The sequence below is a fragment of the Paraburkholderia sp. C35 genome, assembly GCF_003121405.1.
Taxonomy (GTDB): domain Bacteria; phylum Pseudomonadota; class Gammaproteobacteria; order Burkholderiales; family Burkholderiaceae; genus Paraburkholderia.
This window is the reverse complement of the sequence record NZ_QBUY01000021.1, coordinates 1-57,671: the sequence shown is the minus strand read 5'-3', so window position 1 is coordinate 57,671 and position 57,671 is coordinate 1. Positions and strand designations below refer to the sequence as shown.

The 57,671-nt window shown below is 62.4% G+C and carries 48 protein-coding genes and 1 pseudogene (1 of these 49 running past the window's edge); 37 read left to right on the top strand and 12 right to left on the bottom strand.

Annotated features, from left to right (window positions below):
* Positions 1 to 414 carry the 3' portion of a hypothetical protein gene (locus DK391_RS15630; protein WP_109478874.1) on the top strand. 18 nt of this gene lie to the left of the window's left edge, so 414 of the gene's 432 nt are visible here — the last part of the coding sequence; the start codon falls outside the window, past its left edge; the stop codon is at positions 412 to 414.
* A 21-nt stretch (positions 415 to 435) separates the two neighbouring features.
* Here the strand turns inward: DK391_RS15630 and DK391_RS15625 are convergent, their stop codons facing one another.
* Positions 436 to 1,155: an anti-sigma factor gene (locus DK391_RS15625; protein ID WP_109478873.1), complete on the bottom strand. Its 720-nt coding sequence runs from the start codon at positions 1,153 to 1,155 to the stop codon at positions 436 to 438.
* Positions 1,152 to 1,754: a sigma-70 family RNA polymerase sigma factor gene (locus DK391_RS15620; RefSeq protein WP_239482837.1), complete on the bottom strand. Its 603-nt coding sequence runs from the start codon at positions 1,752 to 1,754 to the stop codon at positions 1,152 to 1,154. The genes DK391_RS15625 and DK391_RS15620 overlap by 4 nt, the downstream gene beginning before the upstream one ends.
* 467 nt (positions 1,755 to 2,221) lie before the next feature.
* Between DK391_RS15620 and DK391_RS15615 the strand changes: the two genes are divergently transcribed.
* The 5 genes from DK391_RS15615 to DK391_RS15595 all read left to right on the top strand — a co-directional run bounded on the left by DK391_RS15615 (position 2,222) and on the right by DK391_RS15595 (position 7,318).
* Positions 2,222 to 3,187 carry a ferritin-like domain-containing protein gene (locus DK391_RS15615; RefSeq protein WP_109478871.1) on the top strand — a complete coding sequence of 322 codons (966 nt, stop codon included), beginning with the start codon at positions 2,222 to 2,224 and terminating at the stop codon, positions 3,185 to 3,187.
* Positions 3,188 to 3,294: 107 nt separating this feature from the next.
* Positions 3,295 to 4,599, top strand: coding sequence for an Nramp family divalent metal transporter (locus DK391_RS15610; protein ID WP_109478870.1), 1,305 nt, complete (start codon positions 3,295 to 3,297; stop codon positions 4,597 to 4,599).
* Between the two features lie 187 nt (positions 4,600 to 4,786).
* Positions 4,787 to 5,566 (top strand): DUF1295 domain-containing protein, encoded by a 780-nt coding sequence (locus DK391_RS15605; RefSeq protein WP_109478869.1) that lies wholly within the window; start codon positions 4,787 to 4,789, stop codon positions 5,564 to 5,566.
* A 37-nt stretch (positions 5,567 to 5,603) separates the two neighbouring features.
* Positions 5,604 to 6,701 carry a cyclopropane-fatty-acyl-phospholipid synthase family protein gene (locus tag DK391_RS15600; protein ID WP_109478868.1) on the top strand — a complete coding sequence of 366 codons (1,098 nt, stop codon included), beginning with the start codon at positions 5,604 to 5,606 and terminating at the stop codon, positions 6,699 to 6,701.
* Positions 6,698 to 7,318 carry a lipocalin family protein gene (locus tag DK391_RS15595; RefSeq protein WP_109478867.1) on the top strand — a complete coding sequence of 207 codons (621 nt, stop codon included), beginning with the start codon at positions 6,698 to 6,700 and terminating at the stop codon, positions 7,316 to 7,318. Before DK391_RS15600 ends, DK391_RS15595 begins: the two co-directional genes overlap by 4 nt.
* A 25-nt stretch (positions 7,319 to 7,343) precedes the next feature.
* Here DK391_RS15595 and DK391_RS15590 read toward each other — a convergent pair whose 3' ends face one another.
* From DK391_RS15590 to DK391_RS15580, 3 genes are read right to left on the bottom strand one after another with little or no spacing between them, the layout of a single operon-like run.
* Positions 7,344 to 8,555: a cyclopropane-fatty-acyl-phospholipid synthase family protein gene (locus DK391_RS15590; RefSeq protein WP_109478866.1), complete on the bottom strand. Its 1,212-nt coding sequence runs from the start codon at positions 8,553 to 8,555 to the stop codon at positions 7,344 to 7,346.
* Between the two features lie 2 nt (positions 8,556 to 8,557).
* On the bottom strand, positions 8,558 to 9,355 hold the full coding sequence (locus DK391_RS15585; protein ID WP_109478903.1) for a DUF1365 domain-containing protein: 798 nt from the start codon (positions 9,353 to 9,355) through the stop codon (positions 8,558 to 8,560).
* On the bottom strand, positions 9,352 to 10,662 hold the full coding sequence (locus tag DK391_RS15580; protein WP_109478865.1) for an FAD-dependent oxidoreductase: 1,311 nt from the start codon (positions 10,660 to 10,662) through the stop codon (positions 9,352 to 9,354). Before DK391_RS15580 ends, DK391_RS15585 begins: the two co-directional genes overlap by 4 nt.
* A 364-nt stretch (positions 10,663 to 11,026) precedes the next feature.
* On the opposite strand from DK391_RS15580, the gene DK391_RS15575 reads away from it, so the two are divergent.
* The 5 genes from DK391_RS15575 (at position 11,027) to DK391_RS15555 (ending at position 16,201) form a co-directional block, all read left to right on the top strand.
* Positions 11,027 to 12,004 carry a CAP domain-containing protein gene (locus tag DK391_RS15575; RefSeq protein WP_239482836.1) on the top strand — a complete coding sequence of 326 codons (978 nt, stop codon included), beginning with the start codon at positions 11,027 to 11,029 and terminating at the stop codon, positions 12,002 to 12,004.
* Between the two features lie 163 nt (positions 12,005 to 12,167).
* Positions 12,168 to 13,556 (top strand): anthranilate 1,2-dioxygenase large subunit, encoded by a 1,389-nt coding sequence (gene antA / locus DK391_RS15570; RefSeq protein ID WP_109478901.1) that lies wholly within the window; start codon positions 12,168 to 12,170, stop codon positions 13,554 to 13,556.
* Between the two features lie 3 nt (positions 13,557 to 13,559).
* Entirely contained in the window at positions 13,560 to 14,057 is a 498-nt protein-coding gene (antB, locus tag DK391_RS15565; protein ID WP_109478864.1) for an anthranilate 1,2-dioxygenase small subunit, read from the top strand.
* A 16-nt stretch (positions 14,058 to 14,073) separates the two neighbouring features.
* On the top strand, positions 14,074 to 15,114 hold the full coding sequence (gene antC / locus DK391_RS15560) for an anthranilate 1,2-dioxygenase electron transfer component AntC (protein ID WP_109478863.1): 1,041 nt from the start codon (positions 14,074 to 14,076) through the stop codon (positions 15,112 to 15,114).
* Between the two features lie 88 nt (positions 15,115 to 15,202).
* Positions 15,203 to 16,201: an AraC family transcriptional regulator gene (locus tag DK391_RS15555; RefSeq protein WP_109478862.1), complete on the top strand. Its 999-nt coding sequence runs from the start codon at positions 15,203 to 15,205 to the stop codon at positions 16,199 to 16,201.
* 24 nt (positions 16,202 to 16,225) lie between these two features.
* On the opposite strand, the gene DK391_RS15550 is transcribed toward DK391_RS15555, so the two are convergent.
* The 4 genes and pseudogenes from DK391_RS15550 to DK391_RS15535 form a co-directional block, all read right to left on the bottom strand.
* Complete coding sequence (locus tag DK391_RS15550; protein ID WP_239482844.1) at positions 16,226 to 17,656, bottom strand: efflux transporter outer membrane subunit; 1,431 nt, start codon at positions 17,654 to 17,656, stop codon at positions 16,226 to 16,228.
* A 35-nt stretch (positions 17,657 to 17,691) separates the two neighbouring features.
* Positions 17,692 to 21,042 (bottom strand): efflux RND transporter permease subunit, encoded by a 3,351-nt coding sequence (locus tag DK391_RS15545; RefSeq protein WP_109478860.1) that lies wholly within the window; start codon positions 21,040 to 21,042, stop codon positions 17,692 to 17,694.
* Positions 21,039 to 24,170 (bottom strand): annotated as a pseudogene (locus DK391_RS15540) (efflux RND transporter permease subunit). The gene DK391_RS15545 and the pseudogene DK391_RS15540 overlap by 4 nt, the downstream one beginning before the upstream one ends.
* A 15-nt stretch (positions 24,171 to 24,185) precedes the next feature.
* Positions 24,186 to 25,448: an efflux RND transporter periplasmic adaptor subunit gene (locus DK391_RS15535; RefSeq protein WP_109478859.1), complete on the bottom strand. Its 1,263-nt coding sequence runs from the start codon at positions 25,446 to 25,448 to the stop codon at positions 24,186 to 24,188.
* A 713-nt stretch (positions 25,449 to 26,161) separates the two neighbouring features.
* Between DK391_RS15535 and gnd the strand changes: the two genes are divergently transcribed.
* From gnd to DK391_RS15480, 11 genes are all read left to right on the top strand, one after another.
* The gene (gene gnd / locus DK391_RS15530; protein ID WP_109478858.1) at positions 26,162 to 27,184 is read left to right on the top strand and encodes a phosphogluconate dehydrogenase (NAD(+)-dependent, decarboxylating); all 1,023 of its coding nucleotides are present in this window, start codon (positions 26,162 to 26,164) and stop codon (positions 27,182 to 27,184) included.
* Positions 27,185 to 27,398: 214 nt separating this feature from the next.
* A complete protein-coding gene (locus DK391_RS15525; RefSeq protein WP_109478857.1) occupies positions 27,399 to 27,902 on the top strand; it encodes a MaoC family dehydratase in 504 nt (167 codons plus the stop codon).
* A gap of 107 nt (positions 27,903 to 28,009) precedes the next feature.
* On the top strand, positions 28,010 to 29,401 hold the full coding sequence (locus tag DK391_RS15520) for an MFS transporter (RefSeq protein WP_109478856.1): 1,392 nt from the start codon (positions 28,010 to 28,012) through the stop codon (positions 29,399 to 29,401).
* On the top strand, positions 29,398 to 30,804 hold the full coding sequence (locus DK391_RS15515; RefSeq protein WP_109478855.1) for an MmgE/PrpD family protein: 1,407 nt from the start codon (positions 29,398 to 29,400) through the stop codon (positions 30,802 to 30,804). Before DK391_RS15520 ends, DK391_RS15515 begins: the two co-directional genes overlap by 4 nt.
* A 34-nt stretch (positions 30,805 to 30,838) precedes the next feature.
* Positions 30,839 to 32,023, top strand: a complete 1,185-nt coding sequence (locus tag DK391_RS15510; RefSeq protein WP_109478854.1) for an acyl-CoA dehydrogenase family protein — start codon at positions 30,839 to 30,841, stop codon at positions 32,021 to 32,023.
* Entirely contained in the window at positions 32,020 to 33,210 is a 1,191-nt protein-coding gene (locus DK391_RS15505) for a CoA transferase (RefSeq protein WP_109478853.1), read from the top strand. Before DK391_RS15510 ends, DK391_RS15505 begins: the two co-directional genes overlap by 4 nt.
* A 71-nt stretch (positions 33,211 to 33,281) precedes the next feature.
* Positions 33,282 to 34,031, top strand: coding sequence for a GntR family transcriptional regulator (locus tag DK391_RS15500; RefSeq protein ID WP_239482843.1), 750 nt, complete (start codon positions 33,282 to 33,284; stop codon positions 34,029 to 34,031).
* 19 nt (positions 34,032 to 34,050) lie between these two features.
* Positions 34,051 to 34,860, top strand: coding sequence for a CoA ester lyase (locus DK391_RS15495; RefSeq protein WP_109478851.1), 810 nt, complete (start codon positions 34,051 to 34,053; stop codon positions 34,858 to 34,860).
* Positions 34,861 to 34,906: 46 nt separating this feature from the next.
* Positions 34,907 to 35,656 (top strand): electron transfer flavoprotein subunit beta/FixA family protein, encoded by a 750-nt coding sequence (locus DK391_RS15490; RefSeq protein ID WP_109478850.1) that lies wholly within the window; start codon positions 34,907 to 34,909, stop codon positions 35,654 to 35,656.
* A gap of 14 nt (positions 35,657 to 35,670) precedes the next feature.
* The gene (locus DK391_RS15485; RefSeq protein WP_109478849.1) at positions 35,671 to 36,603 is read left to right on the top strand and encodes an FAD-binding protein; all 933 of its coding nucleotides are present in this window, start codon (positions 35,671 to 35,673) and stop codon (positions 36,601 to 36,603) included.
* Positions 36,600 to 37,163, top strand: coding sequence for a DUF2889 domain-containing protein (locus DK391_RS15480; RefSeq protein ID WP_239482834.1), 564 nt, complete (start codon positions 36,600 to 36,602; stop codon positions 37,161 to 37,163). Before DK391_RS15485 ends, DK391_RS15480 begins: the two co-directional genes overlap by 4 nt.
* Positions 37,164 to 37,197: 34 nt before the next feature.
* On the opposite strand, the gene DK391_RS15475 is transcribed toward DK391_RS15480, so the two are convergent.
* Positions 37,198 to 38,172, bottom strand: coding sequence for a helix-turn-helix domain-containing protein (locus tag DK391_RS15475; RefSeq protein ID WP_109478848.1), 975 nt, complete (start codon positions 38,170 to 38,172; stop codon positions 37,198 to 37,200).
* Between the two features lie 107 nt (positions 38,173 to 38,279).
* On the opposite strand from DK391_RS15475, the gene DK391_RS15470 reads away from it, so the two are divergent.
* From DK391_RS15470 to DK391_RS15460, 3 genes are all read left to right on the top strand, one after another.
* The gene (locus DK391_RS15470; protein ID WP_109478899.1) at positions 38,280 to 39,524 is read left to right on the top strand and encodes a DUF1479 domain-containing protein; all 1,245 of its coding nucleotides are present in this window, start codon (positions 38,280 to 38,282) and stop codon (positions 39,522 to 39,524) included.
* A 142-nt stretch (positions 39,525 to 39,666) separates the two neighbouring features.
* A complete protein-coding gene (locus DK391_RS15465) occupies positions 39,667 to 40,860 on the top strand; it encodes an ABC transporter substrate-binding protein (RefSeq protein WP_239482842.1) in 1,194 nt (397 codons plus the stop codon).
* A 55-nt stretch (positions 40,861 to 40,915) separates the two neighbouring features.
* Positions 40,916 to 41,932: an aldo/keto reductase gene (locus tag DK391_RS15460; RefSeq protein WP_109478846.1), complete on the top strand. Its 1,017-nt coding sequence runs from the start codon at positions 40,916 to 40,918 to the stop codon at positions 41,930 to 41,932.
* 48 nt (positions 41,933 to 41,980) lie between these two features.
* Here the strand turns inward: DK391_RS15460 and DK391_RS15455 are convergent, their stop codons facing one another.
* Positions 41,981 to 42,814, bottom strand: coding sequence for an AraC family transcriptional regulator (locus DK391_RS15455; protein ID WP_109478845.1), 834 nt, complete (start codon positions 42,812 to 42,814; stop codon positions 41,981 to 41,983).
* A gap of 245 nt (positions 42,815 to 43,059) precedes the next feature.
* On the opposite strand from DK391_RS15455, the gene DK391_RS15450 reads away from it, so the two are divergent.
* The 9 genes from DK391_RS15450 to DK391_RS15410 all read left to right on the top strand — a co-directional run bounded on the left by DK391_RS15450 (position 43,060) and on the right by DK391_RS15410 (position 52,480).
* A complete protein-coding gene (locus DK391_RS15450; RefSeq protein ID WP_204117370.1) occupies positions 43,060 to 44,118 on the top strand; it encodes an aromatic ring-hydroxylating dioxygenase subunit alpha in 1,059 nt (352 codons plus the stop codon).
* Entirely contained in the window at positions 44,105 to 45,064 is a 960-nt protein-coding gene (locus DK391_RS15445) for a PDR/VanB family oxidoreductase (protein ID WP_109478844.1), read from the top strand. The genes DK391_RS15450 and DK391_RS15445 overlap by 14 nt, the downstream gene beginning before the upstream one ends.
* An 80-nt stretch (positions 45,065 to 45,144) precedes the next feature.
* Positions 45,145 to 46,350, top strand: a complete 1,206-nt coding sequence (locus DK391_RS15440) for an FAD-dependent monooxygenase (RefSeq protein WP_109478843.1) — start codon at positions 45,145 to 45,147, stop codon at positions 46,348 to 46,350.
* A 67-nt stretch (positions 46,351 to 46,417) separates the two neighbouring features.
* Positions 46,418 to 47,170, top strand: a complete 753-nt coding sequence (locus DK391_RS15435) for an Asp/Glu racemase (RefSeq protein ID WP_109478897.1) — start codon at positions 46,418 to 46,420, stop codon at positions 47,168 to 47,170.
* A gap of 15 nt (positions 47,171 to 47,185) precedes the next feature.
* Entirely contained in the window at positions 47,186 to 48,049 is an 864-nt protein-coding gene (locus tag DK391_RS15430) for an alpha/beta hydrolase (RefSeq protein ID WP_109478842.1), read from the top strand.
* Positions 48,039 to 49,073, top strand: coding sequence for a 2,5-dihydroxypyridine 5,6-dioxygenase (locus DK391_RS15425; RefSeq protein WP_109478841.1), 1,035 nt, complete (start codon positions 48,039 to 48,041; stop codon positions 49,071 to 49,073). Before DK391_RS15430 ends, DK391_RS15425 begins: the two co-directional genes overlap by 11 nt.
* 31 nt (positions 49,074 to 49,104) lie before the next feature.
* Positions 49,105 to 49,740 carry an N-carbamoylsarcosine amidohydrolase gene (locus tag DK391_RS15420; protein ID WP_109478840.1) on the top strand — a complete coding sequence of 212 codons (636 nt, stop codon included), beginning with the start codon at positions 49,105 to 49,107 and terminating at the stop codon, positions 49,738 to 49,740.
* A 242-nt stretch (positions 49,741 to 49,982) separates the two neighbouring features.
* A complete protein-coding gene (locus DK391_RS15415) occupies positions 49,983 to 51,137 on the top strand; it encodes a branched-chain amino acid ABC transporter substrate-binding protein (RefSeq protein WP_109478839.1) in 1,155 nt (384 codons plus the stop codon).
* A gap of 161 nt (positions 51,138 to 51,298) precedes the next feature.
* A complete protein-coding gene (locus DK391_RS15410; RefSeq protein WP_109478838.1) occupies positions 51,299 to 52,480 on the top strand; it encodes a benzoate/H(+) symporter BenE family transporter in 1,182 nt (393 codons plus the stop codon).
* Between the two features lie 272 nt (positions 52,481 to 52,752).
* Here DK391_RS15410 and DK391_RS15405 read toward each other — a convergent pair whose 3' ends face one another.
* Positions 52,753 to 54,429 (bottom strand): alkaline phosphatase family protein, encoded by a 1,677-nt coding sequence (locus DK391_RS15405; protein ID WP_109478837.1) that lies wholly within the window; start codon positions 54,427 to 54,429, stop codon positions 52,753 to 52,755.
* 462 nt (positions 54,430 to 54,891) lie between these two features.
* On the opposite strand from DK391_RS15405, the gene DK391_RS15400 reads away from it, so the two are divergent.
* From DK391_RS15400 to DK391_RS15390, 3 genes are all read left to right on the top strand, one after another.
* Positions 54,892 to 55,194, top strand: coding sequence for a DUF4148 domain-containing protein (locus DK391_RS15400; protein WP_109478896.1), 303 nt, complete (start codon positions 54,892 to 54,894; stop codon positions 55,192 to 55,194).
* Between the two features lie 270 nt (positions 55,195 to 55,464).
* On the top strand, positions 55,465 to 56,859 hold the full coding sequence (locus tag DK391_RS15395) for a DUF2252 domain-containing protein (protein WP_109478836.1): 1,395 nt from the start codon (positions 55,465 to 55,467) through the stop codon (positions 56,857 to 56,859).
* Positions 56,860 to 57,054: 195 nt separating this feature from the next.
* On the top strand, positions 57,055 to 57,671 hold a 617-nt coding region (locus DK391_RS15390; RefSeq protein ID WP_162600812.1), incomplete at its 3' end, for an ABC transporter ATP-binding protein.

Genomic DNA, 57,671 nt, shown 5'->3' with positions numbered 1-57,671 from the left:
GCCGCGCTCGCGGCGATCGCCTTTGCCGCTTGCGCGCACGCGCAAAGCAGCGCACCGGGGCCATTCACGACACCCGCGGGCACCTTGGCATTTACGCGTGCGAACGGCGAATTCGTCGCGACGCTCGACACGCAGGGCTTCGATCGCTTCGGCGCGAAGGCGCTGACGCATTTCGACGACGCAGGCGGCGCAGACGACTCGATTACGCGCATGCTGGTACAGACCGACCCCGGTCCTGTGCTGTACGACTTCCGGCGCCGTCCGCCGCTGGTGCAGCGCGCGGGCAGGCCAATGACGATCAGGCGCGTGTTCTGGCAAGGCGATGAAGTCGTCATGCAGGGCACGCAAGGCTGGTTCCGGTTCGAACGCGGCGTGCTGACGAAGCTTCAGTCGTCGAAGTCGATATACCACTGACGGCGCGTGCGCCGCACCGCTTCAGATTTTCTCCGGATGGCCCGCCGCGAGCACGGGCCCGGTGGGTTGTCCCGTCGGCGATCCACCGTGCGGTTCGAGCGATACCGCGAGCGTCGCCTGTGGGCCGAGTGCCTGAAGCTGCGCCTGCGCGACATGGACGACGGTGGCATGCTGCGCGTCGATCACACCGAGCGAGACAGGCTTCTCGCCTGCGGGAATCAGCCACATTTCGGTCGACTGATTCGCGGCCACGGTGAAGCCGGCAGGCGGCACGATCACGATCTGCGCGAGTTGTGCGTCCATGGTCGCTGTCCAGCCAGCGCCGCCGCCCTGGCGGGCGAGCGTCGCGACGAGATATTGCGTGCCGGCTGGCGGCGTTCCCGTGTTCTGCACCGACGCCGTACGCGTCAGCACGACGGCAAGCACGGCCACGGCCACCACCGATGTCAGCCCCGTCCAGCGCCAGAACGCAAGGCTGTTCCACAGCCCCGTGCGGCGCGCCGCCTGCGGCCAGCCTAGTTGGGATTGCAGACGTTCCCAGAGCCAGGACGGCGGAACCACCTCGCGGACGTCTTCGATCAGCGGCATCAGGCGCGCGTTCCAGCGCGCGAGCGAGGCGACCATATCCGGCTCCTGCTGCAGCGCAAGTTCGATCTCGCGGCGTTCGTCCTCACTGAGCACGCCCAGGATGTACTCCGCGCAGCGAAGGTCGTTGTCGTCGGGGGAGGCGGGCGTGTTCATCGTTCCAGACAGGTTTTCAACTGCATCAGGCTGCGCCGGATCCAGCTTTTCATGGTGCCTAGCGGAACGCTCATGCGCGCGGCGAGTTCGGCATACGACAAGCCTGTAAAGAACGCTTCACGCACAACGTTTCTCTGCGTGTCCGGTAACGCCTGAAGACACAATTCGAGCCGCTGCCGCTCTTCGCTGAGTTGCGCGAGAGCGGCGGGCGTGGGCGATTCGTCGACGATTTCTTCGGCGGAGGCTTCGTCCAGAGGCTGCGTGCGGCGGCGCCTGATGCGATCGATCGCGCGATTGCGGGCGATCGTGCCGAGCCACGTGAGCGCGCTGGCGAGTTGGGGATTGAAGCTGGCTGCCTGGTTCCAGGCCGTGACGTACACATCCTGAAGCGTGTCTTCGGCTTCGGAGCGGTCGCGCAGCACCTTGATGCAAATAGCAAAGATCTTCGGCGACGTGCGGCGATAGAGCGTTTCAAATGCAGCGCGGTCGCGCAACGCAACGGCCGACAGCAGACGGTCGAGCTCGTCGCGCCCGGCGGTATCCGAAGGCGTGAACGGACTCGATGCTTCGTGCAGATCCTTTGCTTGCCGTGACGACATGTTCCACCCGGGCTGGCCGTACGAGGTATGCCTTCGTGCGCATAGTGTAGCAGCGCAATGCGTTTCCAGTACCGTATTGCCAGCGGATAGTGGCGAGGCCATCGGGATCTCCTGGATCGCAGTCAAAGTCGAATCGCTTTCCTTTTTACGTTGTGACCGGTCTTGTGGATGCATTCAGCTTCACCATTACCGGATCTCACGCGTTGAACTGAACTGAAGATAGTCAGATTTGCAGGAGCGGCTTTGCGAGCAAGTGATTCTTTCTGCAGGTCGAATTAATAAAGTTGCAGCGCGCTGCATCCACGCAATCGTTTGCGTCGTAATGCAGATGAAGACGCGACCGTTGCCTGTCATGACCCGTCCGTGTCTCCCGTCCATGCAACGCTCGCACGCTGGCTTGCGGCCCGCAAGGCATGCTCACGCCCGTCGCTGCATGAGTTCATTCGAACCTCGCAAGGAGCAGGATCATGTCAGATGCGAAAGCACTCATCGAGACGTTCGACCGCCGCGCCGAGCGCCGCCGGAACCGGCGACAGTTCTTCAGAAACGCGGGTGGTCTGGGTCTCGGCCTGGTTGGCGGCACGTTGATCAGCGCATGCGGAGGAGGATCGGGCAACAACGCGGGCGCGGCATCCGCACCGACCGACGCGGAGATTCTCAACTTCGCGCTCAACCTCGAATACCTCGAATCGCAGTTCTATAGCTATGCGACGACGGGCGCGGGATTGCCTGCCTCGATGACCACGGGCGTCGGAACGATGGGCAGCGTGATTGCCGGACAGCAGGTGTCGTTTCAAGATCCGCTCGTCAAGGCTTACGCCAATGAGATCGCGAACGACGAGCGCGAGCACGTGACCTTTCTGCGCAGCGCGCTGGGTTCGGCGGCTGTCGCGCAGCCCGCGATCGATATCGGCGGCACGGATCCGAACGGGGCGTTCTCCAATGCGGCCCGCGCGGCGGGGCTGGTCGGTGCGGGCACCGCGTTCAATCCGTACGCAAGCGACAACAACTTTCTGCTGGGCGCATTCATCTTCGAAGACGTGGGCGTCACCGCCTACAAGGGCGCATCGCCGCTCATCACGAACAAGACGTTCCTGGAGGCGGCGGCGGGCATACTCGCGGCCGAGGCGTATCACGCCGGGCTGGTGCGCACGACGCTGTACGCGAAAGGCATCGACATGACGAGTCTGGTATCGGCGGCCAACGCCATTTCGGCCGCGCGCGACAGCATCGACAACAATGGCCACGACGATCAGGGCATATCAGGCACGACGGCAGGCACATCCAACATCGTTCCGCTCGATGGCAACGGGCTGGCGTTCAGCCGCAACTACGCCAACGTGCTGAACATCGTGTATCTGACCAGTTCCGCCGCGATGAAAGGCGGCTTCTTTCCAAACGGGGTGAACGGCACGCTCAACATGAGCGCCTGAATACAACGCGTGTGTGTGTGGCTTGTCCGCAGCGGGCGGCATGCAGTTTGCGCCCGCTGTCCTTTTGCGCGCTGTCTCGTGCCCGCGACGGCACACAGGAGCCGTGAATGAACAGAACCGCCGTTCAGACTGTCGTTTCACCTTCACCCTCACTCACCGAACGCTCGCGCACGACGATGCACGCGGCTCTCGCCGGCACGCAACGCGGACCGCGCGCGATGCTCGCTTTCGCCGGGCCGGCCATCGTCGCGTCGATTGCCTATATCGATCCCGGCAACTTCGCCACCAACATTCAGGCGGGCGCGCGCTACGGCTACGCGCTGCTTTGGGTGGTCGTGTTGTCGAATCTCATCGCGATGCTGTTTCAGTCGCTATCGGCGAAACTGGGGCTCGTCACCGGGCGCAACCTGGCGGAGTTGTGTCGCGACAGCCTGCCGCGGCGCTGGGTGATCGCGATGTGGATCATCAGCGAAATCGCGGCGATGGCGACGGATCTGGCCGAATTCACGGGCGGCTCGATTGGCGTCTCGCTGCTGTGCCATCTGCCGATGTTGCCTGCCATGTGCATCACCGCCGCCGTGACATACAGCCTGCTGCAGTTCGAGAAGCGCGGCTTTCGTCCGCTCGAACTGATGATTGCGGCGCTGGTCGGCGTGATCGGGCTGTCGTACGTCGCGGAACTGACGATGACACAGGTGAACTGGCCGGCGCTGGCTCACCATGCCGTCACGCCGGGCATTCCCGACAGCACCGCGTTGACGCTCGCCGTGGGCATCGTCGGCGCGACCGTGATGCCGCATGTGCTGTTTCTGCATTCGGGGCTGATGCAAAACCGCATCGCGGCGCGCAATGACCGCGAACGGACGGCCTTGCTGAAGTTCTCGAATATCGAAGTGGTCGTGGCGCTCGGCGCAGCAGGTCTCATCAACATGGCGATGGTCGTGATGGCGTCGGGCGCGTTTCATCAGGGTAGCCCGGACATCGCGAGCATCGAAACCGCGTGGCGCACGCTCACGCCGCTGCTCGGCACTGCCGCGGCCGGGTTCTTCCTCGCCGCGTTGATTGCGTCGGGTATCTCGAGTTCCGTGGTGGGCACGATGGCGGGGCAGATGATCATGCAGGGTTTTGTCGGGTTTCATATTCCGCTCTGGGTTCGACGGCTCGTGACGATGGTGCCTGCGTTTGCCGTGGTCGCGTCGGGTGTCGACGCGACGCGCGCGCTGGTGTTGAGCCAGGTCGCGTTGAGTGTCGCGTTGCCCGTGCCGATGATCGCACTGGTCTGGTTCACTTCGCGGACCACGCTGATGGGGCGTTACTGCAATAGCAGGATCACCAACGCGGGTGCGCTCATCTGCACGGCTATCGTGCTGAGCCTGAACATCGTGCTGATTGTCCAGGCGTCGGGTGGTTGATCGCGTGCGTCGTGCGCTTTCAAACGAGGCTCGAAACCAGTCGAACTGATTCAAATCCGCGACATATGCGTCGCAGGGCACGCCGTTTGCCCACTTGGAAGGCGCGATGCATCCGTTTGCGGTCGTCGCCCGTATAACCTGTGAACGGTGTGTCTGCCGAATTTGATTCATGTGACAAGGAGTTGTGATGTCGCCTGCAACCGCCGCGGCGATTGCGTTCTGCGCGCTGGTCGTCTTGTTCGCGGCCTTCTGGGCGTGGCAACTGAGAAGCGCGAACGCGGGCATGATCGACCCGATTTGGGCATTCTCGCTAGGCGCTATTGCCGTGTTCTACGGCGTGGTGAGCGAAGGCGATCCGCTTGCGCGCGTGCTGGTTGCAGCAGGCGGCGGGATCTGGGGCGCGCGGCTCGGCTGGCATCTGTGGCGCCGCAATGCGGGCAAGCCGGAAGATCCGCGTTATCACCGCTTTCGCGAGCAATGGGGCGCGCAGGCGGGGCGAAAGATGTTCTGGTTCCTGGAGTTTCAGACGTTCATATCGATGGTGCTGTCGCTCGCGTTCGCCGTGCCTGCATGGCGTGCAGAACGGCCGTCTGCCGCGTGGGCCTTGATGGCCGTGCTGATCTGGCTTGCGTCGATTGTCGGCGAGGCGGCAGCGGACAGCCAGTTGAGGCGCTTTATCGCCGATCCTGCGAACAAGGGTACTGTGTGCCGCGTTGGTTTGTGGCGCTATTCACGTCATCCGAATTATTTCTTCGAATGCCTGCACTGGGTCGCGTATATCGCACTCGCGATGGGTTCGCCGTGGGTCTGGCTCACGCTGCTTCCGCCAGTGCTGATGGCATGGCTGCTGTTGAAGCTCTCGGGCGTACCGATGCTCGAAGCGCATTTGATCCATTCGCGCCCCGGCTACGCCGACTATATGCGCGATACAAGTGCGTTGATACCGTGGCCGCCTCGGCGCGGCTAACCTCAATTATGTGCAGCACATCCGGACGATACCCGCCATGACCTACACGGCCACCCGATCTTCGATGCACAACACACTGGATGCCGACGATGGCTGGCTGATCCATGCATGCGAGCGCGGCTGGATACCCGACAGCGTGATCCGTCTCGGCATGCGTCGCCTGATGCGGCAGCGCCTGATCGAAGAAGGGGTATCCGACGAAGCACTTCGTTCGCAGCGTTTGCATACGCTGCTCGACGAGTTGCACGCCAGTCCCATTGCAATCGAGACGGACGCCGCCAACACGCAACACTATGAGTTGCCGCCTTCATTCTTCGAAGCGCATCTTGGTCCGCAACTGAAGTATTCGTGCTGCCTGTATCCACGCGGCGACGAGACGCTCGCGCAAGCGGAAGAGGCCATGCTCGCGCTCTGCGCGGAGCGGGCACAGATCGAAGACGGTCAACGCATACTCGATCTCGGTTGCGGATGGGGCGCGCTTGCGCTGTGGCTGGCAACGCACTATCCAAACGCGGAGATCGTGGCGCTGTCGAACTCGCGCAGCCAGCGCGAGTTCATCGAGGCGCGGGCGGCTTCTGCAGGCATCCGCAATCTGAAGGTCGAAACGGGCAATGTCGTTCAGTTCGAATTTGGCAATACGCTGCGCGGCGGTCAGTTCGATCGCGTGCTCTCGGTCGAGATGTTCGAGCATATGAAGAACTACGGCCTGCTGCTGGAACGCATCGCGCGCTGGATGCATGCCGACGGCAAGCTGTTCGTTCACGTCTTTGCGCATCGAACCCTCGCGTATCACTTTCAGGCGCGTGACGCGACGGACTGGATGTCGAAGTACTTCTTCACCGGCGGCACCATGCCGTCGGAAGCATTGTTGCAGCACTTTCAGAACGATCTGCGCATCGACGAGCAATGGTGGATAGGTGGCGAGCATTACGCACGCACGGCAAGGCAGTGGCTGACGAATCTCGATCAGGCGCGTGCGCGCGTGCTGCCGGAACTCGCGCTTGCATACGGCGTCGCAGACGCACAACTCTGGTTCCAGCGCTGGCGGATGTTCTATATGGCGGTGGCTGAACTCTTCGGCTACGCGCGTGGCAGCGAATGGGGCGTTGCACATTATCGGTTCGACAAACGATGAATGCCTCGACTTTACGTGCGCGATTTGCATGGGTGCTGGCCTTGACTGCTGCAGCGGTATTCATCGTGTCGGCGTGCTCGCAGTCGCCTGCCAGTTCGGCCAGTTCCAGTACACGCGCCGATGTGCCGCTTAAACCCGCAAGCATCGATCTGCCGCGCTACATGGGGCGCTGGTACGTGATCGCGATCATTCCGTATTTCCTCGAAAACAAGTACGTTGGCAGTTATACGGACTGGTCGCTGCGCGAAGACGGCAAGATCGACGACCGCTATACCGCGCATTCGAAGTCATTCGACGCATCGCCGTCGAAGTTTCATTTCGTCGATACTGTCGTGCCGGACAGCGGCAACGGCGAATGGAAAGTGCGCCTCTTCTGGCCGGTTCATGTGACGCAACTGACGCTGTATGTCGACGATCAATACCGTTACACGCTGCTCGGCGTGCCGGATAAAAGCCTCGGCTGGGTCTTCTCGCGCGAGCCGGATATGAGCGATGACGTGTACCGTTCGCTACTCGCGCGCTTCGATGCAATGGGCTTCGACGCATCACGTTTTCGCCGTGTACCGCAGCATCCGGAGCAGATCGGCAAGCCAGGTTTTCTGCAGCAACGCGATTGATCCCGATGCATTGCCCGCCTGTACGTCACGCCTTGGCGGTGAGAACGAACTGCCTCACATCCGTGCGCGCTTCGAGAAAGCCCGCTTCGCAAAACGCAAAATAGAGCCGCCACGTACGGATGAACAGATCATCGAAGCCGAGTGCGCGCACGGCATCGAGATTCGATTCGAAGCGCGCGTGCCAGCACTGCAACGTGCGCGCATAGTCCGGACCGAACGACAGCGATTCGGCGCACTCCATTCCCGCGCGTTTCGCTGCAGCCTGAAAGCGCTGCGGACTGGGCAGCATGCCGCCCGGAAAAATGTACTCGCGGATGAAATCGCTGGAAGACCTGTAAGCAGCAAAGCGTGTGTCGTCGATGGTGATCGACTGGATGAGCGCACGCGCGCCCGGCGTCAGCAAGCGGTTCAGTGTAGCGAAATAGGTGTGCCAGTAACGCGCGCCCACGGCTTCGAACATTTCAATCGATACGGCTGCATCGTAAATGCCGTGCAAATCGCGGTAGTCGCGCAGTTCGATCGTGACGAGATCGCCGAGTCCGGCGCTCGCGACGCGTTCGCGCGCCCATTCGTACTGGGCGGGAGAAACCGTCACGCCATGCACGCGGATACCGAGGCGCGCCGCATGCATCGCGAAGCCGCCCCAGCCGCAACCGATTTCCAGCACGCGCATGCCCGCGCGCAAGCGCAACTCATCGACGATACGCTGGTACTTCGCCGTCTGTGCTTCTTCAAGCGTAAGGGCAGCGTCGTTTTCGAACAGCGCGCTCGAATAGGTCATGCTCGCATCGAGCCAGAGTGAGTAAAACGGATTGCCGAGATCGTAATGCGCATGCACGTTACGCTGGCTGCCGCGTCGTGTATTGGGGCGCAGCCAGTGGCGCAGACCATAAAAGAGACGCGCCGGCGCACTCCCAACCACCGTGCGTCGTACAGCGGCTTCATTGCGCATGGCGAGCCGCAACAGCGCGGCGATGTCGGGCGTATAGAGCCACTCTGCGCGATACGCTTCCGCAAAGCCGATGTCGCCCGCCTGCAGGATCGCGCGGCACGCGCGCCAGTCGTACAGGATCAGTTGCGCGCCAGGCTGTGCATGCGGATCGCCGAACACCCGTTGCTGGCCATCCGGCGTCGTCAGCACGAGATGGCCCGTGCGCAGACGTCCCAGCATGGCGAGAAACAGGCGGGCGAAGGCGGGCGCACCGCCCGCAGCGTAAAAGGCGCGCAGAAACGTCATGGTTACGATTCCTCGTTGATTGTTGTTGGACGCGAGTGAGGCGAGGGTGGTTGGCTACCGTAGAAAGGCACTTTTCTGAGCCACAGGCGCAGCGCTTGCCAATGAATACGCACGATCACGCCGATAGTGAGCAGCGGTTGCCGCGCGAGTGCGCGCAACGCGCGCGTGCGAGTCAGCGGGCGCCTGTCGAGCGAAATGGCGGTGCGAATCAGAAGGCCCTGATGATCGTGATAATCGATCGATATCGCGGACCCGCTCGCGCTCTCACGGATGCAGAACGCGTAATGCCCTTCGACGCTGCAGAACGGCGATACATGCAGGCGCTTCGTGCAATCGAGTTCGGTGTTGGCATCGATGGGTCCGTTGTCGCGTGCTTTGAGCAGGTACGAATGGCGCTGCCCGAAGGTGTTGCGTACCTCGGCAAGCAACGCGCGCAGATTGCCGTCGCGGTCGTGACACAGCCAGAAACTGACGGGATTGAACGCGTAGCCGAACACGCGCGGAAAGGTCTGCAACCAGATGGTGCCGCCGTCGAGATCGATGCCCGCGTCGGCGAGCTGGGCGCGCATCCATGCGTGCAGCGGCGTGCCGTCGCATGCACCGTAATCGCGCGTCATCAGGCTCAACGGACGCAAGCGATCGATCCCGAACCACCAGCCACGCAACGCATCGAGCCGCGCGAGATCGACACGCACGCAGAACACGGGATACACAAAGCGGTGACGCACGGGACGCAGCCGCTCGTGCATCACATGCCCACACATCAGCCAGGCGGCGGGAGCGGACGAGGCGCGGTTCATCGCACGGACCATGCGGGTTCGACGCCGAAGTCGCGGGCCACGCGCAGCGCCGACTTCAGGCCGTCTTCGTGAAAGCCGTAACCTGTCCACGCGCCTGCAAACCAGCTGCGTTGCGCGCCCTGCAACGATGCGAGGCGACTTTGCGCTGCCACTGCGGGACCGTCGAGCAGAGGATGATCGTAGTCGAAGCGCTGCAATGCCGTGCCGGGCGCAGGCGGACGTGGCGGATTGAGCGTCACGATCACGGGCCGCCGGAAGGGCAACGGCTGCAGACGGTTGATCAGATAGCTCACGCACACCGGGCGCATGCTGTCTACACCCAGTGGCGACACGTAGTTCCACGCCGACCAGATGCGCTCGCGACGCGGCAGCAAGCCGATGTCGGTATGCAGCCACGCGACGTTGGGCTGGTAGCGAACCGCGCCGAGTACATCGCGTTCGTGCGGCGAAGCATCGTCGAGCAGGCGCAGCGTGTCGGGCGCGTGGGTAGCGAAGATCACCGCGTCGTAGCGTTCGCATCCCGATCCGCTCACGATCTGCACGCCGTCACTCTCCCGCCGCACCGCGAGCACGCGTGCGTTCGTGCGCACGTCGTCGAGCGTGGCGACGATCCGGCGCACATACTCGCGCGCGCCGCCTGCGACGGTTCGCCAGCAAGGCCGGCGATTCACCTGTAGCAGCGCATGATTCAGGCAGAAGCGCAAAAACGTCGCGGCGGGGAAGCGCAGCACATCGGAGGTCCCGCACGACCAGATCGCCGCGGCCATCGGCAGCAGGTAATGTTGTCGAAAGGGATCGCCGTACTGGCCCGCCGTGAGCAGTTCGCCGACCGAACAGCCGCTCGCGGACGCGGCTTCGAGATGCATTTCAGCCGCCGAATTGAAACGCAGGATGTCGCGCAACATCGAAAGGAAGCTGGGCGACATCACGTTGCGCCTTTGCGCGAATACGGTGTTCAGGCTCGTGCCTGCCCACTCCAGCCGCCCCTGGTCGAGCGAGACGGAAAAGGTCATCGCGCTTTCGTACGACGCGACGCCGAGCTCGTCGAACAGTGCGATCAGGTTGGGATAGGTGCGGTCGTTGAAGACGAGAAAGCCGGTATCGACGGGATGAGACAGGCCGTCCAGTTCGACGTCGACGGTATTGGTATGGCCGCCCACACGCGGGGCCGCTTCGTACAGGGTGACGCGATGACGGCGAGCCAGCAGATACGCGCTCGCCATCCCGGCGATGCCCGCGCCGATCACGGCGACGCGGCTGCCTGCGGGCATGGGACGCGTGGCATGGGTGGCCGTCTGCACATCCATTGGATGATCTCCATCAGCGACGCGCCGACAGAACAGGATAGGAACAGCGGCGCGTCAATTCCCCTTCTACGCACGTGAGCAGCAGACGGATGCAGCCGTGCGGGCGTTGTTCTCCCTGATGCGCTTTTACGCAGTGTGCATGGACACCCGCGTCGTCGCGCGGCGCCTCGCGAGCATGGCGTCGCGCTAACGCCCGGAGTGCCTGACCTGCAAAAAATATAACCGGATATGGCACGCGGAAATGGAACAGGAATGGGACGCTGCCATTTCCGTCGGCAGGTCGCGCCCGCGCTCGGCTCACCCTCAACTTTTTCCGTTCCGGGCCGATAACGCGACGTGACCCGTTGGATCTGCAAAACCATCAATGCGCATAATAAAAATTGGAGCCACCATCCTCGCGATGGCTGTGCTCGGCGGCTGCGCCAGCAAGACCGTCAAAACCGAGAGGGCCGAACCCGCTTACACCGGGCCTGCCGTGACGCTGCGCCACGCGCCGGGACCGTCGGCGGCTGTCAGGCTCGGCGCGATGACGGCCATCGACTACGTGAACGCGCGCCGCGAAGAGGTCGGCCTGCCCATCATCAGCGCCGACGAGAATCTGGCCGCTGCCGCGGCGGCTCACGCCCGCTATCTCGACGTGAACGGCGTGGGCACGCACGACGAGATCGAAGGCAAGCCCGGCTTCACGGGCAGCGACGTGATCACGCGCGTCAGGCTGCATACGCCCGCCTATGGCGCGAGCGAGGTGCTGGCGGTGTTCGGCGGCCCGAGGCCCGTCGATCTCCCCATCGAAGACATCTTCGCGTCGCCTTATCATCGCGGCGCGATCTTCTTCGACTGGGCGCGGGCGGGCGAAGCGTCGCTGGTCGGCCGCAGCGCCGTGACCGTGGTGGATTTCGCCGATATTGCGCCGAGCCTCGCGGACACGGAACTCGTCGCCTATCCCTACGACGGGCAACGGGACGCGCCCGTCGCCTGGATCAATGCCGAGCAGCCTGATCCAATGGGTCCGGACTCGCGCTATCGCGGGCAGACACTCGGCTATCCGATCACGCTGTCGGGCGGGCCGGGCGCCCATATCGAACTGTCTGCCGTCGAACTCAGAGACCGGCGCGACCGGAAAGTGGCCTGCCGGATCGCGCCGCTCACGCCTGCCGACCAGGCGCGCAACACGGGCATCTGCACGCCGCTGGAGCCGCTGCACCCCGACGAGGCTTACACCGTGCACGCCACGGGACGGCTCACGCAGCGCACGGGCACGGCGCCTTTCGATCTGCGTTGGGCATTTCGCACCCGGCCGAAACTCGACGGGCGTCTGTCCGTCGCGCAGGGTTCGAACTGAAACGAGCTGTCCGCCGCGCCGGATCAACGCCGGCAAGCCTCGAAAAAAAACGGATAGTAATCGCGCATTAGTCGGATAGCCGTGATTTTTCGGCGGGTATCCAATGGTCCTCAGTCAAACAACACCCCACTGAGGACTTGACATGCCTGCATCGGAAAGCATCGTGAGCGTGCATCGCAGCGCGGCTCAATGGCAAGCGTTCGTCGACGGTTGCATCGACTTTCGTCCCGCGGAGGGCGTCTACCGCATCGCCCGCGAGATGTTCACGGAACCGCAACTGTTCGAACTCGAGATGGAACTGATCTTCGAGAAGAACTGGATCTACGCGTGTCACGAAAGCGAGATCGCGAAGCCGCACGACTTCATCACGATCCGCGCGGGCCGTCAGCCGCTCATCGTGTCGCGCGACGGCAGCGGCGTGCTGCACGCGATGATCAACGCCTGCCAGCATCGCGGCGCGACGCTCACGCGTCTGAGCAAGGGCAATCAGTCCACCTTTACCTGCCCGTTCCACGCCTGGTGCTACAAGAACGACGGACGGCTCGTCAAGGTGAAAGCGCCGGCCGAATACTGCGAGGACTTCGACAAGTCGGCGCGCGGCCTGAAGAAGGCACGCATTGCCAGCTACAAGGGTTTCGTGTTCGTCAGCCTGGATGTGGAAGCGACCAATACGCTTGAAGATTACCTGGGCGATTCGCGCATCTTCTTCGACATGATGGTCGCGCAATCGCCGACGGGCGAACTCGAAGTGCTGCCGGGCAAATCCACCTACAGCTACGACGGCAACTGGAAGCTGCAGAACGAAAATGGCCTGGACGGGTATCACGTCAGCACGGTGCATTACAACTATGTCGCCACCGTGCAGCGCCGTCAGGATGAAAACGCGAAGAACGGCGTGGGCAACGACTCGACCCTCGACTACAGCAAGCTCGGCGCCGGCGATGCCGAAACCGACGACGGCTGGTTCGCGTTCAAAAACGGCCACACGGTCCTCTTCAGCGACATGCCCAATCCGGCCGTGCGCCCCGGCTATGCGAGCGTGATGCCGCGTCTCGTCGAAGCCTATGGCCAGCAGAAGGCCGAATGGATGATGCATCGGCTGCGCAATCTGAACATCTATCCGAGCCTGTTTTTCATGGATCAGATCAGTTCGCAACTTCGCATCGTGCGCCCCGTCGCATGGAACAAGACGGAAGTGATCAGCCAGTGCATCGGCGTAAAGGGCGAATCGGACCAGGACCGCGAGAGCCGCATCCGTCAGTTCGAAGACTTCTTCAATGTGTCCGGCATGGGCACGCCCGACGATCTCGTCGAGTTCCGCGAACAGCAGCGTGGTTTTCAGGCGCGGCTCGAACGCTGGAGCGACATCTCGCGCGGTCATCACAAGTGGGTGCAAGGCGAGACGGACAATGCGCGCCTGCTTGGCATCAACCCTGCATTGACGGGCGCCGAACTCACGCACGAAGGTCTGTACGTGAATCAGCATGGCGCATGGCGAGACTATCTGCTCAAGGGTCTCGCGAAACAGAACGGCAGCAGCGAGGAGGCTTGAATCATGGATGCACGTCAGCAATCGGTTGAACAGTTTCTGTATCGCAAGGCCGAGCTTTGCGATCTGCAGGACTGGGACGAATACCTCGCGCTATTCGACGAGGCCAGCGAATTTCACGTGCCGCAGTGGGACTCGGAACACGAATACACCACGGACCCGAAGCGCGGCATGTCGCTGATCTATTACACGAACCGCAGTGGTCTCGAAGACCGCGTGTTCCGTCTGCGCACGGGCAAATCGGCGGCGTCGACGCCGCTGCCGCGCACGATGCACCAGATCAGCAACGTGAAAATCGCAGCGTGCGATGACGCCACGCCCGGCGAGATCGAAGTCAAGGCGAACTGGACGACGTTCTATGCACGTCAGGGCGTTGCCGAGCACTTCTTTGGCCGCGCAACCTACCGGCTGCGCCCTGAAGGCGACAGCTGGAAGATCCGTCGCAAGCATGTGCTGCTGCTCAACGACAAGATCAACGCTGTGCTCGATTTTTATCATCTGTAAGCGGGAGGGACGAACCATGAACCACAAGGTCGCCTTTAACTTCGCCGACGGAAAGACTACGTTTTTCGAGGTTCGGCCCAATGAAATCCTGCTCGATGCAGCCTTGCGCAGCGGCATCAACATCCCGCTCGATTGCCGCGAAGGCGTATGCGGCACCTGCAAGGGACGCTGCGAGTCGGGCAGCTACACGCAGGACTATGTCGATGAAGAAACGCTCTCGGCAGAAGACCTGACACAGCGCGCGATGCTCTCATGCCAGACACGCGTGCAGTCGGATGCGTCGTTCTACTTCGACTTCGATTCGACGCTCTGCAGCGCGGGCGGCACGAGCGTCATGACGGGTATCGTCACGGGCGTGCAGCAGGTGTCGGAAACCACGGCGATCCTGCATATCGACGCCAGCGCGAACGCGCAGCGGCTCGATTTTCTGCCGGGCCAGTATGCGCGCCTGACGGTGCCCGGGACAGGCGAAGTGCGTTCGTATTCGTTCGCGAACAGGCCCAACGACGCCAACCAGCTGCAGTTCCTGATCCGTCTGCTGCCCGACGGTGCCATGAGCAACTATCTGCGCGATCGTTGTGAAGCCGGGCAGACGATCGAATTCGAGGCCCCGTTCGGCGCGTTCTATCTGCGTCAGGTGGAGCGGCCGCTTGTGATGGTGGCGGGCGGAACGGGACTTTCCGCCTTCCTCGGCATGCTCGATGAACTCGGCGAGCGTGGCGGTTGCGGGCAGCCGGTGCATCTGTACTACGGTGTCACGAATGCGCGCGATCTGTGCGAAGTGGCGCGTATAGAGGCTTACGCGCAGCGTATCGAAGGCTTTACGCATGAGATCGTCGTGATGAATCCGGCGCCGCAATGGCAAGGCAAGACGGGCCTGATTCCCGATCACCTGCCGCTGGCGTTTCTCGATGAGAACGCGTTCGACATGTACCTGTGCGGGCCGCCGCCGATGGTCGAAGCGATCCGCACGTGGCTCACGGACTCGCGCATCACGGATTACCAGCTGTACTTCGAAAAATTCGCCGACAGCAACAGTACGCAAAAGACGGCATGATGATGCGCCGCAGCGGCGCGTACCGAAGAATATTGTTCGCGCCCGGCTTCGATTACTATGGAAGCTTCACCCCACGGTAGTCGAAGCCATGTCCTCCCACAATGCGAGCGACGGTCGCGGCATTCAGGCTTTGCGTCATGATGTCGAGGGCGCGCTGGACTGGATGGCCACGATCTGCGGGCCGCACGGATTGCAGGTGCGCCGCCCGCGCGACGTGCAGTTCAATCATTCGGGCACCGTGCTGCGCTCGATGGCGAGCACGCTCGGCTTCGTCGAATACGGCACCGACGTGACCGTCTCCATCAACGACGCGGTGCCGCTCAACTGCTACAGCATCAGCCTGCCCGTGACGGGCCAGCAGGAACTCGCCGCGCGCGGGCGGCTCTGGCTATCGGATTGCGACAAAGGGCTGATCGTTTCGCCGCATGAAGTGCAAGACCTGTCGATTGCAGGCAATTGCCGCAAGCTGATTGTCTCGATTCCGCGTGCTGCATTGCGGCAGGTGCTCGAAGGACTGTTGCAGCGTCCCATCGACGAACCCATCGCGTTCCAGCCCGAAATGGATGCTGCGAATGGCGAGCAGTCGGCGTGGTGGAGGATGGTGAAGTTTCTCGTCAGCGAGATGGAGCGCACGGGCGGCTGGCTGAATCATCTGCAGATGGTGGGCGATCTCGAACAGGCCTTGCTCAAGGGGCTGCTGCTCGCACAACCGCACAATTACTCCGATGCGCTGACGGAAGCGCTGCGGCCCGCCTGTCCGCATTATCTGCTGCGGGCGCGCCAGTTCATTCACGACCACGCGCAGGATGACATCACGCTTGAAGATGTCGAGCGCGCAGCGGGCGTGGCCCGTCCGAAACTGTTCGCCGGGTTCAAGCAGCATTTCGGGCTGGCGCCCATCGCGTATCTGAAGCGTTTCCGGCTCGAAGCCGTGCGGCGCGAAATCCTTGCCGATCGCTCGGATCGCAACGTGTCGTCTATCGCGATGAGTTGGGGCTTCTCGCACCTTGGCCGCTTCTCGGTCGAATACAAGGCGATGTTTGGCGAAACGCCTTCGCAGACGCTCAAAAGAGCAATCCGGGCGTGATCGTCTGCGTGTGAAGCGTGCAACTCACCGCGCCTCGTGCAGCAGATCCGTCGACCATCCCCCACCCAGATCGCCAAATAGCGACGCCGCATCCAGCAGCCGCGATTCCTGCACGCTCAGCGCCGTCTGCTGCGTGTTGTACTGCGTGGCTTGCGCTGTTGCGACCGTGGTGTAGTCCACCGTACCCGCCTGATACTCGTTGAACGCAATCTCGACGCCGCGATTGGCGTCGCGCACCGCCGTGTCCAGCACGGTCGATTGCTCGGCCAGGATGCGCAGCCCCGACAGATCGTCCTCGACGTTCTGAAAGGCCTTCAGCACCGTGCCGCGATAGTTCGCGACGGCGGCATCGTAGGCGGATTTCGCGGCATCCACATTGGCACTGCGCAGCCCGCCGTCGAACAGCGTTTCCGTCGCGCTGCCACCCAGCGACCACACATAGTTCGACACGCGCAGCAAGCCCGACAGCGGCGATTGCGTGAAGCCCGCCAGCCCTGAAATAGAAATGTTCGGGTAATACGCGGCCACTTCCACTCCGATGGCTGCATTCTGCGCGGCCATCCTGCGCTCTGCGGCAGAGATGTCGGGACGCCGTTCGAGCAAAGTGGACGGCACACCGACAGGTACATCCGGCAGCACGGGCATCATCGTGCTGTGCCCGAACGACATCTCCTCCGGGTTCTTGCCGACAAGCACGGCGATGGCATGCGCATCCTGGGCGCGCGCCACGCCGAGCGCGATCAGGTTCGACTGCGCGGTTTCCAGCTGCGTGCGTGCGGTGATCAGATCGCTCGGCGGAATGGTGCCGGCCTTGTCCTGCTCGGCCACCACGTCGAGATACTGCTGATACTCCTTCACGGTTCGTTGCAGGATGTCGATATTGGCGTCGCTGGTGCGCAGTTCGATGATGGCAGTGGCGAGCGCGACCTGTTCGGTGAGCGTCGCAAAGGCCAGTGTGGCTTCGTCGGATTGCGCCGTCGCCTTGCTTTCCTCGACGGTGCGCCGCACCTGCCCCCAGATGTCGGGCGCCCAGTTCACGTCGCCTTCCAGCGTGCCGGCGTTCACGACGCGCGCCCCGTTGCCCACCGACGACCGTGAGCGCGTGCCGGAGCCGGTTGCGGTGACGGTCGGGAACAGGCTCGCATGCGCGGCCCGCACTTCGGCCAGCGCTTGCTGATAGTTGGCGTAATCCTCGCGAACCGTCTGGTTCGACACCGAGACGAGCGGCTCCAGTTCGTTCATCAGCGGATCGTTGAAGGCGGTCCACCAGTCGCCCTTCGGTCCCGCCGTGGTGGGCTGCGCCAGGGCCCAGCCCGGCAGTTCCGAATAGGTGGCGGGCACGTTGACCTGTGGCCGGTGATAGTCGGGGCCGACTGTGCAGGCGCTGGCGAGCAGCGCCAGCGCAGCGATGGCGAGCGGGCGCAGCGCAGCGAAGCGCAGGTGAGCGCCACGCATGCCGCGTCTGGCTGTCTGGCGGTGAGTCTTCATGGTCATGCCTTCGTTTCCGATTGTCCTGTCGGTGCCGGTGGTGCAGCGCCGCCCCCGTCGCGGTTCCACGGCAAATTCGCGGCCCATCTGACCAGCCTGGCGCGCAGCCGGTCGAGATAGAGATAGATCACAGGTGTGGTGTAGAGCGTGAACATCTGGCTGAGGATCAGGCCGCCCATCACGGTGATACCGAGCGGCTGGCGCAGCGACGCGCCCTGGCCGATGCCGATGGCGAGCGGCACGGCGCCGAGCACGGCGGCGAAGGTGGTCATCATGATCGGCCGCAAGCGGATCACGGCGGCATCGTGAATCGCGTCGCGCGCCGACTTGTTCTCCTGGCGCTGCAACTGGATCGCCACGTCCACCATCATGATGCCGTTCTTCTTCACGATACCGATCAGCAGGATGATGCCGATCATCGCGATCACCGAGAACGGCGTGCCGAAGATCAGCAGCGCGAGCGTCGCGCCGATGCCTGCCGAGGGCAGCGTCGAGAGAATCGTCAGCGGGTGGATCGAGCTTTCGTACAGCACGCCGAGCACGATATACACGACGAACAGTGCCGCGAGCACCAGCAGCGGCACCGTGCCCATCGATTGCGAATAGGCGGCCGCCGCGCCCGCGAACGAGCCGTGCACGGTGGCGGGCATGCCGATCTCGCGGCTCGTTTCGCTGATGGCGTCGGCGGCCTCGCTGAGCGAACCGCCTGCGGGCAGGTTGAACGATATCGTCGCGGCCACGAGGCCGCTCTGGTGGTTCACCTGCGTCGCGGTGTGGCTGTTGGTCCACGTGGCGAGCGCGCCGAGCGGCACCATCGTTTCCGCCGACGTGCTGTCCGCGCTGCCCGTCGAACTGCCGCCCTTGCTGTTGGCGATGCTGTTGGTGGTCGCATTGGCCTGCGCGTTCGAATTCAGAGCGTTGGTGCTGGAAGACGCCGATGATGTACTCGTGCTCTGCGCCGTAAAAGGCGTCACGCCCGAGACCGTGGCGCCCGGCATCTGCGTCTGATCCGTGCCCGTCGCGTTGCCTGCTGCCGTGCTGAGGTAAATCTGATTGAGCGTCTGCGGATATTGCCAGTACTCCGGCGCCACTTCCATCACGACGAAATACTGGTTGAGCGGGTTATAGATGGTGGACACCGTGCGCTGACCGAAGGCGTCGTACAGCACGTTGTCGATCTGGTTCGGCTGGAAGCCGTAGCGTGCCGCCGTCGAGCGGCTGATCGTCAGGTACGTCTGCAAGCCGTTTTGCTGCAGATCGGAGTTCACATCGAGCAGCCGGCCATGCTGTTTGGCAAGCGCGGCGACAAGTAATGGCGTCCACTTGAAGAGCGCGGCGGAATCGTCGCTGGTCAGCGTGTACTGGTATTCAGCCGCCGATTGCCGTCCACCGATGCGCAGATCCTGCTGCGCCTGAATAAAGAGCCGCGCACCCGACACCGCATTCAGCTTGGGCCGCAGCCGGTTCACCACCTGCGTCGCTGTAGCGTGACGTTGGGCGAGCGGCTTGAGTTCGATGAACACGTTGGCCGTATTCAACGCGCGGCCACCCGTGAATCCCGCCACTGACAGCACGGCAGGATCTTTCTGCACGATCGCCTGCAACTGCGCGAGCTTCTTCTGCATCGCCGTGAAGGAGATGCTCTGGTCGGCGATGATCTGGCCGATCAGAATGCCCGTGTCCTGCTCGGGGAAGAACGTGGTCGGCACCAGCTTGAAGAGGAACACGTTGCCGACCAGCAGCGCGAACAGCAGCAGGATCACGAGTAGCGAGTGATCGAGCACGGCTGCCAGCGAGCGCGAGTACATCGACTTGAAGCGCTCGAATTGCCGTTCGATCCACGCGGCCCAGCGCCAGTTTGCGTGGCCGGCATTCTCGCGGCTGAGCGCATACGCGCACATTGCGGGCGTGACCGTGAGCGAGATCACCAGCGAGATCAGGATCGCGATGGAAAGCGTGACCGCGAATTCATGGAACAGCAGGCCGACCACGCCCGGCATCAGCATGATGGGCAGGAACACGGCGATCAGCGAAATGCTCATCGAGATCACCGTGAAGCCGACTTCGCCGCTGCCCTTGAGCGCGGCTTCTTTCGGACTTAAGCCCAGTTCCATGTGCCGCACGATGTTTTCCAGCACGACGACGGCATCGTCCACCACGAAGCCGGTGCCGATGGTGAGTGCCATCAGCGACAGATTGTCGATGCTGTACCCAAGCAGGTACATCGGCCCGAACGTGCCGATGATCGACAGTGGCAGCGCCACCGCGGGCACCAGCACGGCGCGCGGCGACTGCAGGAAAATGAACACCACGCCCACCACCAGCAGCACGGCGATAAACAGCGTGCGCTCCGTGTCGCCCACTGACGATCGCACAGATTCCGAGCGGTCGATCGCCACATTCACGTGCACGCTGCTCGGCAACGTCGCCTCGATGGACGGCAGCACGCTGCGGATCTGCTGCACCGTGTTGACGACGTTGCTGCCCGGCATCGGATAGACGATCACGAGAATCGCCGATTGCCCGTTGAAAAGACCTGCGTTACGGATGTTTTCATTCGAGTCGCGCACTTCGGCGACGTCGCGCAGATGCACGGGCGAGCCATTGCGATACGCGACCACGAGATCGCGATAGGGCGCGGCGTGCGTGATCTGATCGTTCGATGTGACGACATAGCGCTGGTCGCCCGTGTCGAGATGACCTTTGGCGCTATCGGCGTTCGCTGCACTGATGGAAGCGCGCACGTCCTCGAGGCCGATGCCATAGCTGTTCAGCTTGCCCGGCTGCAACTCCACGCGCACGGATGGCAACGCGCCGCCGCCGACCGTGATCTGCCCGACACCGTTGATTTGCGACAGCTGCTGCTGGATCACGGAATCGGCGGAATCGTAGAGTTGCGCCTTGGTGAGCGTGTCGGAGGTGAGCGCGAGCACCATGATCGGCGCATCGGCGGGATTGAACTGACGGTAAGTCGGATTGCTGCGCAAGGTGGTCGGCAAGTCGGCGCGCGCGGCCTGGATGGCCGCTTCGACGTCGCGCGCCGCGCCGTTGATGTCGCGCTTCAGGCCGAACTCGATCACGATCTGCGACGAGCCCACATAGCTGATCGAGGTCAGTTCCTCCACATCGGCGATTGTGCCGAGCCTGCGTTCGAGCGGCTCGGCCACCGTCGACGCCATGATCTCGGGGCTCGCGCCCGCCATGTTCGCCTGCACGACGATCACGGGAAACGCGATATTCGGCAGCGGCGCGACAGGCAGCCGGAAATACGCGAGCACGCCTGAAATGAGGATCGCGAATGCCAGCAGCGTCGTCGCAACGGGGCGACGGATGAAGAGCGCCGAGATGTTCAACGCGTGCCCTCCGCTTCGTCGCCGGGCAGTGCGTCAGGCGTGTTGCGGTTGCGCCAGCGCCGCACGCGTGCCGCCATGCGGTCGAAGTACAGATAGATGACGGGCGTGGTGAACAGCGTCAGCATCTGGCTCAGTGTCAGCCCGCCGATGATCGCCAGACCCAGCGGGCGGCGCAGTTCCGAGCCGGTACCGGAGCCGAGCAGCATCGGCAGTGCGCCGAGCATGGCGGCGAGCGTGGTCATCAGGATCGGCCGGAAGCGCAGCAGCGACGCCTCGAAAATGGCCTCGCGCGGCGGCTTGCCATGCACGCGTTCGGCTTCGAGCGCGAAGTCCACCATCATGATCGCGTTCTTCTTGACGATGCCGATCAGCAGCACGATGCCGATAATGCCGATCACGTCGAGATCGCTGCCCGCGATCATCAGTGCGAGCAGTGCGCCGATGCCGGCGGACGGCAGCGTCGAGAGAATCGTCACCGGGTGAATGAAGCTCTCGTACAGCACGCCGAGCACGATATACACGGCGACCAGCGCGGCGATCAGCAGATACACCTCGCTCGACAGCGAATCCTCGAACGCCTGCGCCGCGCCTTGCAGCGACGACGTGATCGACGGCGGCAGACTGACCGCGCGCTCGGCTTCGTGGATGGCCGTCACAGCCGTGCTGAGCGACGCACCCGGCGCGAGGTTGAACGAGACAGTCACCGATGGGAACTGCGCAAGATGGCTGATCACGAGCGGCGACTTCGTGATGTTGATCTTCGCGATGCCCGATAGCGGCACCTGTCCCGAACTGCTGGTCTGGCTCGGCAGATAGATGTTGCCGATCGACTGCACATTGGGCAGCGTCTCGGGCTTCGCGACGAGAATCACGCGATACTGGTTCGACTGCTCGAAGATGGTCGAAACGATGCGCTGGCCGAGTGCATCGTAGAGCGCGTTGTCGATGGTCGCGGGCGTGATGCCGAAGCGCGCCGCAAGCTGCCGGTTCACTTCGACGTTCACGCTCAGGCCGTCCGTGTTCATGTCGCTTTGTACGTCGGCGAGCGACGGAATCTGCTTCATGCGCTCGATCAGTGCAGGCACGTACTTCTGGAACGCCTGCTGGCTTGGGCCGCGCAGCACGAAGCTGTACTGGTTCGGCGAGACGGTGGTGTCGAGCGTCAGATCCTGCTCGGGCTGCATGTAGAGCTTGACGCCTGGCACGTGCGCGACTTCCTGCTGCAGCCGCCGCGCCACTTCTTGCGCCGTGTCGGAGCGCTTGTCGCGGTCGCGCAGGTTGATCAGGAAGCGGCCATTGTTCAGCGTCGAATTGGTGCCGTCGATGCCCACATACGACGTGAGCGAGACCACGTCCTTGTCTTTCAGTATTTCATCGGCGAGTGCGGTCTGGCGGTTGACCATCGCGCTGTACGACACCGAGTTGTCGGCCACGCTGATCCCTTCGATCACGCCGACATCCTGCACCGGAAACAGTCCCTTCGGAATCACCACATAGAGAATGCCCGTCAGCACCACCGTCACCAGAAAGACGATCAACGTCAGCAACTGGTGATCGAGCACCCAGCGCAAGCCACGGTCATAGGCATGCAGTGTCTTGTCGAACAGGCCCTCGCTGATCCGCTCGAAGCGGCTCGGATGACGCTCGGCCTGCGCCCGCAGCATGCGCGCGCAGAGCATCGGCACGACGGTCAGCGAGACGACGGCGGAGATCACGATGGTCACGGCCAACGTCACCGCGAATTCGCTGAACAGCCGTCCGATCACGCCGCCCATGAACAGCAGCGGGATCAGCACGGCAATCAGCGAAATGGTCAGCGACAGAATCGTGAAGCCGATCTGGCCCGCGCCTTCCAGCGCGGCTTCGAGTGGCGTCTTGCCTTCCTCCAGATAGCGGACGATGTTCTCGATCATCACGATCGAATCGTCGACCACGAAACCCGTCGCGATGATCAGCGCCATCAGCGAGAGATTGTCGATCGAATAGTTCAGCTGATACATCACGGCCAGCGTGCCGATCAGCGAAACCGGCACCGATACGCTCGGAATCAGCGTGGCGGGCACGTTGCGCAGGAACACGAAGATCACGGCCACCACCAGCACGATGGCGAGAATCAGTTCGAACGCGGCATCGGACACGGACGAACGGATCACGCCCGTACTGTCTGACACCACCGTCACCTGCATGCCGGCGGGGAGCGTCGATTCGAGTTGCGGCAACACCTTCTTGATCTGGTTGACGGTGGCGATCACGTTCGCGCCCGGCTGCCGCTGCACGTTCAGCACGATGGCAGGCGAGCCGTTGTACCACGCGCCGCGCTCGACGTCCTGTGCGGCCTGGCTTACGCGCGCGACATCGCGCATGAACACGGGCGAGCCATTCTGATAGGCGATCACCGTGTTCAGGTAATCGTTCGGATCGGTGATCTGGTCGTTGCCGTTGATCGTGTAGTCGAGATCGGGGCCGTCGAAGTTGCCCTTCGGCTGGCTCACGTTGACGTAGCTCAGCAGCGTGCGCAGATCGTCGAGATTCAGGCCGTAGGCGGCGAGCTTGTGCGGGTCCGCTTCGACGCGGATCGCGGGCACGTTGCCGCCGCTCGTCGTCACCACGCCCACGCCCGACACTTCCGAGATCTTCGTGCCAAGCCGGTTGTTGGCGACGTCTTCGAGATGCGTGAGCGACATCGACTTCGACGTGACGGCGAGCGTCAGGATCGGCTGGTCGGCGGGGTTGACCTTCGCGTAGGTTGGCGGCGCGGGCAGGCCCGAAGGCAGCTAGCTGTTCGACGCATTGATAGCCTGCTGGACGTTCTGCTCGGCAATATCGAGGTTCAGCGAGAGATCGAACTGCAACGTGATGACGGAGGCGCCATCGGAGCTATACGACGTCATCTGCTGCAGGCCGGGTATTTCACCAAGCTGCACTTCGAGCGGCGCCGTGACCGTGGTCGCCATCACGCTCGGGCTCGCGCCAGGGTAGAAGGTCTGCACCTGAATGGTCGGATAGTCGACGTTCGGCAGCGACGACACGGGCAGCACCCGCATCGCGACAATGCCGACCAGCACGACGGCGATCATCAGCAGCAGCGTGGCGACCGGCCGGAGAATAAAAAGACGCGAGATGTTCATCGGCGCGTGTGCCTGCTATGACGAAGCGGCAGCGTCCGACGCTGCGCTTGCACCCGAAGCGGCACCTGCAGCGGCACCCGATGCTTCACCGCCAGCAGCACCCGACGCCGCCGCAGGCGCTTTCGATCCACCAGGCCGTCCGTGCGTCGGCTGGATCTTCGCGCCGTCGTTGAGCCGGTCGGTGCCGTCCGTCACCACGGTGTTACCCGCCGACAGACCCGCCGTGATCACGGTGTTCTTGCCGTCGCTCGGTCCGATCGTCACCTTGTGCACGGACACTGTGTTGTTCGCGTTGACGAGATACACGAAGTCGCCGGGCGCGCCCGTCTGCACGGCAGCCGTCGGCACGAGCACGGCGTCCTGCAACGTATCGACCAGCAGCTTCACGTTGACGAACTCATTGGGGAAAAGCGCTTCGTTATCGTTGGCGAAGGTCGCGCGCAAGGTGACCGTGCCCGTCGCGGTGGCCATCTGGTTGCTCACGGCGTACAGCGTGCCCGTGGCGATCTCGCGGGTGTTGTCGCTCGAATACGCGGTGACAGGCAGCTTCGCGCCCGTGTTGAGCCGCTGGACGATGTTCGCAAGCGAGTCTTGCGGCACGGTGAATTGAACCGTGGTCGGCTTGATCGTCGTGATGACGACGATGCCCGTGGACGAGGATGCCGTCACGTAGTTGCCCGGATCGACGAGGCGCAAGCCCCCTTTGCCGGATACGGGCGCGGTGATGTGGCAATAGGCGAGGTCGAGATCGATTTGGGCGATATTGGCGATATCCGATTTGACGGTCGCTTCGTCCTGCTGCACGAGAAACTGCTGGTCCTCGAAGGTCTGCTGCGCGATGGACTTGTGCTCGTTCAACTGCGTGAAGCGCGCCAGATCGGCGCGCGCCTGCGCCAGCGACGCGCGGTCTTTCGCGAGCGCGGCTTCCGCCTGCTGTTTGCTGATCTGATATTGACGCGGGTCGATCTGGGCGAGGAACTGGCCTTTCTGCACTTCATCGCCTTCGTGATAGCCGACTTCCGTCAGATAGCCGCTCAGTTGCGGCAGCACGGTGACCGTGGCCGTCGGCGTGACCGTGCCGAGTTCGCTGAGCGTGACGGGCATCGAGCCGGTCGTTGCATTCGACACCGTGACGACGATGGGCGGCGTCTCGCGCGACGGCTTCTTGCGTGTCAGCAGATGGACCACGACGATCGCGATGAGCACCAGCACGATCAGGACAAAGACAATCAGTCCGCGTCGCGAGCGCTTCGGCTGTTGTGTGAGGGCTTCGCTCATGACTTCCTCCCGCCTTGCATGAAAAAGGCGCTGAGCCTGTGCGGATTGTTATGCGTTATCACTCTCGTTCCTTTGGCGAATTGTTATCGAGCCGCAAGCAGATTGTGAGGCTGAGACCGCGCAACCGTTCGGGGTGCTTCGTTGCAAAGCAATCCGTAATGAGCGGTAATGCTGCATCAAGGATATGCCGTAAATCAACGCTCCCGGTGCATGGCGATTCATTCGAAGCATGTCGCGCGATGGGACGCAGGTGTCAGGCATCGTGCACAGAGGCTTGAGAATAAAGGGCTGCTTGCGTTGATCGAACATCGTGAGCATCAATGTACCTGTCAGTTGCAAGACTAGAGTTACATGGTTGCAACATATCGCGAGACACTGCGCGCAAGACTTCTCGATGTACGTTCAAAGCGGCAGGAATTGCCCGAAGGCACACGTCGATATCGGCCATTTATGCCGTGTTTAATAGTGTAAATTGAAAGGATGTTGAAATCAGGTGGCACGCGCCTGAAGCTGGGCACGGGTTCGGGCGTGGCGTCGCGGAGGCTCGAAGCGCGCCGGTAGCGCGTCCCGCCGGAACTTTCGGGCCCACAAGCGCTCTCGTAGAAGCGCACTGTGCGGTTGGCGAGCCTCGCGCATCGGCGGCCCGGTTCGACGCCGCGCGTGCAACGCAGCTATCCGCGAATTCATTTGACCTTCATTGTCAGGAGCAGCACATGCAACTTGGAATGATTGGACTGGGACGCATGGGCGCCGATATGGTGCGGCGTCTGACGGCAGGTGGTCAGCAGTGCATCGCGTTCGACGTGCAGCCCGCTGCGGTGCAGCGTTTGCAACAGGAGGGCGTGGCGGGTGCAACATCGCTCGAAGATTTCGTCGCCAAACTGGCAAAGCCGCGTGCCGTGTGGCTGATGGTGCCGGCTGCCGTGGTCGATGCAACACTCGACAAACTGGTGCCGCTGCTGGAACCCGGCGACATCGTGATCGACGGCGGCAACTCGCACTATCACGACGACATCCGGCGCGGCAAAGAACTCGGTGCGAAGGGTTTGCATTACGTCGATGTCGGCACGAGCGGTGGTGTTGCGGGCCGCGAGCGCGGCTATTGCCTGATGATCGGCGGCGAGAAGGACATCGTGAAGCATCTCGAACCGGTGTTTGCCGCGCTCGCGCCGGGCGCCGGCGCTGCGCCGCGCTCGGCGGAACGGCAGCAGGATGGCAGCACGGCCGAACAGGGCTTCCTGCATTGCGGGCCGCAAGGTGCGGGCCACTTCGTCAAGATGGTTCACAACGGCATCGAGTACGGCATGATGGCCGCGTACGCGGAAGGCTTGAACATCCTGCGCCACGCGAACGCCGGCATGCAGTCGCGCGAGATCGACGCGGAAACCTCGCCGCTGCGCGATCCGCAGTTCTATCAATACGATCTGAATCTCGGCGATATCGCCGAAGTGTGGCGGCGCGGCAGCGTGATCAGTTCGTGGCTGCTCGATCTGATCGCAGGCTCACTGTCGCGCGACGGCAATCTGCAGGACTTCGCGGGCCGCGTATCGGATTCAGGCGAAGGCCGCTGGACCATCGACGCCGCCATCGACGAAGGCGTGCCCGTGCCTGTTCTGAGCGCCGCGCTGTTCGCGCGGTTCTCGTCGCGCGGCGAAGCGGATTTTGCGAATCGCGTGCTGTCGGCGATGCGCAAGGACTTCGGCGGTCACGCGGAAAAGCCGGGTTCGAAAGGGTAGTCGAAGAAAGCGGCAGCGCACGCGCGACACGACCGTCGCGCGTGACGCGCCTGCGTGCCGTCGCCGGTTTTCCACACGTTCCGGATCGATCCCGGAACCCACCGTCAACATCGTTCCCCAGGGTTTACCGTAGCCTCATCGCGCTTGACGCGTCCTTTCGCACGTCCGATACTTTGTCCGTACAAAGTGACAATTAAGACAGGAGCAGGCAGATATGCATTCGGACAGAGTAGGCAAGCAGCGCTATCGGGCCAGCTATGGCCGGTATCTCGAAGACTTCACGGTAGGAGACATCTACGAACACCGGCCGGGCCGCACCATCACCGACGCCGACAACATCCAGTTCTCGCTGCTGACGATGAACTTCCATCCGATGCATTGCGATGCGCATCACGCGTCGAAGAGCGAGTTCGGCAAGCTGCTGGTGAGCAGCGGGCTGACGGTGGCGATCGTGCTCGGCATGTCGGTCAACGACGTCAGCGGCAAGGCCATTGCGAATCTCGGCTGGAAGGAAATCCGCCTGACGGGCCCTGTGTTTGCTGGCGATACGCTGTATGCCGAATCCGAAGTGCTCGAAGTGCGCGAGTCGAAGTCGCGCCCGACGCAAGGCATCGTCACGGTTCATACGCGCGCTTTCAATCAGGACGGCAAGCCGGTGCTCGACTACATCCGCTCGGCGCTGATCGCGAAGCGCGGTCACGGCACGGCTGAAGACTGAATTCCCGATGGCGGGCCATGCATGCCCGCCGTTCATACCGCATCGCCGACATAGCTGCCGCAGAGCGGCGTGAGGCGCGGTTCACCGTCACAGTACCGGAGACAACTGTGAGTCAATTCGTAAGCTCAGGCGCGCGGCTAGACCGCCTGCCGATGGCACGCTTTCACTGGAAGATACTCGGACTCATCAGCGCGGGCGCCTGCCTCGATGCGTTCGATATCTACCTTGCGGGCGGCGTGTCGGCGGCGATGCTCAAGGCGGGCTTTTCCACGTTGCAACTGAACGCGCTGTTCGTTTCGTCGGGCTTTCTCGGCATGGTGCTCGGCGCGGGTCTGTCCGGCTATCTGGGCGACCGCTTCGGCCGCCGTTCGTCGTATCAGTTCAATCTCGCGCTGTTCGGCGTGATGTCGTTCGTCGCGGCGTTTGCACCGAGCATCCAGTGGCTGATCGGCGCGCGCTTCATCATGGGGATCGGACTGGGCGCGGAACTGGTCGTCGCGGCGGGCACGCTGTGCGAGTTCATTCCGCCAGGTTATCGCGGCCGCTGGATTTCGCTGCTGGGACTGATCGTCAACTCGGGGCTGGTGGTCGCGACGAGCGTCGGCTATCTGGTGATTCCGCATCTCGGCTGGCGCTGGATGTTCGGCATTGCGGGCATCGGCGCGGTGATCGTGTGGGCGCTGCGTCATCGTATGCCGGAGTCGCCGCGCTGGCTCGAGTCGGTGGGACGCACGCAGGAAGCGGAGCAGACCGTCAGCGCAATCGAAGCTGAAGTGGCGCGCGAAAAAGGTCCGCTGCCCGAATGTGCCCGCACGCAAAACCTCGTCGTGCCGCGCGTGCCGCTGTCGGCGCTGTTCCGCCGCGGCATGCTGGCCCGCACGTTGACGGCGGCGTTGACGGCTGTCGCCGTGAACGTGTCGGTGTATGGCTTCGTCGCGTGGCTGCCCACGTTCTTCGTGCACGAAGGCCGCGACGTGGTGACCTCGCTGGGCTTTACCACGCTGATGTCGCTGGGCGCGCCGTTCGGCGCCGTGCTCGGCTATCTGACAGCTGACCGCCTGGGCCGTGCGAAAGGGCTGGTGATGTACTGCATCATCGCAATCGTGCTCGGCTTCATCTATCCGCAGATGACGGTGAATGCGGCCATTGCGATCGTGGGCTTCACGCTGGTGAGTTGCATCTTCGGCATCGTCACGCTGGGTCTGTTCGGTTATGTGCCGGAGCTGTTCCCGACTGCATTGCGTTTGCGAGGCACGGGCGTGGCAGGCGTGTGCGGACGGATCGCGTCGATGCTGACGTCATACGCTGCCGTGATCCTGTTTGCGCAGTGGGGCCTGTTTGGCGTGCTCGGCATGGTGGCGGGTGTGCTGCTTCTGCTCGTGATCGCCGTCGTGAGCCTGGGCGTGGATGCGAACCAGTTCTCGCTGGAAGACGTATCGCCCGATGAAGAAGGCACCGCCAATGAGTTATCGCTCAATCACCAGGGAGCCACGCGATGAACGCACGCAACGAGATGCAGCAGCAGGCACACACCATTTCACAACGGCTCGCAGCTTTCACGACCCGGTTGCAACTCAACGATGTCCCGCGCGACGTGCGCGAACGCGCGAAGCATCTGATGCTCGACAGCATCGGTCTCTCGTACGCGACGTTGGGCCTGCCGTACGCAACGTCGACGCTTGCAGCGATGCAGGAACTCGGCACGGGCGGAGCAACGGTCTTCGGCCATCGCGAACGGCTCGCGTTGCGCGACGCGATGCTGCTCAACGGTCTGCTGATCCACAGCCTCGATTTCGACGACACGCATGCACGCGGCGTGATTCATTCGACAGCGAGTGCGTTGCCATGCGCATTCAACCTCGCTGAACGCGAAAACGCGAGCGGCGCCGATCTGCTGCTGGCCTATCTGTGCGCAATGGAAGTGTCGACGCGCGTCGGTGCAGCGGCAAAGAGCGGCTTTCATCACGCCGGCTTTCATCCCACCGGACTGGCTGCGGTGTTCGGCTGCGCGCTGGGGGCTGCGCGTCTGCTCAATCTGAACGAGGAGGCGGCTCGACATGCACAAGGCATCGCACTCTCCATGGCATCGGGCAATCTCGAGTTCCTGCAGGACGGCGCGTGGACCAAGCGTCTTCATCCAGGCTGGGCCGCAGTCTCGGGCAGCACGGCGGCGACGCTCGCGAAGCATGGCTACGTCGGTCCGGGTGCGCCGTACGAAGGGCGTTTCGGCTTGTATGCGCTGTATCTGAAGGATTCATCCGAAGCGCCGGATCTCGCGCTCGCCACGCAAGGGCTGGGTGAAACGTGGGAAATCGACGATGTGTCGCTCAAGCCGATTCCCGCGTGTCACTTCACGCATGCATCGTCGGATGCGGCGATTGCGCTGTTCCGCGAGCACGGCTTGCGTGCGGATGAAATCGAACGCGTGGTCGCGCGTGTGCCGGAAGCGACGATCCCGATTGTCTGCGAACCGGTCGCGAACAAGCAGAAGCCTTCGAACAGCTATGACGCGCAGTTCAGCATTCCGTACATCGTCGCGACAGGTCTGCTGCATGGCCGCTTCACGCTCGACGATCTCGACCCTGCCGCACTCGCCGACGAAGCCACGCGCGCACTTGCAGCACGCGTGACGCACGAAGCGGATCCCGATACGACCTTCCCGCACCACTACACGGGCGAAGTGATTGTCTACACACGCGATGGCCGGCGTCTCGTGCATCGCGAGGCGATCAACCGCGGCTCGGCGGACCGGCCGCTGAGCAACGACGACATCGTCGCGAAGTTCTACGACAACGCGCTGCGCAGCGTATCGCGCGGCGAAGCGGATCGCATCTGCGAAGCCGTGCTGTCGCTCGACCAGCAACCGACGCGCGCGCTGGCCAGCGTGTTGCGCGCATCGTAACGAGTTCAATGAACAGGCAACACCAGGAGAAATGATGGCCACGATCGACATCGACCCGCAACAGGATGCGAACGAATACGCCGAGAACGAAACGCTGATTCTCGACATGCTCGACCGCTTCCTGAAGACGGAAGTCAAACCCTATGTGCACGACCTCGATGCAAAAGATGAATACCCGCACGAGATCGTCGAGAAGATGAAGGAGATGGGCCTGTTCGGCTGTCTGATCGCGACGGAGTACGGCGGCCTCGGGCTGTCGACGTCGACTTACGCGAAGATCGTCGACCGTATTTCTGCCGTGTGGATGTCGGTGAGCGGCATCATCAATTCGCATCTGATCATGGCGATGACGATCCAGCGTAACGGCACGGAAGCGCAGAAGCGTGAGTTCCTGCCGCGCATGGCGACGGGCGAACTGCGCGGCGGCATCGGGCTGACGGAGCCGGATTGCGGCACCGATCTGCAGGCGATCCGCACCGTCGCGAAGCGCGATGGCGACGAGTATGTGGTGAACGGCAGCAAGACGTGGATCACCAACAGCAAGTACGGCAACATTCTCGCGCTGCTGGTGAAGACCGATCCCGATGCGCAGCCGCGTCATAAAGGCATGAGCCTGCTGATCGTCGAGAAAGGGCCGGGTTACGAAGTGAGCCGTCAGTTGCAGAAGCTCGGCTATAAAGGCATCGATACGTGTGAACTGACCTTCACGGATTTCCGCGTGCCTGTTTCGCGTGTGATCGGCGGCGAAGAAGGCTTGGGACTCAAGCAGATTCTGAGCGGTCTGGAACTGGGCCGTATCAACGTGGCGGCGCGCGGTGTGGGCGTCGCACAGGCTGCGCTCGATGAAGCCGTGTCGTACTCGCAGCAACGCAAGACGTTCGGCAAGCCGATCTGCGAGCATCAGGCGATTGCGCTGAAGCTCGGCGAAATGGCTACGCGTGTCGAAGCCGCGCGTCTCCTGACCGATTCCGCCGCGCGTGCCTACGACAAGGGCCTGCGCTGCGACATGGAAGCGGGCATGGCCAAGTACTTCGCGACAGAAGCCGCCGTAGAAAACAGCATGGAAGCGATGCGCATTCACGGCGCGTACGGCTATTCGAAGGAATACAACGTCGAGCGGCTGTATCGCGATGCACCGCTGCTGACCATCGGCGAGGGCACCAATGAGATGCAGCGCCTGATCATCGCGAAGATGCTGATTGCGAGGAACCCTGCATGAGCCTGCCACTTTCCGGCGTGCGCATCGTCGCCGTCGAACAATACGGCGCGGGCCCGTTCGCCACGCAACATCTCGCCGATCTCGGCGCGGAAGTGATCAAGATCGAGAATTTCCGCGAAGGCGGCGACGTGGGCCGCAGTGTCGGGCCGCACTTTTTCGGTGAAGGCGATAGCCATTTCTTCGAGGCGTTCAACCGCAACAAATGCAGTCTGACGCTCGACCTGAAGAAACCGGAAGGGCGCGAAGTGCTGCTCGATCTGGTCAAGACGGCCGACGCCGTGTTCAACAATCTGCGCGGCGATCTGCCTGTGAAGCTGGGCGTGACGTACGACCAGTTGAAAGAGGCGAACCCGGCCATCGTGTGCGCGCATCTGTCCGCATATGGCCGCACAGGTAGCCGCGCGTCGTGGCCCGGTTACGACTATCTGATGCAGGCGGAAGCGGGCTATCTGTCGGTGACGGGCGAACCCGATGCGCCGCCCGCGCGCTTCGGCCTGTCGATCATCGATCTGATGACGGGCACGACCGCCGCAATGGCCTTGCTTGCAGGTCTCGTGCAGGCACGCGCGACGGGCATCGGGCGCGATCTCGACACCAGCCTGTTCGACGTGGCGCTGCATAACCTCGCTTATGTTGCGACGTGGTATCTGAACGGCGATGTGGTGACAGGCCGCGACCGGCGTTCCGCGCACCCGTCGCTGACGCCGAGCCAGTTGTATAAGACGAAAGACGGCTGGATTTTCCTGATGTGCAACAAGGAAAAGTTCTGGGGCGTGCTGGCCGAGATGCTCGACCGTCCGTCATGGGTCACCGACGAACGTTTCTCCAGCTTCAAGGCGCGTCTGGCGAACCGCGATCTGGTCGAGCGCGAACTCGATGCAGCGCTGTCGCGCGCCACCACGGCGGAGTGGATGGAACGGCTGGGTGGCCGCGTGCCCGCCGCGCCCGTCTACGACATCCGCGAGGCGCTCGAGAATCCGTTCGTCGCCGAACGTGAAAGCGTCGTCGATGCCGAGCATCCGCGCTTCGGAAAAATCCGTGGCGTGGCGGCGCCCGTGCGCGTCGACGAGCCGCTGCCGATGCGCGCCGCGCCCGAACTGGGGCAAGACAACGCCAGGCTTCTGGCCGAACTCGGTTACGATGCTGATCGGATCGCCGGGCTGCGCGAAGGCGGTGTCGTGCAATGACCATTCTGGCCACGCACGATGAGGCGCAGCGGGCGGATCCGTTCGTCAATCCTTCATCGTGCGTGCAAAAGATGGTTAACGTGCTCGGTCAGCAGCCTCGCTACATGCAACTGGCGCAGACGCTCATCAACGAAATTCAAAGCGGACGCTTTCCCGTCGGCTCGACCATTCCCACCGAGTTCGAACTGTGCGAGCAGTTCGGCGCGAGCCGCTCGACGGTCCGCGAGGCCGTCAAGCAACTCGTGCAACTGGGCATGGTGGTCCGTCAGGCAGGCGTCGGAACGACGGTCAAGGCGGTTAGCGCCGAAGGCAGCTATCGGCAGGTGATGCAGGAGTTGAGCGATCTGCATCGATACACGGCCGATACGGTGCTGCAGATACTGAAGAAAGAGACGGTGGAAGTCTCCGACGCATCGCTGTGCGCGATGCTGCAGGCGAAGCCGGGCGAAACATGGCTTCGGCTGGAAGGCATCCGCCGTTCGCCTGAAAGCGTCGATCCGATATGTCATACGGAGGTGTATATCCAGCCGGCGTTCCGCTCGCTGACGGGCATCGAGGATCAGCCGCATACGCCTATCTTCACGATGATCGAGCAGCAGTTCGGCGAGCAGATCACGCAGGTTCAGCAGGAAATCAAGGCGGTCGCGCTGACCGCCGACATCGCGCGTATCGTCAATGCGAAGGCGCGTGCGCCGGCGCTCTGGCTGTTGCGCCGCTATATCAACCGGCGGGGCGAAGTGGTCGAGGCATCGATCAGCATTCATCCCGCCGAGCGCTTCAGCTACTCCGAAACCTTCCAGCGTGGATGGACGGGCACCTGAAGCCTTCACGGGATCTTGCATGATTGCACGCAGCTATCTGTTCGTTCCGGGCGACCGTCCGGAGCGCTTTGCCAAGGCCGTTGCCACATCCGCGCATCAGGTCGTCATCGATCTCGAAGATGCCGTGGCCATCGATGCGAAAACGGATGCGCGCGATCAGATCGCCACGTGGCTGCGTGCCGGTCTCGCCGATGCCGACCGTGCGCGGATCGTCGTGCGCGTCAATGCATTCGGTACGCCGTGGCACGAGGACGATGTCGCGATGCTGCGTGCGGCAGGCGTGCAACGTGTGATGGTGCCGAAAGCAGAAGACGCGCTGCAACTCGCCGATGTCGCCGCACGCAGCGCGGACGGCGCGCAACTGATCGCGCTGGTGGAAAGCGTCGCTGGCGTCGTGCGGTTGCGCGAGGTGGCGCATTGCAAGGGCGTCGCGCGGCTGGCGTTTGGATCGTTCGATTTCGGCGTCGATGCGGGTATCGACGGAAGCGGGCGTGAACTGGATTACGTGCGTTCGCAGTTCGTGATCGAGTCGCGCTTTGCGGGACTGCCGGCGCCCATCGACGGCGTGACGCTCGCCACCGATGACGCGCAACTGCTCGCGGCCGATGTGCTCGATGCGCGCCGCTTCGGTTTCGGCGGCAAGCTATGCATTCATCCGAAGCAGGTCGATGCCGTGAATGGCGGCTTCGCGCCGAGCGAGGCCGAGCGCGCATGGGCGGCGCGCGTGCTGGCGGCGCTCGCGGAGAATCCGCGCGGCGCGATTTCGGTGGATGGAAAACTGGTCGACAAGCCGATCGTCGATCGTGCGAAGCGAATTCAGGCCGCGTGAGCGTTTAGAGACGCGTATCAACACGCGGCCATCGGAGAGAGAAAGGATGAAGGTTCTGGTTCCAGTGAAACGGGTAGTCGATTACAACGTGAAAGTCCGCGTGAAATCGGATGGCACGGGCGTCGACATTGCGAACGTGAAGATGTCGATGAATCCGTTCGACGAGATTGCGGTTGAAGAAGCCGTGCGCCTGAAGGAAGCGGGTGTTGCCAGCGAGGTTATCGCCGTGTCGTGCGGCGTTGCGCAGTGTCAGGAGACATTGCGCACGGCGCTGGCGATTGGCGCGGATCGGGCGGTGCTGGTCGAGTCGGCGGAAGATCTGCAGCCGTTGGCTGTGGCGAAGTTGCTGAAGGCGCTGGTCGATAAGGAGCAACCTTCGCTCGTCATTCTTGGCAAGCAGGCGATCGACGACGATTCGAACCAGACCGGCCAGATGCTGGCTGCGCTGGCGGATTTGCCGCAGGCTACTTTTGCATCGAAGGTTGTCGTGGCAGACGGCAAGGCGACGGTGTCGCGTGAAATCGATGGCGGCGCGGAGACGCTGTCGTTGACGCTGCCCGCCGTGGTCACGACCGATCTGCGCCTGAACGAGCCGCGCTACGTCACGCTGCCGAACATCATGAAGGCGAAAAAGAAGCCGCTCGAAATCGTGAAGCCGGAAGACCTGGGCGTCGACGTTACGCCGCGTCTCAAGACGCGGAAGGTCAGCGAGCCGCCGAAGCGCTCGGCTGGTGTGAAGGTGGCCGACGTGAAGACGCTGGTCGACAAGCTCAAGAACGAAGCCAAGGTTCTGTAAAGGGGATTCACGGTATGGCTATTCTCGTCATTGCTGAACATGACAACGCGGCGCTCAAGGCAGCGACGCTGAATACGGTTGCTGCCGCGCGGAAGATCGGTGGCGATGTGCACGTGCTGGTCGCTGGCCACAACGCACAAAGCGCGGCTGATGCGGCTGCGAAAGTTGCTGGCGTAGCGAAAGTGCTGCTGGCTGACGCGCCGCAACTCGCCGAAGGCCTCGCGGAAAACGTCGAAGCGACGGTGCTGAACATCGCGAAGGACTATTCGCACATCCTCGCGCCAGCAACGGCTTACGGCAAGAACATTGCGCCGCGTATCGCCGCGAAGCTCGACGTCGCGCAGATCAGCGAGATCACGGCGGTTGTGAGCGCCGATACGTTCGAGCGCCCGATCTACGCAGGCAACGCGATCGCAACCGTGCAATCGCAAGATTCGATCAAGGTCGTCACGGTGCGCGCTACGGGCTTCGATGCGGTTGCAGCGGAAGGTGGCAGCGCAGCGGTCGAAAAGGTCGAAGCAGCCGCTGACGCAGGCATCTCGCAGTTCGTGAGCCGCGAAGTGACGAAGCTGGATCGTCCGGAACTGACGTCGGCGAACATTATTGTTTCGGGTGGCCGCGGTCTGGGCAGCGGCGAGAACTACACGAAGGTGCTCGAACCGCTGGCAGACAAACTGCAAGCAGCACTGGGCGCATCGCGCGCAGCCGTCGATGCCGGCTACGTGCCGAACGATTATCAGGTCGGTCAAACTGGCAAGATCGTCGCGCCGCAACTGTATATTGCCGTCGGTATCTCGGGCGCGATCCAGCATCTGGCCGGCATGAAGGACTCGAAGGTGATCGTTGCCATCAACAAGGACGAAGAAGCGCCGATTTTCAGCGTCGCCGATTACGGTCTCGTGGGCGATCTGTTCGCTGTGGTGCCGGAATTCGTGAGCGAACTGTGAGCGAGGTGTCGCCTCCGGCGCTACAGGACGCCCGCGATCAGGACCGCATGCCGCTGCATACGCGGAACATCGCGTTGCAGGGTTATCGGCGCGCGGACGGCCTGTACGACATCGAAGGGCATCTGCGCGACACCAAATCCTATGATCGCGCGTCGCACGGCGTATTCGTGAAGGCAGGGCAGCCGATTCACGAGATGCTGCTGCGTATCACCATCGGCATCGACTTCGTCATACGGGACGTGCATGTAGAGTCGATGACCATTCCCTACGCCGGCTACTGTGATGCGATTGCAGTCAGCTATGGCAAGCTCAAAGGCATGAAACTCGGGGCGGGCTTCATGCGCGAGGCACGAAGCCTGTTCGGTGGCGTGAACGGCTGCACGCACATGACCGAACTGATCGGCGCAGTCGCCACGGCTGCGTTTCAGACCATGAGCGAAGAACTCAACGCCAGCGCGACCGAGCGGCCGTTTCAGCTTGACGGCTGCCACGCGCTCAGAACGGACGGTCCGATCGTCAAGGCGTTTCATCCGAAATGGTACAAGGCTGACAGCATCTGAAGCCGAACCGGCTACGCGACGCGGACGTGATCGACTATCCCGCGTCCGCTTCGCCGTCTTTTCCGCGCGGTGGTTTCCGCTTCCTTTGCAACGAAGGAGAACGCTCGGTCAGCCGGGCGGCAGCAGCCTGATCGGCTGATCCTGCGGCGAGGAACTGCTGACGATACTCGGCGGGCGTGGCTTGCCGCGCCGCCTTGAACTGCCGGTTGAAATTGGCCACGTTCGCAAACCCCGATCGCGCCGCGATAACGGCAACAGGCAAGGACGTATCGGCCAGCATCCGGCACGCATGCCCGATGCGCACGCGCGCAATGTAGCGCCCGACACTCTCGCCGATGTGCTGCACGAAATAGCGCGTGAGCGTGCGTTCCGACAGGCTGGCCGCCGCGCAAAGCTCCGACAGCTTCAGCGGTTCGGCAAAGCGCGCGTCGATGATCGACAGTACGCGATTGATCCGCTCGGGTTCATGGCCCGACGGGCCGGTGCTGGTCTGATTGAAGGCGCTCGGCGACGCAAGCGGGTGGCCCGGCGAGTCGGCGAGTGTGCAGAGAATATCGAGTGCCGTGCCGAGCCGTTCGCGCGGCACGTTCGACAACAACGTCTCCAGCCGGCCGCGCATCCATTCCCCTGCAGGCGGATCGAATGCGAGACCGCTCGCGGCTCTGCGCAACAGCTTGCGCAGCGGCTCGTATTCACGGCAGCAATCCGCCATGCGCCGCGCCCAGTCGCCGTCGAACCAGATCACGATAGCCACCTGCGGCGCCGACGCATCGACCGACCGGTTCGATGCCCACGTGTGCGGCAGATCGGGCGGCACCAGCACGAGATCTTCCGCTTCGTAGTCGCTGACCGAGTCGCCAATGTAGCGCTTGCCGTGGCTGTTCATGGTCAGAGTCAACTCGTACTCCGGGTGGTGATGCCACTCGAACGGAATGCGCGGCAGCCGCCGATGGTAAACCCGGACGGAACAGTCGTCGCCGAACTCGACATGTTCGTAGGCTGGTTTCATGGTCGCTGGTTTGTGGCTGAAAAAGCAAAGTAATTGCCCGAATAGTATCACTAAGGCCGACTCGCGCGGCATATGCTACCGGACACGAAATACATATGGAGACGATCATGGCGCTGGTAATCGACGACTTGCCGGGTGCGATCCGGCAGGCAAAAAAAGAGCTTCGCGCGGCGCTGCCGAACTATCGGGAAGTGTTCGCCGAAGTCGAAGCGGCCATCAGCGAAGAAGCGAAGCGCATTGCCGCGCAGCGCGACCGCGGCGAAAACGTGATCCCCGAAATTGCGTTCTCCGACATCGCCGAACAGCGTGTGAGCGCGGAGCAGATTGCGCTCGTCAAGGCACGCGGCGCGTGTGTGATCCGCAATGTGTTTCCGCGTGCGCTCGTGGAAGGCTGGGACGACGAGATCGCCAGCTACGTCGAGCGCAACAACCTCGACAAGCGCCTCGAAACCCGCGCGGAAGACAAATACTTCGGCCAGCTGGCGTCGAGCAAGCCGCAGATCTACGGCGTGTACTGGTCGAAGCCGCAGGTGCTGGCGCGCGAGTCGGTAGCGCTGACGACGGCGCGCGTGTTCCTCAACAAGCTCTGGCGCAACGAAAGCGACGGCCGCGTGCACTTCGATCCCGAGCATGTGCCTGTCTATGCCGACCGTCTGCGCCGCCGGCCGCCGGGTTCGGCATCGCTCGGCCTGTCCGCGCATTGCGATGGCGGCTCCGTCGAACGCTGGATCGAAAGCAATTTCCGCAAGGTGTATCGCCATGTGTTTGCGGGCAACTGGCGCGACTACGATGCGTTCGACGCCGCCTTCCGCACCGATGTCGAAGAGATTGCGTCGCCTGCTGTCTGCTCGATGTTCCGCACGTTCCAGGGCTGGACGGCGCTGACGCCGCAAGGTCCGGGCGACGGCACGCTGCAACTCGTGCCCATTGCCAATTCGATGGTGTATATCCTGCTGCGCGCGCTTCAGGACGATGTCGCCGACGACGACCTGTGCGGCGCGATGCCGGGACGCGCGCTGTCCATCAAGCCGGAATTTCATGCGCCGCTGTTCGAAGCCTTGTCGTCGATTCCGAAAATGGAAGCGGGCGACACGGTGTTCTGGCATAGCGACGTGATCCATGCCGTCGAAGACGAGCACAAGGGCGCGGGTTACAGCAATGTGATGTACATCGCCTCGGTGCCTGGCTGCGCAAAGAACGATGCCTATCTGAAGCGCCAGTTACCGAGCTTCCTGAAGGGCGAAAGCCCGCCCGATTTCCCCACCGATCATTTCGAAACCGATTTCACGGGCCGCGCGACAGCCGGCGATCTGACATCGCTTGGCAAGGCACAACTCGGTTTTGATCTGTAGTTGACGGTAGTTGAAACAGGCACGCATGCGCGGTCGCCATGACGGCGTGTGCGTTGCCGAATCCATAAAGAAAAATTCGGAGACTGCAATGAAACGATCACTGACATCGGTGGCGACGGCTGCCGCTTTGCTTATCGCCGGCATGCAGGGCGCCGTCGCCGCCGAGCAGCTTTCGGTGCTGCACTGGTGGACGTCGGGTGGCGAATCGAAGGCGATCCGCGTGCTCAAGGACGACATGAGCAAACAGGGCTACGAGTGGAAAGACTTCGCCATCGCAGGCGGCGCGGGCGCGGCGGCCATGACTGCCCTGAAGACCCAGGTGATCTCGGGTAACGCGCCTTCGGCTGCGCAGATCAAGGGGCCGCTGATTCAGGACTGGGCCGAGCAGGGCACCCTCGTCACCATCGACAAGTCCGCGACCGACTGGAAGGCCAATATCCCCGCGCAGATCGACACGGCGATGAAGGCAGGCGGCCACTATGTGGCGGCACCGTTCTCCGTGCATCGGATCAACTGGCTGTGGATCAACAAGTCCGATCTCGACAAGGTCGGCGGCAAACCGCCCACCACCTGGCCGGAGTTCTTCGCGCTCGCCGACAAGTTCCGCGCGGCAGGTATCACGCCCGTCGCGCATGGCGGTCAGCCTTGGCAGGATATGACGATCTGGGAAACGGTGGTGCTGTCGCAAGGCACGGACTTCTATCGCAAGGCACTGATCGATCTCGATCAGAAAACATTGACGTCACCGCAGATGGTGCAGGTGTTCGAGACGGTGCAGAAGATCCGCACGTATTTCGACAAGGGCTATCACGGCCGCGACTGGAATCTCGCGACGGCAATGGTGATTTCCGGGTCGGGCGGCATGCAGTTCATGGGCGACTGGGCCAAAGGCGAGTTCGCGAATGCGAACAAGAAGGCGGACGTCGATTATGTCTGCGCGGCCGCGCCCGGCACCGCGAATGCGTACACGTACACGGCGGACGCCTTCGTGTTCTTCCAGCAGCACGGCCAGAAAGACGCAACGCCGGGCCAGCTTGCGCTGGCGAAGACGATCATGTCGCCGGATTTTCAGGAGCAGTTCAGTCTCTATAAGGGTTCTATTCCCGTGAGGCTGGATGTGTCGATGGACAAGTTCGACAGCTGCGCCAAGAAATCGCGCGCCGATGAGCAGGCAACGATCAAGTCAGGCGGATTCCTGCCGTCGCTGGCGTTTGGTGAATTGCAGTCGCCTGTGACGGCGGGCGCGATTAGCGATGTCGTGACCAATTTCATGAACTCGAACGAAGACGCGAAAGAAGGCGTGCGCAAGCTGGCAGCTGCTGCGAAGGTCAAATGACGCCTTTTATCAGGCATCGAACGACGTGCAACGTCACGCATGAGGGAGGATAAGGATGGACCCGGTAGCAAAGCGGAAATGGCCGCGTTCAGGCATCGAGACGACGGTGATGGGCTTCGGCGCCGCGCCGATCGGCAACATCTTCAGACCGATCAGCGAAGAGGATTCGGCGGCGCTGATCAAGGCCGCGTGGGACGCAGGCGTGCGTTACTTCGATACGGCGCCGATGTACGGCCACGGCTTGAGCGAAGCGCGCTGCGGACAAGGCTTGCGGTGGTATCCGCGTGACGAATTCGTGCTGTCGACCAAGGTCGGGCGCATTCTGAAGCCGCGCAGGCGAGCGGAGATCGACTTTACGCCGTGGGTCGATGGCCTGCCGTTCGAACTCGCCTTCGACTATAGCTACGACGGCACCATGCGTTCGATCGAAGACAGTCTGCAGCGTCTCGGGCTGGAGCGGATCGACATCGCGCTGATTCACGACATCGACGTCTTTACGCATGGAGAGCGTCAGCCCGAGATGTTCGAGGCGGCGATGGCGGGTGCGTCGAAAGCCTTGCTGAAGCTGCGCGACGAAGGTGTGGTGAAGGCGGTGGGGCTCGGTGTCAACGAATGGCAGGTCGCGCACGAAGCGATCCGCCGGCAGGATTTCGACTGCCTGTTACTGGCGGGACGCTACACGCTGCTGGAGCAGGATGCGCTGGACGGTTTCCTGCCGCTGTGCGAAAAGCAGCAGGTGTCGGTCATTCTGGGTGGCGGTTACAACAGCGGTATTCTCGCGACGGGTGCCGTGCCTGGTGCGAAATACAACTATGCACCCGCGCCGGAAGCCATCATGGAACGCGTGCGCAAGATGGAGCAGGTCTGCCGGGATTTTTCGGTGCCGCTCAAGGCTGCCGCGCTGCAATTCGTGCTCGGCCATCCGGCGATTCCCACCAACATTCCCGGTGTGCGCACGGTGGCGCAACTCGACGACAACCTGCGAACCTTCCGCACTGACATACCCACGGCATTCTGGGCTGAATTGAAGCGCCGCGAGCTGATCAGGCAGGATGCGCCAACACCTGCATAGACCTGCACCGCGCCGGATGGGTGAGGTGCGATAACGACTCGTTGCCGCCTACGCGGCAACGAGCGGCACCAGCACAGGCCGCGAGTGCGCACGACGGTTGAGGATGTATTGACCGGGCGGCATGCCAAACGCCTTTTTAAACATGATGATGAATGCCGTGGTCGACTCGTAGCCGAGTGTCAGCGCCACGCGCTGCACGCTCACGCCCGCCGACAGATCGCGCAACGCGACAATCAGTTGCAACTGCTGCCGCCAGCGTCCAAAACTGAGTCCCGTTTCTTTCGTCACCAGACGATCGAAGGTGCGCTCGCTCATCGCCACTTCTTTCGCCCAGTCGGCGCGCGAACGCCGGTCGCCAGGATGATCGATCAACGCATTGCAGACGGGGCGCAGCTTCGGATGCACCGTCAGCGGCAGCGATAGCTGCTCGACCGGCGAGCGCGACAACTGATCGATCAGGACGGCACAGAACTGCGCATACGTATGCTCGTCCGGAAACGCGTCGCCGTGATCGGCGAGATGCACGACCATTTCGCGCACCAGCGGACTGATCGAGAGGATGCACGAATGCGACGGCAGCGTCAGCGCCGTCGGATCGACGAAAAGAAAAATGATCTGTGCATCGGGACTGGCCTTGTTGCTATGCGGCACGCTGCCCGGAATCCACACGCCCGACTCGGGCAACACCATCAATAGCGCATCGGCGACGCAGCTCATCACGCTGCCGCGCAGCGAGATGACGAGTTGCGCCTTGCGGTGCTGATGCACGGGCTGTTCGTCTTCCACTGCGGAAAGATCGACGCGCAGCGCGACAGCGGGTCTTGGCGTGACATCGGGATCGAACTGCGAGTACGACCCGTGCAGCGTCTTCGTATAGGACATGGCATCTGCCCGGCTGCGGGATCACGCCATGATTTACCCGTACAAAATCGCCTCTGACAACACGGAAAAAATTCCGCACGGCACCTGCACTGCGCCCGCACTGCACCAAAACGGAATGGCGAGATATGAAGATCGAATGACGGTCTATTAAAACGACAAGACAAAATTGTCCTCCAATACTTGTCCCATACCGACGATTCAGCGCGAAACACAGCGCGCAACTGCACCCCAACAGGAAGGACGAGATGAACGCGCCTGGCGAGATGAAAGTCATACCTATTACTGCCCTCGATGGATGTCAGGACCCGGTCCTGCTCAACGACTGGCATGTCGTCGGTTACGCCGACGAGTTTCAGGCGGGGACGATCTATCCCGCGCGTCTGCTCGAACGCGATCTGATCGTGTGGCGCGACGAATCCGGCCAGATCCACGTGTGGGAAGACCTGTGCATCCATCGCGGCGCGCGGCTCTCGAAGGGATGGATCAAGAACGATCACGTGGTATGCCCGTATCACGGCTGGGAATACGACTGCAGCGGAAAGTGCACGAGAATGCCCGCTGCCCCTGACGAAAAGCCCATGAAAAAGGCGGTGGCGTTTCCCTATCACGCAGAGGAACGCTTCGGCTTCGTGTGGGTGTGCCTCGGTGAGCCGCAAGCGGATATCCCCGCATTCCCCGATTGGGACAATTCCGACTTCATGAAAGTGCATAGCGGTCCGTATGTGTACAACGCGAACGGCTATCGCGCCATCGAGAACTTTATCGACGCGTCGCATTTCCCCTTCGTGCATGCGGGACTGAATGGCGTGAAAGACAATGCCGACCGGCTCGATCCTTACGGTGTCGAGGAAGTCGAAACGGGACTGAAGTCTTCCGAAGTGCGCGTGTTCCAGCCGGTGGGCGATGCGACGGGTCACCCGCTGGTGGCCTATTACACCTATCACGCGTTTCGACCGCTGGTGGCGTACTTCCGCAAGCGCACGCAACGCTCGGATGAAAACGGCCAGCCCATCACCGATCACTCGGACCTGTTCGGCACGTTCTTCACCGTGCAGATGATCGACGACAAACACTGCATCGTGCGGGTCTGCGCGGCGCTGAACGTGCAGCCCGCGCCGGACCCGCAAGCTGTGCGGGATCGCGCCGACATCATTTTCAACCAGGACAAGGATATCGTCGAAACGCAGCGCCCCGAACGCATCCCGACCGAGTTGCGCTATGAACTGCATCACCGCACGGATCTGATGGGGCAACGTTATCGGATGTGGCTTCGCAACAAGGGAATTTCGTATGGCGTCATCTGACACGCGCGATGATGAACTCACGCTGCGATTGAGCGACATCTCGTTTGGCGCGGACGGGATCAACCTGTACAGGTTCGCCGCAGTGGATGGACAGGCATTGCCCGATTTCGAGCCGGGTGCGCATATCGACGTGCAGACCTGTGCGGAGCATCGGCGGCAGTATTCGCTGTTGTGGCCGCCCGCCACGCCTTCGAGCTACAGCGTCGCGGTGCAGGTGGCGCAACAGGGAAGAGGCGGATCGCGGGCGCTGCATTACGACAGCGTGGTTGGGCAGACGTATCGCCTGTCGATGCCTCGCAATCATTTCCGGCTCGAACACGGTGCGAAGCGCTATGTGCTGTTTGCGGGCGGGATCGGCATTACGCCGATCGTGTCGATGTATCGAAACCTGAAACAGGCGGGCGCTTCGGTCGAACTGTATTACTGGACCGCGAATCGCAGCAGAACATTGTTCTTCGACGAACTGTGCACGGATGAACGCGTGCACCTGATGCACGACACGGCGCCCGGCCAGCCTTCGCTGCGTATCAGCGACGTGATCCGCGATCTGCCGATGGATACGCAACTGTATTGCTGCGGCCCGGAGCCGATGTTGCAGGAATTCGATGCGATATGCGCCAGCCGTCCTCAGGAAAGCGTGCATCGCGAGCGCTTCAGCGCGCCGGAAAGCCTGCCCGCCGACGCCTTCCAGGTGCGGCTCGTGCGTTCCAATCGCACGTTGACCGTCACGGCAGGCGAGACGCTCTTGCAGGCGTGTCTCGATGCCGGTGTCGACGTGTCGTATTCGTGCGAGGAAGGCGTGTGCGGAGCATGCGAAGTGAAGGTGCTGGCGGGCGAGGTAGACCATCGCGACGCGGTATTGACGCCCGCGCAGCGCAAGACGCATGGCTGCATGATGATCTGTTGCTCGCGAGGCGTGGGATCGTCTCTCGTACTCGACATCTGATGGCGCTTTAACGGGCAACACAACGGCAAGATCGAAGGATGAAAGCTGGATCGGTCCATGCCATAAACAAAGGATGACTAATGAAAATCGCAATCATCGGCGGTGGGATTGGCGGCGTGACGCTCGCCCTCGCGCTGCAGCAAAAAGGAATCGAAGCGCATGTGTTCGAACGCGCGCAGGCATTCGGCGAGATCGGCGCAGGCGTGCAGATGACGCCCAATGCCGTCAAGGTGCTGAAGGCACTGGGACTGGCAGAGAGCCTTGCCGCGGTCGGTTTCCTGCCTGAAGCGATGATGGGCCGCAACTGGGAAAGCGCGCGGCAACTCTTTCGCACGCCGCTCAAGGAAATCTGCCCACGCCTGTTCGGCGCCGATTTCTATCACGTGCACCGTGCCGATCTGCACGCCATTCTGTCGCGCGATCTGAAGCCGGAGAACGTCACGTTCAACGCGCAGTGCGAGCGCATCACGCAGAGCAACGGCAAGGCGACGGCTCACTTCGCAGATGGCACGTCGTACGAGGCGGATCTGATCGTCGGTGCGGACGGGATTCATTCCGTGGTGCGCGCTGCGCTGTGGGGCGAAGCGCCTGCGAGCTTCACGGGGCATATGTGCTGGCGTGCGCTCGTGCCGGTGGACCAGCATCCGTTGCCGTTCGTGAGTCCCGACGCGTCGTTCTGGATGGGACCAAAAGCGCACGTCGTCACGTATTACGTCAAGGGCGGCGCGGCCGTGAATATCGTCGCGGTGAACGAGAGCGCTGAATGGGGCGCCGAATCGTGGACGGAGCCGAGTTCGCGCGAAGAACTGCTCGATGCCTATGAAGGATGGCATCCCGATCTGGTCGATCTGTTCAAGCTCACGGATAGCTCCACCACCTTCAAATGGGGCTTGTTCGATCGCGATCCGATGACGCAATGGTCGAAGGGTGCCGCCACGCTGCTCGGCGACGCTGCGCATCCGATGCTGCCGTTCCTGTCGCAAGGCGCGGCGATGGCCATCGAAGACGCCTATGTGCTCGCCGAAGCGCTGGTGCATTTCGAACAGATAGACGATGCGCTGTCCGCCTATGAGGCCGAGCGGCGTCCGCGCACCGCGCGCGTGCAACTCGAAGCGCGTGAACGCGGGCGTACCTATCACCTTGCGTCGCCCGAAGAGCAGGAAAAGCGCGACCGCGAAATGGAATTGCAGCAGAAGAACAATCCGAACGCTGTCGGCATCAAGGCGGAATGGGTTTACGAGTACGACGCGGTTCGCTGCGCCGAGCGCTTTCATCAAACGGCATGAGCGCGTCCTTCACGGACTCGCAGCGAACCTCAGCCACATTCGGCGCATACACGAAATGGGACAGACGATGACGAAGCAATACCGGATCGGCCAGATCGTGCCGAGTTCGAATACGACGATGGAGACGGAGATTCCCGCCATGCTGCTGGCTCGCCAGACGATTCGCCCCGAGCGCTTCACGTTCCACTCCAGCCGCATGCGCATGAAGCGCGTCGTCAAGGAAGAACTGGCAGCGATGGATGTCGAATCGGACCGTTGCGCGACGGAATTGAGCGATGCACGCGTCGATGTGCTCGGCTATGCGTGCCTCGTGGCGATCATGGCAATGGGACATGGCTATCACCGCGTATCGCAGGCGCGTCTGACGGAGCGCACGGCGGAGAACGATGCACAGGCGCCCGTCATCACGAGTGCGGGCGCGCTGATCGATGCGCTGCGCGTGATCGGCGCGCGCAGGATCGTCGTGGTGGCGCCGTATCTCAGGCCGTTGACTGAGCTGGTGGTCGATTACATCCGTCATGAGGGCTATGAGGTGATCGACTACTGCGCGCTGGAGATTGCCGACAACCTCGCCGTCGGGCGACACGACCCGCAACGCTTGCCGGACATCGTCAAGACGCTGCGTTACGAAGATGCCGACGCCATCGTGCTGTCCGCCTGCGTGCAGATGCCGTCGCTGCCGGCCATCGCCAAAGTCGAGGCCATGACGGGCACGCCCGTCATCACCGCTGCCGTCGCGACGCCGTACGCAATGCTCAAGCAACTGGGACTCGAAGCGGTCGTGCCGGGTGCGGGCGCGCTGCTGTCGGGCGCGTACTGACCGACGGAGCGCGCGATGGACACACCTGACACCTTCGTTTGCGGCGCGAATGTGCACGCGAACGGCATCCGTCAACACTATCTTCGCTATGGCGGCCAGCGTGGATCATGCGCGATGCGGGACCCCGTCGTCATCGTGCCGGGCATCACGAGTCCGGCAGCGACGTGGGGCTTCGTCGGCGCGTGGTTCGGACAGGCTTTCGATACGTATGTGCTGGATGTGCGCGGACGCGGACTGTCGTCGGCGGGAGACACGCTCGACTATTCGCTCGACGCACAAGCCGACGATCTGATCGCGTTCGCCCAAGCACTGGGATTGACGCGTTACAGCGTAGTCGGCCATTCAATGGGCGCGCGCATCGGCGTGCGGGCCGCGCGCAGCCAACCCGTAGGCATGACACGCCTCGTGATGGTCGATCCGCCTGTGTCGGGCCCGAACCGGCGTGCGTATCCGGCCAGGCTGCCGTGGTATGTCGATTCAATGCGCCTCGCACGTGAAGGCATGACGGCAGACGCGATGCGCGAGTTTTGCCCGACATGGACCGATGCACAACTGCAATGCCGCGCCGAGTGGCTGCATACCTGCGACGAACGCGCCGTGCTGGCGAGCTTCGACGGCTTTCATACCGACGACGTTCACGCCGACATGCCGCACGTGTCGATTCCCGTTCTGCTGATGACAGCAGCACGCGGCGATGTGGTGCTGCCCGAAGACGTCGATGAAATCCGCGCGCTGATGCCGCAGTTGCAGCACCACCGCGTCGCCGATGCGGGCCACATGATCCCGTGGGATAACGAAGCAGGCTTCTACGACGCCTTTGGCGCCTTTCTCGGCGCAGCGTTGCCATCGATGAAAAAGGGAGAAAGCGATGCCGGTTAGCGACTATCAGATGATCGAGTCGTGGAAGCAGGTGCTGCGCCTGTCGCGTGTCGAAGCGGGACAGACCATCACCATTCTGACGAGCGCGACGACGCATCCTCAGACGCTCGCCACGGCATTGATCGCCGCACAGTCGATGGGTGCTGTGGTGAATCGTCTCGATCTGCCGCCCGTGAATGGCGAGAAGGCGCTTAGCCGCGATTCGCTGGCGTATCTCGGCACCACGCCGCTGACGGGGAATCGCGCTGCGATTGCCGCGCTGAAAGAAAGCGATCTCGTGCTCGATCTGATGACGCTGCTGTTCTCACCCGAGCAACTCGACATCCTTAAAACAGGCACGAAAATTCTGCTCGCCGTGGAGCCGCCCGAAGTGCTCGCGCGTCTGGTGCCCAACACGGCCGACCGTGAACGCGTGCTCAACGCCCAGGCGCGGATTGCCCGTGCAAAGACGATGCATGTGAGTTCGCGGGCGGGCACTGACCTGCATTGTCCCATCGGCGAATTCGAGCCGATTGCCGAGTACGGTTTCGTCGATGAGCCAGGCCGCTGGGACCACTGGCCAAGCGGGTTCGTGCTGACGTTTCCCGACGAGGGCCGCGCGCATGGCCGTATCGTGATCGATCGCGGCGACATCCTGTTGCCGCAAAAGCGCTACGTGCAGGACGCCATCGAACTGACGGTCGAAGACGGCTTCGCCACGCGTATCGAAGGCGATGTCGATGCGGCGCTGCTGCGCGATTACATGGAGTCGTTCCGCGACCCGGAAGCGTACGCGATCTCACACATCGGCTGGGGACTGCAGCCGCGCGCCCGCTGGTCGACGCTTGGACTGTACGACCGCGAAGCGACCATCGGCATGGATGCACGCGCCTATGAAGGCAATTTCCTCTTTTCGCTCGGGCCCAACAACGAAGCGGGCGGCGCGCGCACGACGGCCTGCCACATCGATATTCCGTTACGCGATTGCACCGTTTCGCTCGACGGCGAGGCCGTGGTGCGTCACGGCAAGGTAATCGATCACTGACCGCATTCATGGCATTTCAACATCCGACATCATGTCCACAGAACTCGACACCTACCGCCGCCAGGGCTTCGGCTCGACGCTCGAACCGCTCGCGCCAGTCGCGCTGCTGATCATCGATTTCGTGAACGGCTTCGCCGATCCCGAGGTGTTCGGTGGCGGCAACATTCCCGCCGCGATCGAACGCACGGTGCCGCTGCTGGCTCATGCGCGCGCACAGCGCTGGCCTGTTGCCCACACACGCATTGTCTACGCCGATGACGACGCGGATCACAACGTGTTCTCGCTCAAGGTGCCGGGCATGCTGACGCTGAAGGAACATGCGCACAACAGCGCGATCGTCCCCGAGCTCGCACCGCGTGACGGCGAACTGGTCGTACGCAAATCGGTGCCGTCGGCGTTCTTCGGTACGTCGCTCGCCGCATGGCTCGCGCATCGTGGCGTGCGCACGCTGGTCATCGCGGGCGCGGTGACGAGTGGCTGTGTGCGCGCGAGTGTCGTCGATGCGATGCAGTACGGCTTCCGGCCATTCGTGCTGTCCGATTGCGTGGGCGATCGCGCCATCGCGCCGCACGATGCGAATCTGTTCGACATGGCGCAGAAGTACGCCGCCGTGATGCCGCGCGACGACGCGCTGGCAATGTTCGGCGCTCTGCCGCCGCAACGTTGAGCGCGCACTAGAGAGGCCACGAGATACACAACCACAGACGAAGAAGAGCAGAAGAGGGGACGTGCTGGTCGCCGGATTCGGCGGTTTGCCGTGGCTTGCCACAGCGGGCCAACGATGGGGCAGTGTCAATGCGAGACGCAACGATCTTGAAGGGCGCTCGCCAGTAGGTGTCGGATCCTGCCACGCGGCGGATGGTCCGGATTTTCGCTTCGTTCATTCATTCTTTCTGGTAAGGATTCGAGATGAGTTCCAGTGCGTTCAAGCTTCGTCCTGTTGCATGTCTGATCGGCGTCGCGCTGTCGGTTTTCGCCGTCGGTGCGCAGGCACAGGACACGGTGGTGAAGATCGGCGTGGTTGCGCCGATGTCGGGTGGCAATGCCGCGTATGGCAAAGACATCGAAGCGGGTGTGAAGATGGCCGTGACGGAGGCCAACGCGAAGCACCCGACGATCGGCGGCACGCCTGTCCGCTTCGAAGTGATGTCGGGTGACGATCAGGCCGATCCGCGCATCGGCGTGCAGGTTGCGCAGCAGCTTGTCGACGGTGGCGCGACGGTGGTGGTGGGGCACTTCAATTCAGGTACGACATTGCCCGCGTCGCAGATCTACGCGAAGGCGGGTATCCCGATGCTCACGCCGTCGGCCACCAACCCGACCATCACGCAGGCTGGGTTGTCGACGGTGTACCGCGTGATCGCCAACGACGCGCAGAATGCAGGTGCGGCAGGCAACTACGCGATGCTCGTGACGAAAGCCAAGCGCATCGCCGTGCTCGACGACCGCACGGCATTCGGACAGGGCGAGACCGAGGAGTTCGAAAAGGCCGTAAAGGCGGCAGGCGGCACCATCGTCGACCGGCAGTTCACCAGCGACAAGGCCGTCGATTTCAGCGCGCAACTCACGCACATCAAGAGCATGAACGTCGATCTGCTGTATTGCGGCGTGCTCGACGCGCAAGCCGCGATGATCGTCAAACGCATGCGGCAGCTTGGCATGAAGACGCAATTCGTCGGCGGTGGCGGCGTGATGGACGCGGATTTCATCAGGCTCGCCGGTCCGGCCGCCGAGGGCGCGATGGCGTGGGAGTACGGGCATCCGCTCGAATCGACGTCGGCGGGCAAGCATTTCGCGAGCGACTTCAAGAAGACGTATGGCACCGACATGCTCGCCTACGCACCGTTCGCGTACGACGCAGCCGGTCTCGCGATCAAGGCGATGCTGCAGACGAACTCGGTGAAGCCGGAGGTGTTCAATGCAGCCATCAAGTCGAGCGACTATCAGGGATCGACGGGCAAGATCGTGTTCGAGGCGAACGGTGATCTGAAAGACGCTGCGTCGACGCTCTATCAGGTGAAGGATAACGCCTGGTCGCCCATCGTCACGAAGGCGGGCAGTTGATGCCTGGCGGACTATCGGCAGGGATGGTCCGCCGAATTTTGTATTGATAGCATGTGTTGACTTCATGACGAGACGGGCGAAAGACATTCAGGCCTGTTGTTGCGGGCCTGTCTGCGATCAACGCCGGCACTCACGATCTTTGTCCCACACGTAAAGCATCCATGTCTTCAACCAGCATCGCAATCCGGCAGCGGGAGTGGCCCATTTATGTCGTGCTCGCATTCGTGAGCATGAGCTTTTCGGCGACGGGCCCCGTTGCCATCATCATCGCCGCCGCACGCCAGGGCGGCCTGTCGATGCAGCAGACGTCCTCGTGGCTGTTTGCGGCACTCGCGATCAACGGTCTCGCGAGCATTGTCATCAGCTGGAAGACGAAGCAGCCGCTGCTGTTTCTGTGGACCATTCCCGGCGCTGTGCTAGTGGCGCCTGTGATCGCGCAATACGGATTCGCCACCGCCGTTGGGACGTATCTGGTCTGCGCGGTCACGCTGATTCTGCTCGGCATCACGAATGCCGTCGCCGTGCTCGACCGCTGGGTGCCGATGCCCGTCGTAATGGCGATGATCGCGGCGCTGTTCCTGCGCTACGTGCTCGCAATCGTCGACGCCACCGCGAGCGCACCGCTGGTGAGCGTGGCCATGCTCGGCGCGTTCTTCGTGCTCACGTGGATGGAACGTCGTGGTAAGCGGGCCATTCCGCCTATCATCGGCGCGGTTGTGGCGGGCGCGGTGATGCTGCCTGTCAGCGGCTTCCATTGGCCGCATGGCGGCAGCAACGCGTGGATCGCCACGCCCATGCTGACCAGTCCCGTGTTCAATCTGCATGCCATTTCGCAGTTGCTCATTCCTCTGCTCGTCACGGTGCTGTTCGTGCAGAACGCGCAGGGCATTGCAGTGATCCGCAATGCGGGTTATGCGACGTCGTCGAAGCTCGTCACGCTATGCAGCGGCGTGTTGACGGCATTGACGGGTGTGTTCGGTGGATGTCCGTCGGTGCTGGCAGGACCGTCGAATGCGATCCTTGTCTCGGGTGGCGCGTATGGCCGCCACTATGTGGCGGCACTGATCGCCTCCGCGATGTTCATCGCGATCGGATGCTGCGCGACGGGTTATGTGTGGCTGCTGACTACGCTGCCGGCTGCCTTCGTCGTGGTGCTGGCAGGACTGGCGATGCTCGGCGTGCTGGAGAAGGCGTTTGCTTCGGCCTTTTCATCGCCGTATCCGATGAGCGCGCTCGTCGTGTTCGTGGTGACGAGTGCCAATTTCAGTTTGCTCGGTATCGGTTCGCCGTTCTGGGGTGTGGTCGCGGGTTGCGCCGTGTGTCACATCATCGAGCGCGGATAGCGCTTTATCTACCTGAAAAACGAGGCCAACGATGGTGGCGCCGCAGCGCGAAACGCTTCTTTCAGCGATTTACTTTCTGTCGTTCCTAGTGGCCGTAGTCATGTGCGCGCTGCATTTCGATACGGGCGAATCGATGCTGCTGTGCGTGAGTGCCTTCGCACAGATACTGCATCACGCGTCGCGGGCTCGCGTATAAAAAATGCGCCCATGCTGCCGCATCTGCAGGCAAGGGCGCACTACGTCATGCGTCGATTGACGACGCCGTGCTGGCGTCAGATCTTCGGCGGCGACTCGACCTGCAGACCCGTGGTCGGATCGAGGAAGAGTTTGCGCTGATTGTGACCATCACCGCGCCGATTGAAGTCGAACATGCCCATGATGCTGCCGGCATGTGCATCGAACGATCCACCGCCGAGACGCTCGCCGTCGAGCCAGTTGTCTTCGATGAACCGCACCACCGACGACTGATCGATCAGCGTATGGTCGACGTGATTTTCCTTCGCCCACGGCGAGATCACGACGAACGGCGTGCGCGTGCCGGGACCGCAGCGGCCATTGACGGGTTTGCCCGCTACGCCATTGTGTGCCGAACCCGTGCCGCAGATACCCGGCGCATTCAGCTGGTCGGCGACCGAATCATACGAGGCGCTCGTCGGCATCGTGTACGCATGGTCGTACCAGCCATCCGAGTCGTCCCATGCAACGATGACGGCCGTGTCGTCCCATTCCTTCTGCTGCTGAAGGAAGTTGACCACCTTCGTGACGAAAGCCTGTTCGTCGAGCGGATCGGAATAGCCCGCGTGACCGTCCTGGTATGCCGGTGCCTTCAGGAAGCTCACTGCCGGGAAATTGCCGGCCTTCACGGCGTCGAAGAAGTCGTCCGTATCGTATTGATGGTTGGCGGGGTCAGGCGTTCTGCTGTCCTTTCCCTTGCTGTGGCCGATTGCACGGATCGAGCTCGGGCGCAGATGTTGCGGGTTCGCCGTCGAAGCGTAGTACTGGAACCAGTTGTGGTGCGGAATATAGTCGGCCGTCGCAGCGCCGACGACAGTGGACAGCGTGCTGCGCTTGCACCCCGTGGTGCCGTTGCTGTTCGTCGTGCCGAGGTTGAAGCCGCCCATGAAGCCGCCCCACGAAATGTCGCGTGCGTTCAGCAGGTCGCCGATATTCTTGCCGCTCATCAACGCGGTATCGGTGGTGCTGGAGCACATGTCGTTGGCCGGGTCGACGTCGTTGATCATCGTGAAGCCGCCTTGCCCGTCGTTCACATAGTACGAACCGGCGACGGAAGGCTGCTTGGTGGTCAGCACGACTTTCATGCCGTTGGTCTGGCCGGATACCACTTCGAGTGCGCCCGGCGTGGACGGACCATATGTCGATGTGTACGCGTTGTCGCTCATCGCAAAGCGCTGTGCGTAGTTCCACAACGCAGTGACCGTGTTGCCGTCGTAGTAGCCCATTACCTGGCCAGCCGTGCCGAACGCGCCTGCGCCGCCTGCCGTGCCTTTACCCGTGAATTTGGGGAAGAGATCGGCTGCGCCGTTGTCGTAGGCCTGCTGCTCGGCCGTGTACGCGTGGTTCTGGTCGGCGGTGGCGGCCTGCGTGCGGTCGAGGCGGAACGGATTGGCCGCGCTCGTCCCATTCGCCGCATTGGTCGCATTGGGATTGCTTGTGAGCAGGCTGCCTGACAGGCCGTTGACTTCAGGCGTGCCTGGCTGCGCGCGAAATGCCGGTTCGCCCGCGGGATTGCTCGCGTGCGGATAGGTCGCGAAGTAATGGTCGAACGAAATGTTCTCGCCATAGATCACAACGAGGTGCTTGATAGGTGTTGCCGTATGGGTTTCGTTCCGTCCGTCTCTGCCGTGCTCGTCGCTGCCGGCACTCCACGCGACTGTCGATGCAAATGCTGCGGCCGTGAGCGAACCCAGTGCTACCTGACGCCATTGCATATGTGGCTCCTTTTTTGGAATTCATCTTGCGGGGATGATCGCGGCGCGCAGAAAACAGGTGCTTCAGGTACTCGTCCTGTTGCTGGTGCCGTTCAGAGCTGGAGGCCTCGGGACAGTGGCTCCGCGAGTGCGAAGTCATTAAAGCATCGACGTATGAATGCTCAACGTCAGAGTCCTTACGAGATATTTTCGATTGCGAGGTTTTTGAAGGATTTCGGCGCGCTTGCAGACGAGTCGTCGTGACAGGTGGCCACGGGCGTTTCGTTCATGCCTTTGTAAATGGCGAGGGCCAATGTGCGTCGCACTGCAACGATCGACTGTTGCGCGAGCAGTGCAGCTTCACATCACGACTCTCTGCGTTGAATCGATGAAGAATACTGTAGGGTTGCTCGTCTACTCTTTTATCGGCTGACTATCAGAAGGGAGTGTTAGCCAGCCGTTGCAACCAGGAGATAGGCCATGATGAAGACGTTAGTCCAGGCAGTTTGCGCGGTCGCCGTCATTGCTGCGCCGATGGTATCGATGGCTCAGTCGGAAGGATCGCTGACCCGCGCGCAAGTGGAAGCCGAGCTTGCCCAGCTTCAACAGGCCGGCTTCAATCCGGCCAATGCGAATACTGTCGATTTTCCATCCAACCTGCCGACCGCCGATATGGGCGCGGGAGCGCAGAACAGCGGCTACGGCCCTGCCACCAACGGTTCGTCGCAAATGGGGCGTCCCGCCAGCACGAGTGGAATGAAGCCGGTGTTTTTCGGCGGGTCTTAAGCAGTTTTCGGCCGTCAGGCCACATATGCAGAACCTGCCGTCTTGATGCGAGACGGCGGGGGATGCTGTTCTGTTTTCTCTGAAGACACGGGTAGCACGCCCGTCCGTCCAAAACACGCATGTTTGCATCTGTTGCTGCGTTCGCGCGTCCCCGCACTGTAATCGCTTCTCCACGCCGCATCGTCATCGCCGAAACAGGAATCGGGCCATACTGGGAACCGACCCTGTGCGCGCACATCAAAGCGTTGAAAGAACTCGACGATCCACACAATGACGACAGAACAGGATATCTCCGGCCTCTTCGCAGGCCGCGGCTCACTGACAACGCGAATCAATCTCGGCAAGGCCGCACGCAAGAAGGTCTCGCGAGAAAAGCTTGCGGATTGCAAGCTTGAAAAGCGCGATCCGATCGTGTTGCTCGAAGCATCGAACGCGGGGCGCGTACCCGAACTGATACCGATTCGCTATGGCCGCATGCTCGCGAATCCGTTTGCGTTCTATCGCGGGTCTGCGCCAGTCATGGCATTCGATCTGGCCAGCTTGCCGCACTCGGATATCACCGTGCAACTCGGTGGCGATGCGCATCTGGCCAACTTCGGGCTGTTTGCGAGTCCCGAGCGGCGCATTCTGTTCGGGCCCAACGATTTCGATGAAACGCTGCCAGGACCGTTCGACTGGGACATGCGCAGGCTGGCGGCTTCATTCGTGATCGCGGCCCGAGAGCGCGGCTTCGTCACCCGCGATCAACGCGCGATCGTGCGGCGCCTGTGCGAGACGTTCCGGCAGCGCATTGCCGCGTTCGCCAAAATGGACACGCTCGATGTCTGGTACTACCAGTTCAGGGCCACGACGCTGCTCGAACTCGCCGATACCGCCGAAGAGCGGCAAAAGGAACTGGCTGTCATCGACAAAGCACGCCTGCAGTCATCGCGCTCCGTGATGAGTCACGCGACGGAGATGGTGAATGGCAAGCTGCAGATCCGCGAGGCGCGGCCGCTGGTGTACCACATCCCCGTAGAAGGCAAGCGGGAACGCAAGCAGTATGACGATATGGTCCGCCGTTTCTTTGCCGATTACCGGCTGACGCTGCCTGATGAGCGGCGCGCGCTCTTCGACCGTTACGAACTGGTCGATGTCGCGATCCGGGTAGTGGGCGTCGGGTCGGTGGGCACGCGCTGCTACGAGGCGCTGTTCATGGCAGATGGCGAGTGTCCGCTTTTCCTTCAGCTCAAGGAAGCGAGGGCGTCCGTGCTGGAAGGGTATCTGCCCGCCAGCCAGTATCGCAATCATGGCCAGCGCGTGGTGACGGGGCAGCGTCTGCTTCAATCGGCCAGCGACATCTTTCTCGGCTGGTCCAAGATGCAGCACACAGGCGGCGACTTCTACGTGCGCCAGCTACGCGACATGAAAGGCGCTTTCGACTTCGCCACCTTCGATGTAGAAGATCTCTCCGAGTATGCGGTGTCGTGCGGCACGGCACTGGCCCAGTCGATGGCGAAAGCAGGCGATCCCGCGTTGATCGCGGGCTATGTCGGCAAATCGTCAGCGTTCGATGAAGCGATCGAGCGATTCGCGCTGGCATATGCAGAGCAGAACGAGGCCGACTGGCGTGCATTGAAAGCCGCCGTTAAGGCGGGCCGCGTGCAGGCCATATTGAACGCGTAGCGGGCGATCTCTACGCATTTCCCGTTCTGTGTATCTGCGGAAGTCTTCTGTGTTTGAAGTAAGAGCATGCTGATTGTCGTCGATGAAAGCTATTTGTTCAGTCATGCAAATCGTCGAGTCACAAACAGTCTGCATCATAGCGAGGACGCTCGTGTTGACTCATTCCCGGGTGCGAATCGACTGAGAGTGAACACAATGGAAAATCTCCATGCCGTGAAGGCCGATGTACTCGAGTATGCGCCGCGCCTCGGCGACGAAGTGATGCACCTCGAGAACGTCATGCGCGGCTTCGACAAGGGGCAGGGCGAACTGCTCGTGCTCGACGGCGTGAACCTGTCGTTGCGCGAAGGTGAGATCGTCGGCCTGCTGGGCCGCTCCGGGTCGGGCAAATCGACGCTGTTGCGCATTATCGCCGGGCTGATCGAGCCGACGAGCGGCGACGTCACGTATATGAGCAAGCCGCTCAGAGGGCCAGCCGAAGGTGTCGCGATGGTGTTTCAAACCTTCGCGCTGTTTCCGTGGCTGACCGTGCAGCAGAACGTGGAAGCGGGGCTCGAAGCGCTCGGCGTTGGCGCGCGCGAGCGTCGCGAGCGCGCGCTGGCCGCCATCGATCTGATCGGTCTGGACGGTTTCGAGAATGCGTATCCGCGTGAGTTGTCGGGCGGTATGCGTCAGCGCGTCGGTTTTGCGCGTGCGCTGGTGGTCGATCCGACCTTGCTGCTGATGGACGAGCCATTCTCCGCGCTCGACGTGCTGACGGCGGAAACGCTGCGTACCGATCTGCTCGATCTGTGGACGCAAGGCCGCATGCC

Bases quoted from the DNA above. Each gene is read 5' to 3' on its own strand.
- DK391_RS15625 (WP_109478873.1), bottom strand. From the start codon at position 1,155: ATGAACACGCCCGCCTCCCCCGACGACAACGACCTTCGCTGCGCGGAG.
- DK391_RS15620 (WP_239482837.1), bottom strand. From the start codon at position 1,754: ATGTCGTCACGGCAAGCAAAGGATCTGCACGAAGCATCGAGTCCGTTC.
- DK391_RS15615 (WP_109478871.1), top strand. From the start codon at position 2,222: ATGTCAGATGCGAAAGCACTCATCGAGACGTTCGACCGCCGCGCCGAG.
- DK391_RS15610 (WP_109478870.1), top strand. From the start codon at position 3,295: ATGAACAGAACCGCCGTTCAGACTGTCGTTTCACCTTCACCCTCACTC.
- DK391_RS15605 (WP_109478869.1), top strand. From the start codon at position 4,787: ATGTCGCCTGCAACCGCCGCGGCGATTGCGTTCTGCGCGCTGGTCGTC.
- DK391_RS15600 (WP_109478868.1), top strand. From the start codon at position 5,604: ATGACCTACACGGCCACCCGATCTTCGATGCACAACACACTGGATGCC.
- DK391_RS15595 (WP_109478867.1), top strand. From the start codon at position 6,698: ATGAATGCCTCGACTTTACGTGCGCGATTTGCATGGGTGCTGGCCTTG.
- DK391_RS15590 (WP_109478866.1), bottom strand. From the start codon at position 8,555: ATGACGTTTCTGCGCGCCTTTTACGCTGCGGGCGGTGCGCCCGCCTTC.
- DK391_RS15585 (WP_109478903.1), bottom strand. From the start codon at position 9,355: ATGAACCGCGCCTCGTCCGCTCCCGCCGCCTGGCTGATGTGTGGGCAT.
- DK391_RS15580 (WP_109478865.1), bottom strand. From the start codon at position 10,662: ATGGATGTGCAGACGGCCACCCATGCCACGCGTCCCATGCCCGCAGGC.
- DK391_RS15575 (WP_239482836.1), top strand. From the start codon at position 11,027: ATGCGCATAATAAAAATTGGAGCCACCATCCTCGCGATGGCTGTGCTC.
- antB (WP_109478864.1), top strand. From the start codon at position 13,560: ATGGATGCACGTCAGCAATCGGTTGAACAGTTTCTGTATCGCAAGGCC.
- antC (WP_109478863.1), top strand. From the start codon at position 14,074: ATGAACCACAAGGTCGCCTTTAACTTCGCCGACGGAAAGACTACGTTT.
- DK391_RS15555 (WP_109478862.1), top strand. From the start codon at position 15,203: ATGTCCTCCCACAATGCGAGCGACGGTCGCGGCATTCAGGCTTTGCGT.
- DK391_RS15550 (WP_239482844.1), bottom strand. From the start codon at position 17,656: ATGCGTGGCGCTCACCTGCGCTTCGCTGCGCTGCGCCCGCTCGCCATC.
- DK391_RS15535 (WP_109478859.1), bottom strand. From the start codon at position 25,448: ATGAGCGAAGCCCTCACACAACAGCCGAAGCGCTCGCGACGCGGACTG.
- gnd (WP_109478858.1), top strand. From the start codon at position 26,162: ATGCAACTTGGAATGATTGGACTGGGACGCATGGGCGCCGATATGGTG.
- DK391_RS15525 (WP_109478857.1), top strand. From the start codon at position 27,399: ATGCATTCGGACAGAGTAGGCAAGCAGCGCTATCGGGCCAGCTATGGC.
- DK391_RS15515 (WP_109478855.1), top strand. From the start codon at position 29,398: ATGAACGCACGCAACGAGATGCAGCAGCAGGCACACACCATTTCACAA.
- DK391_RS15510 (WP_109478854.1), top strand. From the start codon at position 30,839: ATGGCCACGATCGACATCGACCCGCAACAGGATGCGAACGAATACGCC.
- DK391_RS15505 (WP_109478853.1), top strand. From the start codon at position 32,020: ATGAGCCTGCCACTTTCCGGCGTGCGCATCGTCGCCGTCGAACAATAC.
- DK391_RS15500 (WP_239482843.1), top strand. From the start codon at position 33,282: ATGGTTAACGTGCTCGGTCAGCAGCCTCGCTACATGCAACTGGCGCAG.
- DK391_RS15495 (WP_109478851.1), top strand. From the start codon at position 34,051: ATGATTGCACGCAGCTATCTGTTCGTTCCGGGCGACCGTCCGGAGCGC.
- DK391_RS15490 (WP_109478850.1), top strand. From the start codon at position 34,907: ATGAAGGTTCTGGTTCCAGTGAAACGGGTAGTCGATTACAACGTGAAA.
- DK391_RS15485 (WP_109478849.1), top strand. From the start codon at position 35,671: ATGGCTATTCTCGTCATTGCTGAACATGACAACGCGGCGCTCAAGGCA.
- DK391_RS15475 (WP_109478848.1), bottom strand. From the start codon at position 38,172: ATGAAACCAGCCTACGAACATGTCGAGTTCGGCGACGACTGTTCCGTC.
- DK391_RS15470 (WP_109478899.1), top strand. From the start codon at position 38,280: ATGGCGCTGGTAATCGACGACTTGCCGGGTGCGATCCGGCAGGCAAAA.
- DK391_RS15465 (WP_239482842.1), top strand. From the start codon at position 39,667: ATGCAGGGCGCCGTCGCCGCCGAGCAGCTTTCGGTGCTGCACTGGTGG.
- DK391_RS15460 (WP_109478846.1), top strand. From the start codon at position 40,916: ATGGACCCGGTAGCAAAGCGGAAATGGCCGCGTTCAGGCATCGAGACG.
- DK391_RS15455 (WP_109478845.1), bottom strand. From the start codon at position 42,814: ATGTCCTATACGAAGACGCTGCACGGGTCGTACTCGCAGTTCGATCCC.
- DK391_RS15450 (WP_204117370.1), top strand. From the start codon at position 43,060: ATGAACGCGCCTGGCGAGATGAAAGTCATACCTATTACTGCCCTCGAT.
- DK391_RS15445 (WP_109478844.1), top strand. From the start codon at position 44,105: ATGGCGTCATCTGACACGCGCGATGATGAACTCACGCTGCGATTGAGC.
- DK391_RS15440 (WP_109478843.1), top strand. From the start codon at position 45,145: ATGAAAATCGCAATCATCGGCGGTGGGATTGGCGGCGTGACGCTCGCC.
- DK391_RS15435 (WP_109478897.1), top strand. From the start codon at position 46,418: ATGACGAAGCAATACCGGATCGGCCAGATCGTGCCGAGTTCGAATACG.
- DK391_RS15430 (WP_109478842.1), top strand. From the start codon at position 47,186: ATGGACACACCTGACACCTTCGTTTGCGGCGCGAATGTGCACGCGAAC.
- DK391_RS15425 (WP_109478841.1), top strand. From the start codon at position 48,039: ATGCCGGTTAGCGACTATCAGATGATCGAGTCGTGGAAGCAGGTGCTG.
- DK391_RS15420 (WP_109478840.1), top strand. From the start codon at position 49,105: ATGTCCACAGAACTCGACACCTACCGCCGCCAGGGCTTCGGCTCGACG.
- DK391_RS15415 (WP_109478839.1), top strand. From the start codon at position 49,983: ATGAGTTCCAGTGCGTTCAAGCTTCGTCCTGTTGCATGTCTGATCGGC.
- DK391_RS15410 (WP_109478838.1), top strand. From the start codon at position 51,299: ATGTCTTCAACCAGCATCGCAATCCGGCAGCGGGAGTGGCCCATTTAT.
- DK391_RS15405 (WP_109478837.1), bottom strand. From the start codon at position 54,429: ATGCAATGGCGTCAGGTAGCACTGGGTTCGCTCACGGCCGCAGCATTT.
- DK391_RS15400 (WP_109478896.1), top strand. From the start codon at position 54,892: ATGAAGACGTTAGTCCAGGCAGTTTGCGCGGTCGCCGTCATTGCTGCG.
- DK391_RS15395 (WP_109478836.1), top strand. From the start codon at position 55,465: ATGACGACAGAACAGGATATCTCCGGCCTCTTCGCAGGCCGCGGCTCA.